48 protein-coding genes and 1 pseudogene (1 of these 49 cut by a window edge) are annotated in these 54079 nt (G+C 51.8%); 16 read left to right on the plus strand and 33 right to left on the minus strand.

What is annotated here, in order from left to right; all coding sequences use genetic code 11:
- The 4 genes from J5067_RS18170 to J5067_RS18185 all read right to left on the minus strand — a co-directional run.
- Positions 1-329, minus strand: the start of a protein-coding gene (locus J5067_RS18170) for a hypothetical protein (RefSeq protein WP_264651704.1). It extends 394 nt beyond the left edge of the window; only the first 329 of its 723 coding nucleotides appear in the window; it begins with the start codon at positions 327-329; its stop codon lies beyond the left edge, outside the window.
- 191 nt (positions 330-520) lie between these two features.
- Positions 521-1177 (minus strand): DUF799 domain-containing protein, encoded by a 657-nt coding sequence (locus J5067_RS18175; protein WP_264651705.1) that lies wholly within the window; start codon positions 1175-1177, stop codon positions 521-523.
- The gene (locus J5067_RS18180) at positions 1174-1533 is read right to left on the minus strand and encodes a DUF4810 domain-containing protein (RefSeq protein ID WP_264651706.1); all 360 of its coding nucleotides are present in this window, start codon (positions 1531-1533) and stop codon (positions 1174-1176) included. Before J5067_RS18180 ends, J5067_RS18175 begins: the two co-directional genes overlap by 4 nt.
- A 20-nt stretch (positions 1534-1553) precedes the next feature.
- Positions 1554-2225, minus strand: a complete 672-nt coding sequence (locus J5067_RS18185) for a CsgG/HfaB family protein (protein ID WP_264645268.1) — start codon at positions 2223-2225, stop codon at positions 1554-1556.
- A gap of 643 nt (positions 2226-2868) precedes the next feature.
- Here J5067_RS18185 and aegA point away from each other — a divergent pair.
- The 3 genes from aegA to J5067_RS18200 all read left to right on the plus strand — a co-directional run bounded on the left by aegA (position 2869) and on the right by J5067_RS18200 (position 6295).
- Positions 2869-4899 (plus strand): formate-dependent uric acid utilization protein AegA, encoded by a 2031-nt coding sequence (gene aegA / locus J5067_RS18190; RefSeq protein WP_264651707.1) that lies wholly within the window; start codon positions 2869-2871, stop codon positions 4897-4899.
- The gene (locus J5067_RS18195) at positions 4896-5411 is read left to right on the plus strand and encodes a 4Fe-4S binding protein (protein ID WP_264651708.1); all 516 of its coding nucleotides are present in this window, start codon (positions 4896-4898) and stop codon (positions 5409-5411) included. Before aegA ends, J5067_RS18195 begins: the two co-directional genes overlap by 4 nt.
- Positions 5412-5566: 155 nt before the next feature.
- Complete coding sequence (locus J5067_RS18200; RefSeq protein WP_264645271.1) at positions 5567-6295, plus strand: 4'-phosphopantetheinyl transferase superfamily protein; 729 nt, start codon at positions 5567-5569, stop codon at positions 6293-6295.
- Positions 6296-6347: 52 nt separating this feature from the next.
- Here J5067_RS18200 and J5067_RS18205 read toward each other — a convergent pair whose 3' ends face one another.
- Complete coding sequence (locus J5067_RS18205) at positions 6348-7685, minus strand: NCS2 family permease (RefSeq protein WP_264645272.1); 1338 nt, start codon at positions 7683-7685, stop codon at positions 6348-6350.
- Between the two features lie 320 nt (positions 7686-8005).
- Here J5067_RS18205 and yieH point away from each other — a divergent pair, with 320 nt between their 5' ends.
- Positions 8006-8671, plus strand: a complete 666-nt coding sequence (yieH, locus tag J5067_RS18210) for a 6-phosphogluconate phosphatase (protein WP_264651709.1) — start codon at positions 8006-8008, stop codon at positions 8669-8671.
- Between the two features lie 81 nt (positions 8672-8752).
- On the opposite strand, the pseudogene J5067_RS18215 reads toward yieH, so the two are convergent.
- The 4 genes and pseudogenes from J5067_RS18215 to J5067_RS18230 form a co-directional block, all read right to left on the minus strand.
- Positions 8753-9424 (minus strand): annotated as a pseudogene (locus J5067_RS18215) (amino acid ABC transporter permease); the annotation flags it as partial.
- Position 9425: 1 nt separating this feature from the next.
- A complete protein-coding gene (locus J5067_RS18220; RefSeq protein WP_264651710.1) occupies positions 9426-10178 on the minus strand; it encodes an amino acid ABC transporter permease in 753 nt (250 codons plus the stop codon).
- A 116-nt stretch (positions 10179-10294) separates the two neighbouring features.
- Positions 10295-11143 (minus strand): ABC transporter substrate-binding protein, encoded by an 849-nt coding sequence (locus tag J5067_RS18225; RefSeq protein ID WP_264645319.1) that lies wholly within the window; start codon positions 11141-11143, stop codon positions 10295-10297.
- A gap of 184 nt (positions 11144-11327) precedes the next feature.
- On the minus strand, positions 11328-11525 hold the full coding sequence (locus J5067_RS18230) for a hypothetical protein (protein WP_264651711.1): 198 nt from the start codon (positions 11523-11525) through the stop codon (positions 11328-11330).
- 279 nt (positions 11526-11804) lie between these two features.
- On the opposite strand from J5067_RS18230, the gene J5067_RS18235 reads away from it, so the two are divergent.
- Positions 11805-13007 (plus strand): aspartyl protease family protein, encoded by a 1203-nt coding sequence (locus J5067_RS18235; protein ID WP_264651712.1) that lies wholly within the window; start codon positions 11805-11807, stop codon positions 13005-13007.
- A 50-nt stretch (positions 13008-13057) separates the two neighbouring features.
- On the opposite strand, the gene phoU is transcribed toward J5067_RS18235, so the two are convergent.
- The 6 genes from phoU to J5067_RS18265 all read right to left on the minus strand — a co-directional run bounded on the left by phoU (position 13058) and on the right by J5067_RS18265 (position 18791).
- Positions 13058-13792, minus strand: coding sequence for a phosphate signaling complex protein PhoU (phoU, locus tag J5067_RS18240; RefSeq protein ID WP_195313242.1), 735 nt, complete (start codon positions 13790-13792; stop codon positions 13058-13060).
- 14 nt (positions 13793-13806) lie between these two features.
- Positions 13807-14583 carry a phosphate ABC transporter ATP-binding protein PstB gene (gene pstB, locus J5067_RS18245; protein WP_264645278.1) on the minus strand — a complete coding sequence of 259 codons (777 nt, stop codon included), beginning with the start codon at positions 14581-14583 and terminating at the stop codon, positions 13807-13809.
- Between the two features lie 51 nt (positions 14584-14634).
- Positions 14635-15522 (minus strand): phosphate ABC transporter permease PstA, encoded by an 888-nt coding sequence (gene pstA, locus J5067_RS18250; RefSeq protein ID WP_264651713.1) that lies wholly within the window; start codon positions 15520-15522, stop codon positions 14635-14637.
- Positions 15522-16481: a phosphate ABC transporter permease PstC gene (gene pstC, locus J5067_RS18255; protein ID WP_264645280.1), complete on the minus strand. Its 960-nt coding sequence runs from the start codon at positions 16479-16481 to the stop codon at positions 15522-15524. Before pstC ends, pstA begins: the two co-directional genes overlap by 1 nt.
- A 142-nt stretch (positions 16482-16623) precedes the next feature.
- On the minus strand, positions 16624-17667 hold the full coding sequence (gene pstS / locus J5067_RS18260; protein WP_264645281.1) for a phosphate ABC transporter substrate-binding protein PstS: 1044 nt from the start codon (positions 17665-17667) through the stop codon (positions 16624-16626).
- Positions 17668-17861: 194 nt separating this feature from the next.
- Positions 17862-18791 carry a LysR family transcriptional regulator gene (locus J5067_RS18265; protein ID WP_264651714.1) on the minus strand — a complete coding sequence of 310 codons (930 nt, stop codon included), beginning with the start codon at positions 18789-18791 and terminating at the stop codon, positions 17862-17864.
- A gap of 66 nt (positions 18792-18857) precedes the next feature.
- On the opposite strand from J5067_RS18265, the gene J5067_RS18270 reads away from it, so the two are divergent.
- Both J5067_RS18270 and J5067_RS18275 read left to right on the plus strand, forming a co-directional pair.
- Positions 18858-19469, plus strand: a complete 612-nt coding sequence (locus tag J5067_RS18270; protein ID WP_264651715.1) for a LysE family translocator — start codon at positions 18858-18860, stop codon at positions 19467-19469.
- Positions 19470-19951: 482 nt separating this feature from the next.
- The gene (locus J5067_RS18275; protein WP_264651716.1) at positions 19952-21793 is read left to right on the plus strand and encodes a S8 family serine peptidase; all 1842 of its coding nucleotides are present in this window, start codon (positions 19952-19954) and stop codon (positions 21791-21793) included.
- 81 nt (positions 21794-21874) lie between these two features.
- Here the strand turns inward: J5067_RS18275 and glmS are convergent, their stop codons facing one another.
- Entirely contained in the window at positions 21875-23707 is a 1833-nt protein-coding gene (gene glmS, locus J5067_RS18280; protein ID WP_264645285.1) for a glutamine--fructose-6-phosphate transaminase (isomerizing), read from the minus strand.
- Between the two features lie 197 nt (positions 23708-23904).
- Positions 23905-25278, minus strand: coding sequence for a bifunctional UDP-N-acetylglucosamine diphosphorylase/glucosamine-1-phosphate N-acetyltransferase GlmU (gene glmU, locus J5067_RS18285; RefSeq protein ID WP_264651717.1), 1374 nt, complete (start codon positions 25276-25278; stop codon positions 23905-23907).
- A 331-nt stretch (positions 25279-25609) separates the two neighbouring features.
- Here glmU and J5067_RS18290 point away from each other — a divergent pair, with 331 nt between their 5' ends.
- Positions 25610-27808 carry a right-handed parallel beta-helix repeat-containing protein gene (locus tag J5067_RS18290; protein WP_264651718.1) on the plus strand — a complete coding sequence of 733 codons (2199 nt, stop codon included), beginning with the start codon at positions 25610-25612 and terminating at the stop codon, positions 27806-27808.
- Between the two features lie 103 nt (positions 27809-27911).
- On the opposite strand, the gene J5067_RS18295 is transcribed toward J5067_RS18290, so the two are convergent.
- The 13 genes from J5067_RS18295 to asnC form a co-directional block, all read right to left on the minus strand.
- Positions 27912-28331, minus strand: a complete 420-nt coding sequence (locus J5067_RS18295) for a F0F1 ATP synthase subunit epsilon (RefSeq protein ID WP_222158961.1) — start codon at positions 28329-28331, stop codon at positions 27912-27914.
- Positions 28332-28350: 19 nt separating this feature from the next.
- Positions 28351-29733: a F0F1 ATP synthase subunit beta gene (atpD, locus tag J5067_RS18300; RefSeq protein ID WP_264645288.1), complete on the minus strand. Its 1383-nt coding sequence runs from the start codon at positions 29731-29733 to the stop codon at positions 28351-28353.
- A 47-nt stretch (positions 29734-29780) separates the two neighbouring features.
- Positions 29781-30644 carry a F0F1 ATP synthase subunit gamma gene (gene atpG, locus J5067_RS18305; RefSeq protein ID WP_264645289.1) on the minus strand — a complete coding sequence of 288 codons (864 nt, stop codon included), beginning with the start codon at positions 30642-30644 and terminating at the stop codon, positions 29781-29783.
- A 52-nt stretch (positions 30645-30696) separates the two neighbouring features.
- Complete coding sequence (gene atpA, locus J5067_RS18310) at positions 30697-32238, minus strand: F0F1 ATP synthase subunit alpha (RefSeq protein WP_264645290.1); 1542 nt, start codon at positions 32236-32238, stop codon at positions 30697-30699.
- Positions 32239-32250: 12 nt separating this feature from the next.
- The gene (atpH, locus tag J5067_RS18315; protein WP_264651719.1) at positions 32251-32784 is read right to left on the minus strand and encodes a F0F1 ATP synthase subunit delta; all 534 of its coding nucleotides are present in this window, start codon (positions 32782-32784) and stop codon (positions 32251-32253) included.
- 14 nt (positions 32785-32798) lie between these two features.
- On the minus strand, positions 32799-33269 hold the full coding sequence (gene atpF / locus J5067_RS18320; protein WP_195313257.1) for a F0F1 ATP synthase subunit B: 471 nt from the start codon (positions 33267-33269) through the stop codon (positions 32799-32801).
- A gap of 60 nt (positions 33270-33329) precedes the next feature.
- Positions 33330-33569, minus strand: coding sequence for a F0F1 ATP synthase subunit C (atpE, locus tag J5067_RS18325; protein WP_005976545.1), 240 nt, complete (start codon positions 33567-33569; stop codon positions 33330-33332).
- Between the two features lie 50 nt (positions 33570-33619).
- Positions 33620-34390: a F0F1 ATP synthase subunit A gene (gene atpB, locus J5067_RS18330; RefSeq protein ID WP_264645292.1), complete on the minus strand. Its 771-nt coding sequence runs from the start codon at positions 34388-34390 to the stop codon at positions 33620-33622.
- 37 nt (positions 34391-34427) lie between these two features.
- Positions 34428-34811, minus strand: coding sequence for a F0F1 ATP synthase subunit I (gene atpI / locus J5067_RS18335; protein WP_264645293.1), 384 nt, complete (start codon positions 34809-34811; stop codon positions 34428-34430).
- Positions 34812-35429: 618 nt separating this feature from the next.
- On the minus strand, positions 35430-36050 hold the full coding sequence (rsmG, locus tag J5067_RS18340) for a 16S rRNA (guanine(527)-N(7))-methyltransferase RsmG (RefSeq protein ID WP_264651720.1): 621 nt from the start codon (positions 36048-36050) through the stop codon (positions 35430-35432).
- Between the two features lie 86 nt (positions 36051-36136).
- The gene (mnmG, locus tag J5067_RS18345; RefSeq protein WP_264645295.1) at positions 36137-38026 is read right to left on the minus strand and encodes a tRNA uridine-5-carboxymethylaminomethyl(34) synthesis enzyme MnmG; all 1890 of its coding nucleotides are present in this window, start codon (positions 38024-38026) and stop codon (positions 36137-36139) included.
- A gap of 406 nt (positions 38027-38432) precedes the next feature.
- A complete protein-coding gene (gene mioC / locus J5067_RS18350; protein WP_264645296.1) occupies positions 38433-38876 on the minus strand; it encodes an FMN-binding protein MioC in 444 nt (147 codons plus the stop codon).
- A gap of 91 nt (positions 38877-38967) precedes the next feature.
- Positions 38968-39429, minus strand: coding sequence for a transcriptional regulator AsnC (gene asnC, locus J5067_RS18355; RefSeq protein ID WP_195313263.1), 462 nt, complete (start codon positions 39427-39429; stop codon positions 38968-38970).
- Between the two features lie 151 nt (positions 39430-39580).
- Here asnC and asnA point away from each other — a divergent pair, with 151 nt between their 5' ends.
- Positions 39581-40573 carry an aspartate--ammonia ligase gene (gene asnA, locus J5067_RS18360; protein ID WP_264651721.1) on the plus strand — a complete coding sequence of 331 codons (993 nt, stop codon included), beginning with the start codon at positions 39581-39583 and terminating at the stop codon, positions 40571-40573.
- A gap of 28 nt (positions 40574-40601) precedes the next feature.
- On the opposite strand, the gene viaA is transcribed toward asnA, so the two are convergent.
- Both viaA and ravA read right to left on the minus strand, forming a co-directional pair.
- Positions 40602-42071: an ATPase RavA stimulator ViaA gene (viaA, locus tag J5067_RS18365; RefSeq protein ID WP_264645298.1), complete on the minus strand. Its 1470-nt coding sequence runs from the start codon at positions 42069-42071 to the stop codon at positions 40602-40604.
- Positions 42072-42075: 4 nt separating this feature from the next.
- The gene (gene ravA / locus J5067_RS18370; RefSeq protein ID WP_264645299.1) at positions 42076-43578 is read right to left on the minus strand and encodes an ATPase RavA; all 1503 of its coding nucleotides are present in this window, start codon (positions 43576-43578) and stop codon (positions 42076-42078) included.
- Between the two features lie 311 nt (positions 43579-43889).
- Here ravA and kup point away from each other — a divergent pair, with 311 nt between their 5' ends.
- Positions 43890-45758: a low affinity potassium transporter Kup gene (gene kup, locus J5067_RS18375; RefSeq protein ID WP_264651722.1), complete on the plus strand. Its 1869-nt coding sequence runs from the start codon at positions 43890-43892 to the stop codon at positions 45756-45758.
- A gap of 207 nt (positions 45759-45965) precedes the next feature.
- Here kup and J5067_RS18380 read toward each other — a convergent pair whose 3' ends face one another.
- Positions 45966-47636: a pectate lyase gene (locus J5067_RS18380; RefSeq protein WP_264645320.1), complete on the minus strand. Its 1671-nt coding sequence runs from the start codon at positions 47634-47636 to the stop codon at positions 45966-45968.
- A gap of 411 nt (positions 47637-48047) precedes the next feature.
- On the opposite strand from J5067_RS18380, the gene rbsD reads away from it, so the two are divergent.
- The 6 genes from rbsD (at position 48048) to rbsR (ending at position 53877) form a co-directional block, all read left to right on the plus strand.
- Positions 48048-48467, plus strand: coding sequence for a D-ribose pyranase (gene rbsD / locus J5067_RS18385; protein ID WP_264645301.1), 420 nt, complete (start codon positions 48048-48050; stop codon positions 48465-48467).
- A gap of 7 nt (positions 48468-48474) precedes the next feature.
- Positions 48475-49980 (plus strand): ribose ABC transporter ATP-binding protein RbsA, encoded by a 1506-nt coding sequence (gene rbsA, locus J5067_RS18390; protein ID WP_264651723.1) that lies wholly within the window; start codon positions 48475-48477, stop codon positions 49978-49980.
- A 7-nt stretch (positions 49981-49987) separates the two neighbouring features.
- Positions 49988-50956 (plus strand): ribose ABC transporter permease, encoded by a 969-nt coding sequence (gene rbsC / locus J5067_RS18395; RefSeq protein ID WP_264645303.1) that lies wholly within the window; start codon positions 49988-49990, stop codon positions 50954-50956.
- Positions 50957-50985: 29 nt separating this feature from the next.
- On the plus strand, positions 50986-51876 hold the full coding sequence (gene rbsB, locus J5067_RS18400) for a ribose ABC transporter substrate-binding protein RbsB (RefSeq protein WP_264645304.1): 891 nt from the start codon (positions 50986-50988) through the stop codon (positions 51874-51876).
- Between the two features lie 69 nt (positions 51877-51945).
- Positions 51946-52872, plus strand: coding sequence for a ribokinase (gene rbsK, locus J5067_RS18405; protein ID WP_264651724.1), 927 nt, complete (start codon positions 51946-51948; stop codon positions 52870-52872).
- Positions 52873-52875: 3 nt separating this feature from the next.
- On the plus strand, positions 52876-53877 hold the full coding sequence (gene rbsR / locus J5067_RS18410; protein ID WP_264651725.1) for a ribose operon transcriptional repressor RbsR: 1002 nt from the start codon (positions 52876-52878) through the stop codon (positions 53875-53877).
- Positions 53878-54079 lie beyond the last annotated feature (202 nt).

Consider the following 54079-nt stretch of genomic DNA (forward strand, 5'->3'; position numbering starts at 1 on the left):
TTATCGATTAAAAATATATATTTATTCTCATCGCCATTGATTTCAGCAACACGCGTGGTAAACAAATGTCTGTCATCAGGATCCGCCATATGCCTTAACTGTTCAAAATGATAAAACGCATTTTTCCCGCTATTATCATGATTGCGGCCATCACCATGAATAAGATTATAAAAGGTATTAACAACATCGCTTTTTTTGCACTTTCTGAACAAATCACAAAATTTGTCCCACACGTTTAAATGGGTCGCTTTATCCTTTTCATTATGCTTGATTAAATTAGCATAATTTTTAGTACTTAATCGTTGTTCGCCCAGCAGATTAACAGCCATTTCACACCTTTAAATAAGATTCTGAAGTTTTTTCTATTTTGTGTTTTTTTATCGAAAAAACTACTAACAATCGGCTTTATGTGAAAGGGGATATTTTGATAACGAATGGATAAGTAAAGTGGAGCGCAACCTGCTGCGCTCCACTTTTCGTGATAATGTCTTCAGGCATTATCAATCGTACGGAATATCACTTACAGGCCATCTTTGCCGTATTGCAACGAACGCGGGCCATACAGCACACCGCGCGGCGTACCCGCAGAGAGCAGGCGCACGCTGGTGATACCGGCAATGTCATGCCCTTTGTCAGACACCGTACTGGCAATCTGTTCTATTGCCGCCTGCACTAAGGCGCCAAGGATGCCATTAGAGTTGGACTGCTGCTCGCTGCTGGACGCCGTGGCAACACCGTTCCAAATCTGTTTGCCGGTTTTCAAATCCACCAGCTTGGCTTCCGCCGTGACACGCGTTTCGCTGCTGAGCACCATGTACTTGGAGCCGTAATCTTTGACATCCAAATAGAGCGCAGCATCAGCCCCGAAAATCTGGCGCAGCTTATCGATGCTCAGCGCGTGAATATCCTGCGCCGTGGTCATGCCGTTTTGCTTGAAGGTTTCATCCACTACCGCTACCGGCAACACATAATATCCTGCTTCCGCCAACGGGTAGGTCACCTGCGTCAACATGCTGGGACCCGCTTTGATATCCGGGGAATGGTTGAGCGGTGGCAGTACCAGAATGGATTTCGGCCGACTTTGCTTAAACGCGGTGTAATCATACGGTGTCGGCTTGGCACAGCCGGTCAGGACCAAAGCGCATGCCAGCCCGAGAAATCCCAACAAACGGTTCATTTGGCCGCTCCTTTATTTTTGCTCAACAGAAAATCCATGTACGGCGCAGACTCTGGAAATTGCGCTTTTTCCGTTTCAAACTGTTGACGGGCTTCCGTGCCCCGCCCGGTATTGGCGTAGAGTAAGCCAAGCTGAGCGTGTAAGCCGGGCGGAACCGGTTTATTTTTCGCTTTGGCTTTTTCAAGCGCCAGATTCAGCGCGGTGATCTGTTCTTCAGAGCTGGTTTTATCCTGTTGATAATATTGATACAGCGTCGGTTGATAATTATCCCAGCTATAAATCGTTTTGGGTTCTGTGGCACAACCTGCCAGTACCGCTGCCGCCAGCAGCAGTACGACTTTTTTTCCATAAGACATACGTAGCAATCCCTATGCTGTTAGTTGCTCGGGCGCCATGCGCCGCTCTCAATACCGGATACCAGGTTGTTCACCGCTTCACGAATAGCAAGATCTAACACTTTGCCATTCAGGGTGGAGTCGTAGCTTGCCGTGCCGCCAAAGCCGATAATTTCACGGTTAGAGAGCGTGTATTCACCCGCGCCTTGTACCGAGTAAACCACTTCCGACGTTTGCACATTAACCACGTTCAACGTGGTTTTGGCGTAGGCAACCTGCGTTTTTCCGCGACCGAGAATGCCCCACAGTTGGTGATCGCCCACTTCCTTGCGCCCGAATTCGGTTACATCACCCGTGATGACATAGCTCGCGCCTTTGAGTTTTTGTTGCTGGCCTTTGATACCCGCTTCTGCCTTGATCTCTTCCATGTTGGTACGATCCAACACATTGAAGCGACCGGTCTGCTGAAGGTGGCTCACCAGAATGGTTTTTGATTGATTTCCCAGACGGTCAACGCCATCAGAGAAAATGCCGTTCATGTAGTTCGAGCGGTTTTCAAATTTTCCGACAGATATCGGACTACGAACGCCCTGATATGCCGTTTGGTAGGAGGTAACTTTAGGGGTCTCAACGCTGCGTGAAGACTCTGTTGCACATCCACTTAATAATGCCGCGGATACCAATAGAGAACCCAGAATGATTTTTTTGTTCATAGACCAATCCCTTATCAATATTCTTTTGTGATCTTTACCGACTATTTCCGTGGGAATTACATAAATCACGAGTAAATTCATTATGTTAAATGTAATTAATTCGCCCTATTACAATATGATGAATGTAAAGACCTGTCACTAGCTGTTTTTCTTAATTTTAATAACAAAAAACGCCAAAACCACAACAACACCAAGGTTATCGTTTATAATTCCGTCATTTACTGGCACATTATGCTGAAAAATCGATGTTGCTCTACGTAAAACACAGCAACGTAACTCACTGAGACAACACAGTATTTTGTTTTTATTCCCTACAACGCTTCTCCCTCATTAACCCTCTATTTACATGTCCTACATCAAGATTACAGACAGAGGGAGCCAGTAGGATGAAAGACAGTAAATGGGGGGAAGTTGTATTTTTTCTTGTGTTTTCTCCTGCAAGTACGAGACCCGTGCCAACCCCTTCCAAACCGCTTTCTGGGTGACCAGACAAAAAATCGAACGTTAACAATCAGAGAGTAACGCCTCGCCGATGATCTTTCCTCATCCGGCGCGGGAAATGTACGCGGCAAACAGGCTGCGGGACGTTTGTCGTCACCACTCTGGGTTCTTTTTTATCGGCTAGATGTGTCAGGGAGAGGTTATGAATCGCTTTGTTATTGCTAACGCTCAAGATTGCATGGGCTGTAAAGCCTGTGAAATCGCCTGTGTCATTTCACACAACGACAACCAGTATCCTGCAAGTGCGGACGCGTTTTTACCCCGCATCAAGGCCTTCAACACGCCGGAGCTGCGCTCTGCGGTAACCTGCCGCCACTGTGAAGATGCCCCCTGTGCCAGCGTATGCCCTACGCAGGCGCTGGTGCGCAAAGACAACAGCATCCAACTGTTAAAAGATAAATGCATCGGTTGTAAAACCTGTGTGCTTGCCTGCCCGTTTGGCGCGATGTCGATGGTTGCAGAACCCACCAGCCCGGCCTCGCTCGCGCATAAATGCGACCTGTGTATCGGCCGCCCAGAAGGTCAGGCGTGCGTGGCGGCCTGCCCGACGCAAGCGCTCACGCTGGTGAGCGAACAGACGCTGGAGGCGAAGCGAAAAGCCAAGCAACAGGCGATGGCGCAGCGTTCTGCCACCACCTGGCAGCGCACCACGCCGATCATGTCGACCAAAAGCGTCAATCCACTCAAACAGCGCCAAAACTGGCCGCGCGTAGAGGCGAAGAAAAAGCCCATTGAGCTGCGCAAAACCACGTTTGACGAAATTTATCACGGTTTCTCCGCCGAGCAGACGCAAGATCAGGCGAGCCGCTGCCTCTCCTGCGGCAATCATTCCATTTGTGAATGGACCTGCCCACTGCACAACAGCATTCCGCACTGGATCAGCCTGGCGAAGCAGGGCCGCATTCTGGAAGCGGTAGAGCTTTCACACCAAACCAGCAGCCTGCCGGAGATCTGCGGTCGCGTATGCCCGCAGGATCGCTTGTGCGAAGGTGCCTGTACGCTGGGTAAAGAATTCGGCGCGGTTACCGTCGGCAATATCGAGCGTTACATCACGGACAGCGCCATGGCGATGGGATGGAAGCCGGACATGAGCGGCGTTACGCCGACCGGCAAGCGCGCAGCGATCATCGGTGCCGGGCCCGCCGGTTTAGCCTGTGCGGACGTGCTGGCACGCAATGGCGTTGAGGTTACCGTGTTCGATCGCCATCCAGAGATTGGCGGCCTGCTCACCTTTGGTATTCCTCCCTTCAAGTTGGACAAAAAAGTGCTGACCCATCGCCGCCACCTGTTTAGCGAAATGGGCATTCACTTCCAACTCAATACCGAAGTCGGGAAAGATATCGCGCTGTCGCACATCATGGAGGAATACGAAACCCTGTTCCTCGGCGTCGGCACCTACCGTTCGATGAAAGCGGGCCTGGAAAATGAAGATGCGCCCGGCGTTTACGATGCCCTGCCGTTCCTGATTGCCAACACTAAACGGGTTATGGGTCTGCCCGATCTGGAAGAAGAACCCTATATTTCGATGGAAGGAAAGCGCGTGGTGGTGCTCGGCGGGGGGGACACGGCCATGGACTGCCTGCGAACCTCACTGCGTCAGGGCGCGGCATCCGTAACGTGCGCCTATCGCCGCGATGAATCCAACATGCCGGGCTCGAAAAAAGAGGTGAAGAACTCACGCGAAGAGGGCGCGGAATTTATGTTTAACGTTCAGCCGCAAAAGATTTGTCTGGATGAGCAAGGCAACGTCTGCGGCATCAGCTTGGTCAGAACGGAGATGGGCGAGGCCGATGCCAGCGGCCGCCGTCGGCCCCGCGTGATCCCCGGTTCCGAATTTGTCCAACCCGCCGAGGCCGTCATCACGGCGTTTGGCTTCCAGCCGCACAGCATGCCGTGGCTCGAAGAGGCCAAGGTGAGGCTGGATGATTGGGGTCACATCAACGCGCCGGCGCGCGGCAATGGCCGACGTCCGTGCCAGACCAACCATCCACGCATTTTTGCCGGTGGCGATGCCGTACGCGGCGCGGATTTAGTGGTCACCGCAATTGCCGATGGGCGCAAAGCCGCCATCAGCATGCTCGACCAGATGGGGTTACAAAGCACCATCGCTTCCTTACCGGCGGTCTCGCTGGCTTCTCAGTTCAACTCGTCGCGCGAGGAAACGCTTCAATGAACGCTTTTGTGATTGCCGATGCCAGTAAATGTATTGGCTGCCGCACCTGTGAAATCGCCTGTGCCGTCGCCCATGCGGGCGGCGCCGATGCCACCATCGACAAAGCGCGTTTCTTCCCGCGCCTGAAGGTGATCAAAGGCGCACAGGTGAGCGTGCCGGTATTGTGCCGCCAGTGCGAAAACGCCCCCTGTGCCAGCGTGTGCCCTCATGATGCGCTGGTGCGCCACCACGACAGCATTCAGGTCATTCAATCCCGTTGCATTGGCTGTAAAAGTTGCGTTATTGCTTGTCCTTTTGGCGCGATTGACGTGGTGCTGACCTCACAAGGCGCGGCGGCAAAAAGCGAGGTGCACAAGTGCGATCTCTGCGTCGATGTTGCCGCTTCCCCCTCGTGCGTGCGGGTGTGTCCGACATCCGCACTGACCCTGGTGAACAACAGTGAGCTGCAACAGCGGAGTTTCAAAAAGCAGCAACAGGCGGCGCGTGATAACGCGGATATTCGCCTGTTGTAAGACAGAAACGATGATACCGTTGAGGGTCAATAGCCCAAACTTATGGGTATTTTTACTTTTGTTCATATAATAGTCTGTTAATATGCATATAATTTGTATTTTATCGGGGTGAATCGGAGAACATTCATCCCTTGGTGACTATCACGGAGTGAAGCATGACCTGCCATTTTGTCAGGTGGACCGGCACGGAGGCATTACCCGATCTACAACGCTTGCCCGATGCACTGATCGCCGCGGCGCAGGAGCTCCCTGCCAGGCGGCGCGAACGTTACTTAAAAAGTCGAGCACTGCTGGCCGAGATGATGTTCTATTTTTTCGGCTACCCGGTATTACCCGCAATAACGCTTTCGCCTGATGAGCGTCCTCATTTTATCGATCCCCATCTTCCCGATTTCAGTGTGGCCTATGCGGGCAATACGCTGGCGATATTGCTGAGCGAAGAGGGGAAAGTGGGGATTGATATCGAGATTGTTCATTTGCGCCCCGCCCATGTCACGTCGATCCCTACGCAGACGCCAGCAGAAACCGCCTGGATCAATGCCCAAAGCGATCCGCTAGAAGCCGCCACGCAGCTCTGCACTCTTCGACAAGCCATCACCAAGTTATCGGATCCTGAGTTCAGCCATGGCGATAACCTGCGGCTGCACCCCGCCTCCGGTCGATTACGCTCAACCTACTTCCCCTCACTGGAAGCCATCAGTGATATCGATGGCTATCTGGCTTGGGCCTGCGCGCGAATTCCGACCATAAACCATTTAATGACCTGGCGTTATCAGGGTAACGGCGTGATGGATAAAACCGGTGAGATAATCCAGCAGCAACGGCAATCGCGCAGTTACATCAAGCTTATCAGCCACGTTGCAGAGAAGGTCCCTTCGGTTTGACATAAAAAAAGCCCCGCTAGCGGGGCTTTTTTTTTACTGACGGCGCGGGTGATTAATGCGCGTCGATAAAGATAAACTTCAGCAGGAACAGCGCCGCAACCACCACCACACAAGGGCTGATTTCACGCCAGCGCCCGGTTGCCGCCTTCATCACCACATAGGAGATAAAGCCCAGGGCAATCCCTTCGGTGATGGAGAAGCTGAACGGCATCATCACCGCAGTAATGAACGCAGGCACCGCTTCGGTAAGATCGTCCCATTTCACGCGTGCCAGGCTCGAGGTCATCAATACCCCAACATAAATCAGCGCACCTGCCGCCGCATAAGCGGGCACCATGCTGGCCAACGGTGAGAGGAAAATCACCAGCAGGAACAGAATACCGACCACAACCGCAGTCAGTCCGGTGCGCCCGCCAACCGAGACACCGGAAGAGCTTTCGATATACGCGGTGACGGAGGAGGTGCCAATCAACGAACCGGCCACCGAGCTGATGCTATCAACGTAAAGCGCCTGCTTCATCCGTGGGAATTTACCGCGCGCGTCGACTAACCCGGCTTTATCCGTCACACCAATCAGGGTGCCGGAGGAATCGAACAGGTTTACCAGCATAAAGGAGAAGATCACGCCGGAAAGCGCCAAATTCAGTGACCCCGACAGATCCACCTGACCGACAACGGACGTGACGCTCGGCGGCATGGAAAACACGCCGGAAAATTTCACGTCACCCAGCAACAGGCCAATGACCGTGGTCACCACGATAGAAATCAGCACAGCGGCGTGAATGTTACGTGAGGCCAGCACCGCAATGATAAAGAACCCCAGCGCGCCCAGCAGAACGCTGTGAGACGTCAGGTTGCCGATGGTCACCAGCGTTTCCGGGTTGGCAACAATGATGCCGGCGTTTTTCAGGCCCATCATACCGATAAACAAACCGATACCGCTGGCAATACCTAAACGCAAACTGATCGGGATGTTAGCAATCATCCAGTAGCGAATCTGGAAAATGGTCAGTATCAGAAAGCCGACCGCGCCCCAGAAGATGGCGCCCATCGCGATCTGCCAGGAAATCCCCATAGCACCGACGACGACGAACGCGAAAAAGGCATTCAGCCCCATGGCGGGCGCCAATGCAACCGGCAGGTTAGCCACCAGCCCCATCAAAATACTGCCAAACGCAGCAATCAGACAGGTGGTCACAAACACCGCTTGGGTATCCATGCCCGCAACACCCAGAATCTGCGGGTTTACGAAAACGATGTATACCATGGTAAGAAAGGTCGTGAACCCAGCAATCGTTTCCGTACGCGCCGTAGTGCCATGTTGGCGCAGTTTGAATACGCGCTCCAATAAGCCTTGCTCTCCCGCAAGCTCAGGTTGTGATGTTTTCATTATCAACGTTCCAGATAAGGAATTATGGTCGGTGGGTATCCTATAACAAAATGTGCAGAGATTAACGCCGTTAGCCGGTTTTTTTTCTCGCTATAAGCAAACGTTATCGCGACCGATCCTCGCCACGGTATCGGGTCCTCTTTTTTCCGCAAATACGCGAGAAAAACAGCGAACCAGCCATAACGATCCGCCTTCAGAACAAAAAATGAATACCAAGTGAAAAACAGGGTTTTATCGTGTTTATGCCCGGTAAGGCCAAAATACTGGCGCAGTGGGGTAAAGTAGTGGGCGAACCACACGCGTTACCAATAAGGAACCCCATGTCTTCGATTGACTGTGTTTTTTTCGATTGTGATGGCACGCTGGTCGACAGCGAAGTGATTTGTTGCCAGGCCTATGTGAACATTTTTATTCCGTATGGCTTACAGTTGTCGCTGGAAGAGGTCATCAAGACCTATAAAGGCGTCAAACTCTACGACATTATCGACAGAGTGAGTACACAACATGGCCTGACAGTGGTGCCTGAAACGCTGGAAAAACACTTCCGTGCAGAGATCGCCCGGCTGTTTGAAGAATCGCTGCAACCTATTGACGGTATTCCAGAACTGCTTGCCGCGATTACGGTGCCAATGGGCGTGGTGTCGAACGGCCCGGTCAGCAAAATGCACCACTCGCTCGGGTTAACCGGTCTGCGAGAGCACTTCGCCGATCGTCTGTATAGCGGTTACGATTTGAAAAAATGGAAGCCCGATCCCGCCGTTATTTATCACGCCGCTCAGCAGATGCAGGTCAATCTGGCAAACTGTCTGCTCGTGGAAGATTCGTTTTCAGGCGTGGAAGCGGGTATCGCCGCAGGCATTCCGGTGTACTACTACTGCGCCGACCCGCACAATCCGCCCATCGATCACCCGCTGGTGACCACCTTCCACAACATGCGTGACTTACCGCAGCTGTGGCGCGAAAAAGGCTGGAACATCACCGCCTGACGGCGTTAGGCCGCGCTAGGCTGGGCGCGGCCGCCAGCGCCACCAAAACCGACGTTTTGGCGCGTCAACCCGTGCATGCACCGCATAGCGCTGGCTGACGCGATGTGCCAACAGCTCCAACGCCAGACAGATAATAAAGTAAACCAGCGCCACAAACAGGAACACTTCGGTGGGGTAGACCATACTGCGGTTGTTAACCTGGGTGGCCAGAAACGTCAATTCCCCCACGCCCACGATATACGCCAGCGAGGTATCCTTGATTAAGGAAATCCACTGGTTGATAAACGATGGCACCATCATGCGTAGCGCCTGGGGCAACACGATAAACCAGAGTACGCGCCAGCGGCTAAAACCCAACGACAGCCCAGCCTGCCACTGCCCCTGACTGATGGCAACAATCCCCGCCTTGACGCCATGCGCCAGATAGGCCGCGCCAATAAACGCCAGAGCGCACACCACGGTGGTGATTTCAGGAATATCGACACCAAACACAATAGGCAGCAGGAAGTAAGTCCAAAAAATCAGCATGATCACCGGGATGGCGCGGAAAAAACCCAGCACCAGCGCCAACAGCGCGCCCAGCCAGCCACGCGACATCGCCAGCGCCACCCCCAGCACCGTCCCCAAAACCGCAGAAACGATACCGGCCAATGCGCTGATGACGAGCGTCAATGCGGCCCCTCCGAGTGGGCCATCAGGAAAAGTGCCCCACAGCAGATAGCTGAGGTTATCGCTGATAATCGTAAAATCCATGTTAGTGCCCTCGCGCCAATTGACGTTGCTGCCGCCACATACCCCAGCCTTCGATCAGCGCAATGATCGCGATATACAACACCGTCGCCACGCCGAACGCCTGAAAGGTCCGCAAGGTTTCCGTCTCCACCTGACGAGAGGCATAAGAGAGTTCGGCTACGCCGATCGCCATGGTCAGAGAGGAATTCTTGATAATATTCATGTATTGCCCCAGCAGCGGTGGCAGGGCAATTTTCAGCGCCTGAGGCAGCACCACATAACGCATGGCTTGCCAGGGCGTCAGCCCCAATGCCAGCGAGGCGTATTTTTGTCCACGCGCGACGCCGCCTATTCCTGCACGGATCTCTTCGGCAATAAACGCGCTGGAATAGAGCGTCAGGCCAATCAATCCGGCGAGAAACTCGAAAGAGGGCCAACTCACAACGATTCCCGCAATCGCCACATCATGGGGTGAATTCAGCCATTGCAACAGTGCACCCGGCAGCAACTGCGCCGCGCCGAAATACCAGAAGAACAACTGCACCAGCAACGGCGTATTGCGAAACAGGGCGCTGTAAGCGATTGCCGGCCAGCGCAAGAGGTTACGTTGGCTGTCTCTTGCGGCAGCAAGCACCATACCCAGCAGCGTTGATAGCACCACCACACACAGAGAAAGCCACAGTGTCAGCAAAAAACCGTGCCACAGCCATGACAGATAACGAGATGCCAGCAGCCAGTTTTCCAAAAAAGAAGCAACGTTTTCAGTCAATGTCATACCCTGTTCGCGGTAGTAAAAACGCACTGTTGCAGAAACGACAATGCCCTCTGTTCAACAGAGGGCAGAATGAGGTGTCACCTGATCACGTTAGCACGTGTGGGCGGATAAGAGCATCAGGCTTTCGGTTGTTTATCCAACGGCGCAAAGGTGAAATCACCACGCGGTTGAGCAGATTTTGTGGTCGGCCCAAACCAACGATCGTAGGTCTGTTTCGCTTCACCGGTTTTTTCCAGTTGCAGCAGCGTTTCATCCACCTTCTGTGTCAGGCGATCTTCGCCTTTAGGAACGCCCACCCCTTGGTATTCCTTGGTGATGCTAAACGGAGAGATTTCAAACTCCGCTTTTTGTGCATCTGGCACGTTAGCCAGTAAGCCAACCAGCTTGGCATCATCCTGAGTGATGGCCTGGACGTTACCATTACGCAAGGCAGCGAAAGCAAGCGGTGTGTCGTCATAAGAGATGACTTTTGCCGTTGGGTAATGTTCACGCAGCGTGATCTCTTGCACAGTGCCTTTATCAGCACCAATCCGCAGCGCTTTAATGTCTTCCGGCGTTTTCAGTACGCCTTTACGCGCGATAAATTTCTGCCCAGTGGCGAAGTAGGGAATACTGAAATTCACCTGCTTGGCGCGCTCATCGGTAATGGTGAAATTGGCGGCGATCAAATCGACTTTCTGCGAGGTCAGTAACGGAATACGGTTAGCCGGGTTGGTGGCGCGCAGTTCGACTTTCACACCCAGCGCTTTGCCGATGGCTTCCGCGATATCCACATCATAGCCCACCAGCTTTTTGGTTTGCGGATCGACAAAACCAAACGGCGGGTTGCTGTCAAACACCGCAATTTTTACTACGCCCGCTTTCTGGATATCATCCAGCTTGTCCGCCTGAGCGACACCGGAAACAGAAATCAAACCCGCCAGTAACGTTAATGCAACAACTTGTTTTTTCACCATTTCCCTTATCACCCTTATACGTTTTGTTAGTCAGCAAGCTAACAGTCCGCGCGGCAATCAGGAAATAATAAAAATGGATAATATTATAATCTTATGTCACATAGCCGAGTTTCAGACTCAGGGAAGGCGTTTTAGGAAAGATAAAACTTGGGTGGCGGAGGGAGAAGCCGGACGATTCGTCCGGCCAGCGGGTTTAGAACCTGTATTGCACACCGACGGTGGTAATAAAATAGTCGTTCTTGATACCGCTGAGGTTCTCGCCTCTGTCGATAGCGTCGTCACCGTAGTCATTAACGTTTGCACTGTCTTTCTCTTCATGAAAATTTCCCGGCCCGGTGCCTGCTATTGCAGAGGATAAGAAAAGGACAAAAACCAAATACTTCAATTGCATTACACGATTCTCTTTCTTTTGAACAAGCGATTCAAGGCGATCGACGTAGAGTAAATATTACTTTTTTTAAGAGGAGTGCTTGCTTAAAAATTTCTGATAAGCGGTAATGATTTCAACATTAAAAAGCATTCCCTTGCCATATCGCACGCCTCCCAACCAAGGCTGCGCATTATACTTAAAAATATGTCCAATTCTCGCAAACCAAAACATTGTTTATATTTCGTTTAAATTAACAACAATAGAATTTCCAGAAAACACAGCAACTATAAAGGAATGAAAATGCCTCTAAGTCACGAAAAAACAACCAAAATAGCATCAATATTACTTTGTATATCAAGCGTGACAGGATGCGATTATTTGGAAAAAGACCAGCTTGAAACACAAAATACTAAAAAAACCGGGACCGTTCTTGAAACGAATATAGAAGATGACATTGTCATCCCAGTCATGATAAACAACAAGAAATTAAATTTTCTCGTTGATACTGGCTCCAGCGTAACCGTTATTGATGAAAAAATAGCGAATTCGATAACACGCCCCTTACTTTCATCAGAAATCCCACAGAATTATCGCCAGGAATTTTCAAACGTCACGACGGTTTCTGGACGGTTGGAGGGCCATCAATTTACCCTGTTGAAACCGACCACCTTTACTGTAGGCACACAAGAGATCAATGACAGCGACATATGGGTTTCACTCGATTTGTCGCTGGTGACGCAATCGATGGGAACAAAGATAGACGGTATCATCGGTATTGATACGTTTAGGCGGTTTAATTGGAAAGTCGATAATGACAAAAAAAAGGTTATTATTTCCGACACGCTCCCCTCCGCATCGGATTATCAGGCGTGCACAGGTTATGATGACAGTTACAACCGGATGCCACAACTCTGGTTTAAATATAAAAATAATGATGTGGCCTTTCGCATGGATACCGGTGCCGATCATAGCTTCGTTTCCAATGAATTCATCAATTATGTCAAAGAGAACAAGCTATCACTTGAATTATTGTCTAGCAATGAACCGATGGCCGAAGCGGGTGGCTTAGTAAAAAGCACCCAATATATCTTACAGGACTTTATCTTTAATGGGTTGCCATTAAATAAGATGGAGTTTTCCGATAATCAGGAAGGGAAATTTCATGTCGGGATGGATTTCTTGTCTCGGTTTAAACGCTATACGTTTATCCCTTCACGCATGATGTTTTGCTATGACGCTGACTCTATTGAAAAAAACAGCATTCCCCATGAACGCTCCATTGCGATACGTTACATGGATGGAAACATCGAAGTGTTTTACAACAATAACGAAGAAATACAAAAATATGGATTAAAGAATGGCGATAGGATATTAACCATCAACAACACCCGATACTCACCAGAAAAGATAAAAACGGTGAGAAAATTGTTAACTCAGGAGCCAAAAGGGACATTGGCACTGACCATTCAGCGAGAAAATCAGGTGATGGATATTATGCTCTAAACAACGTGTTTAACACTACGCCCCTAACGGGGCGTAGTAGCCAGCAAAAATCACTGAGGCGCAGGTCCGTTTTTCTCTTTTTCCAACAGTTTTTCCAGCGCGTCACCGCCAATATGACGGAAATCCTGCCCTTTAACGAAGTAGAAAATAAACTCGCAGATATTCTGGCAACGGTCGCCGATGCGTTCGATGGAACGGGCGCAAAACAGCGCGGTCAATACGCTCGGAATGGTGCGTGAGTCTTCCATCATGTGCGTCATCAGCTGGCGTACAATGCCTTCATACTCTTTATCGACCTTTTTATCTTCACGGTAGATACGGATAGCTTCATCCAGATCCATGCGCGCAAAGGCGTCCAGTACATCATGCAGCATTTCTACCGTGTGGCGACCCAACGATTCCAGGCTAACCAGCAAAGGCTGATGCTGGTGTGAATATTTCTCCAACGCAGTGCGACAGATTTTATCCGCGACGTCACCAATGCGCTCCAGCTCAGAAATGGTCTTGATGATTGCCATCACCAGACGCAAATCACTCGCCGTTGGCTGACGCTTGGCGATGATACGCACGCAGGCTTCATCGATGGTCACCTCCATCAAGTTCACCTTGGCATCACCTTCAATCACGCGCTGGGCCAATTCCGCGTCACGGTTGTGCATTGCCGTAATGGCATCCGTCAGTTGCTGCTCGACCAAACCGCCCATGGTCATCACCTGGGTGCGAATGTGCTCAAGCTCAGCGTTGAACTGCCCGGAAATGTGTTTGTTCAGATTCAGATTGTCCATGATGCTTCCTGTAATCAACCATAGCGACCGGTAATGTAGTCTTCGGTCTGTTTCTGTTTGGGCGCGGTAAACAGGGTATCTGTATCGCTAAATTCGATCAGTTCGCCCAGGTACATAAATGCCGTATGATCCGAACAGCGTGCCGCCTGTTGCATGTTGTGGGTGACGATCACCACGGTATAATCTTTCTTCAGTTCAGAAATCAGCTCTTCAATGCGGCCCGTAGAGATAGGGTCCAGCGCCGAACAGGGTTCATCAAGCAGCAACACATCGGGGCGGATAGCGATACCGCGCGCAATGCACAAGCGCTGTTGCTGACCACCCGAGAGACTGTAACCGCTCTGGTGCAGCTTATCTTTGGTTTCCTGCCACAGTGCGGCTTTGGTCAATGCCCACTGCACGCGCTCATCCATATCGGCACGGGAAAGCTTTTCGAACAAGCGTACACCAAAGGCAATATTGTCATAAATAGACATCGGGAACGGGGTTGGCTTCTGGAACACCATGCCCACTTTGGCGCGCAGCAGCGCCACATCCTGCCTGTCGGTGAGAATATTGTTGCCATCCAGCAAAATATCCCCTTCCGCACGCTGCTCCGGATACAACTGATACATTTTGTTCAGCGTACGCAACAGTGTGGATTTGCCGCAGCCAGACGGGCCGATAAACGCGGTCACCTGATTGGTGGCAATATCCAGCGTAATATCTTTCAGCGCATGGAATTTTCCGTAATAGAAATTCAGATTGCGCACCTGGATTTTATAGTTGGATGTCTCGGTAGCCATACTCATTAAGACTTCTCTCTTTTAACTGGCGCATCGTCCGACACGCCGTTGAATCCATTAATGTTTCTTCTTCGCGAACAGGATACGCGCCACAATGTTCAGCAACAGCACGCACAGCGTAATCAGCAGTACCCCCGCCCAGGCCAGCTGTTGCCACTCCACAAACGGACTCATCGCGAATTTGAAGATGGTGACCGGCAAGTTGGCGATCGGGTGCATCATGTCGGTGTTCCAGAACTGGTTGGACAGCGACGTAAACAGCAGCGGTGCGGTCTCCCCGGCGATGCGGGCAATGGCCAGCAGCACGCCGGTGATAATGCCGGAAACAGAGGCTTTCAGCGTGATGGCCGAAATCATTTTCCACTTCGGCGTTCCCAGCGCATAGGCCGCTTCACGCAGGCTGTCGGGAACCAGTTTCAGCATGTTCTCCGTGGTACGAATCACGATTGGCACCTGCAACAGCGCCAACGCAATCACCCCCGCCCACCCCGAGAAGTGCTGCATTTTTGTCACGACAATCGAGTAGACAAACAGGCCAACCACAATGGAAGGTGCTGACAATAAGATATCGTTAATAAAACGAATCACTTCAGAGATAAAAGATTTACGGCCATATTCCGCCAGGTAGATGCCCGCCATAATGCCGAGCGGTGTACCCAATACGGTGGCCCAGAAAATCAGCAATCCGCTGCCGACAATGGCGTTGGCAAGCCCACCGCCCGCCGTATTGGGCGGTGGCGTCATTTCGGTAAACAGCGCCAGCGACATGCCGTCGATCCCTCTCACCACGGTGGAGAACAGGATCCATACCAGCCAGAACAGGCCAAACGCCATGGTGGTCATAGAAAGGCATAGCGCAATGCGGTTCTTCTGGCGACGCCAGGCCTGCATCTTCTGTCGGGTACGCGCCAGCGTGGCTTCTTGTTCCATTCCTAACGCCGCCATTAGCGTGCCCCCTCATTTTTTGCCAAACGCATAATCATCAACTTAGACAGCGCCAGCACGATAAAGGTAATCACAAACAGGATCAGGCCGAGCTGCATCAATGCCGCCGTGTGCAGGCCAGATTCCGCTTCGGCAAATTCGTTCGCTAACGCGGAGGTAATACTGTTGCCGGGCATAAAGAGAGAGATACTGTCCAACTGGTAGGTATTACCGATAATAAAGGTCACGGCCATGGTTTCGCCCAGAGCACGTCCTAACCCGAGCATGACGCCGCCAATCACCCCATTTTTAGTGAAGGGCAGTACGATGCGCCAAATCACTTCCCACGTCGTGCAACCAATACCGTAAGCAGACTCTTTCATCATTACTGGTGTTTGCTCAAACACGTCACGCATTACGGCGGCAATGTAAGGGATGATCATAATGGCCAGAATCACACCCGCGGCCAGAATACCGATACCAAACGCCGGGCCAGAGAACAACGTTCCCAAAAAAGGAATGCCGGACAGGATATTCCCTACCGGTTGCTGGAAGTATTTGGCAAACAACGGTGCGAAGATAAACAGACCCCACATGCCGTAAACGATACTCGGAATGGCGGCCAATAATTCGATGGCAACGCCCAGCGGACGTTTTAACCAGTTCGGTGCCAGTTCGGTCAGGAACAGGGCGATACCGAAGCTGATAGGGATAGCAATAATCAGGGCAATCAGCGAGGTCACGACGGTGCCGTAAATCGGTACCAACGCACCGAACTGCCCGGCAGGCGCGTCCCACTCTTTGGTCCACAAGAATGCCAGACCAAACTTCTCAATGCTCGGCCAGGATGCCACGATCAGGGATACGATGATGCCGCCCAGCAGCAGCAGCGTCAGCAGCGCGGAGGCTCTTACCATCGCGCTAAAGATGACGTCGCCCAGCTTTCCGGGGGCTTTCATGGTTGGCTTATACTCAGCCATAGGGCTCTCTTCTTCAGTGTTATACCCAATCAATTCGGGTATGTTTCATTTGACAGGCAAAGGCGGAGGGGCTTCCCGCCCATCCGCCATAACTTATGTCAGTGCCTTGTTAACCGCACAAGGGCTTGCATAGCGTCAATGCTTATTTGAACAGCGCGTTACCGCTGCTGTCTTTTACGCTGGTTTTCCACGATGCGCGGATCTGCTCAACCACTTCGTTTGGCAGGGTTGCGTAATCCAGCGCGACGGCTTGCTCACCGCCTTTCTTGAACGCCCAGTCAAAGAACTTCAGCACTTCAGCGCCTTGCTCTGGTTTTTCTTGTTTCTGGTGAACCAGAATAAAGGTGGTGGAGGTGATCGGCCATGCGTCAGCACCGTGCTGGTTGGTCAGGTCCTGAGCGAAAGACTTGCTCCAGTCGATGCCCTTGGCAGCGTTACTGAACGTTTGCCCGGTAGGCTGAACCACTTTACCGTCGGCAGAAATCAGCTTGGTGTAAGCCAGGTTATTTTGCTTGGCGTAAGCGTATTCAACGTAACCGATAGAACCCGGCAGACGCTGAACGAACGCGGCAATACCGTCGTTACCTTTACCGCCCAGACCGGTCGGCCAGTTAACCGTAGAACCGGAACCCACTTTTTCTTTCCATTCCGGGTTTACTTTCGCCAGGTAGCCGGTGAACACGAAAGACGTACCAGAACCGTCAGCACGACGAACAACGGCAATATCCTGATCCGGCAGCTTGGCATTCGGGTTCAGTTTAGTAATAGCCGGGTCATTCCATTTCTTGATTTTACCCAGGTAGATATCGCCCAGGGTCTTGCCATCCAGCGTCAGATCGCCAGATTTAATGCCCGGGACGTTAACGGCCAGAACGATCCCACCGATCACGGTAGGGAACTGGAACAGGCCATCTTCAGCCAGCTTATCATCAGCCAGCGGCGCATCAGATGCACCAAAATCAACGGTTTTTGCTTGAATCTGCTTAACGCCGCCAGAAGAACCAATACCTTGGTAGTTAACTTTATTACCCGTTTCTTTCTGGTAAGAGTCTGCCCATTTGGCGTAGACCGGCGCTGGGAACGTAGCACCTGCACCGGTAAGGTTTACGGCAGCTGAGGCGTTGACCGCCGTCAGAGAGAAGGTTGCCATAACGAGACCGGCAATCGTGGTACGCATCAGTTTCATAATCCCTCCTGTGGGATTTTTTAAAGGTGTCGACCCAGATTCTTTATTGATCAGAGTGTAGTTCGCAGGAGGAAAAATAGGACAATTACATGACAGTAAAATGTATTGAATATGACAGTTTTATGACATATAAAAAATGTTCAAGGTGAATTGCACTGCACGCGGCATGTTATCTGAATCGGCGCGGCGCCAAGTCAGGCCATTGCACGCAACCAGGCCAACAAATCTGCCTGAAAAGTATCAGGGAATAAAGGGGAGGGCGACAACAAACAGTAACAGGAACCCTCTTCGACAAATCCCAGCGGTGCCGCCAGAACGCCACTGGCAATATCATCTCTGACCAATTGCCAGGGCCCAATGGCAACCCCTAATCCGGCAACGGCAGCCTGTAAACTGAAATAAAAGTGTTCAAACGTTTGCCCATTACTGTCATTAAGTGGGTGTTGGGTTACCGCACTCCACGTTTGCCAGGCGCTTAAGCGCGTGCGGCTGTGTAACCGTGGCGCGGTGGTTCGCAATGACAACCCGTTTTCACCGGGAGAAAACCAGTCAACCACGTTATCAGGCCGGCAAACCGGCCCAACTTTCTCACTGAACAGGTGTTCTGCATGGTAGCCGTCAGGTAACGGGAAATCATCGCGCCGAATCGCCAAATCAATGCCAGCATTAAATGAAAATGCGCCTCCGCCAGCAACCAAATGAATATCCCGATCCGGATGTTTTGCCTGAAACGCGGGCCAACGGGGGATAAGCCAACGCATCAGCAATGTGGGTTCACATGACACCACCCAGCGCCTTTGCTGGCGCGCGCTGGCACGCAATTCACTGGTGGCACGCTGCATGACCGTCAGCCCTTCATGAACCGCCTGCGCTAGCGTGCGGCCTGCTTGCGTCAGAAAAACCCGGCGACTGCGTCTTTCAAACAGCGCAACCCCTAAATCATCCTCCAGCATACGCACCGCACGACTGATCGCACCGTGCGTAAGGTGTAACGCCTCGGCTGCGCGCGTGAAGTTCTCAAACCGTGCTGCGGCTTCAAAACAGCGCAACGCTATCAGTGAAGGGAGGCGGGTTTGATTTACCTCTAATCGTGAGTCTAACTCACCATTGCTGTCAGAAATCATCGTTAGTTATCCCTATGGGGTTTGCATAGCATATTGATATCTAATTTGATGTTCAAAAGGTTATCTATGATCGAGTATCTCGCAGTATTCACAATAACACTGTTTGCCGTTATCAGCCCAGGGCCTGATTTTGCCATGGTGACACGCAATAGTCTGATGCTGTCGCGCCGGGCGGGAATCTTAACGGCTGTCGGGATCGGTGGCGGTATTCTGGTGCATATGAGCTATACCCTGATAGGCATCGGGTTGATCATTCAGCAATCACTGTGGTTGTTCAATATTATCAAACTGATTGGCGCGGCATACCTTATCTGGCTCGGGGTGAAAATGTTGCGCACCAAACCCACCCGCACCCAGTCCGATACCGGCATCGCCTCCGTTTCCGATGGGGTAGCGCTACGCACCGGCTTTCTCACCAATGTACTAAACCCGAAAACAACGATATTCATCGTCAGCCTGTTTATGCAGGTGGTCAGCCCGCAGACACCGTTGGCGGTACAAATCGGTTACGGCATTTTTATCTCGGTAGCGCACATCTCATGGTTTTGTCTGGTCGCCCTGTTCTTCTCTTCGGGCGCAATACGCCAACGACTGCTCGACGTGCGTCATTGGATTGACAGAACCTTTGGGGGTGTGTTGGTGGGGTTGGGGGTGTTGTTGGCTTTGGCGCGCAGGTAAGATAGCGAGAGTTATCTGCTCAATTCAGACAACGGTCTGGTCTTTTTTATTGAAGTCCAGGCCAAAAAACAATAGAACGGCGTTAAATATCACTAAATTAAAGAAACAACAGTGAAATATCAATAAATCACAAATAAATAGCATGGTGTTAAATATCTTTATAGCTGTACGTTAAATCTTAAAAAAACTTCGTAGCACACAAATCATTAGCCATAAAAACAGAGAGCAATTTAAAAATACCACTATAAAATCAAAGCAGTCATTAATTTGTTTTATCTATAAGAACAACATCAAAAAACCAATAACAAACTAATAGTTATCAAAGTATGATTAAATTAATTTGAATTAACATGAAACCGCATTAGATTTATAATGTGGACCTCCCCAAACCAACCGGTAAAACAACCATCACCCATAGATATTTGTTTTCTTGGTTCATTATTTTAAATAAAAACCCCTGTATAAACCTAAGAGAGTCAAACATGACAATTACACTTAACCACTATCGTGACTACAGACCAAGCGGAAAGATATACGCTTTCTGCGAAGGTCATGTAGAAAATAAAAAAATAGTATATTCACTGTATCAAGAAGGAATTTTAATTCAGGAAAAAAAAGGACGCGGTGATGAACTACTTAGCTTTGATATCCCAGAACCTGCTACATTCACGCTATCGGCCAAAGTGTATTCAGCAGATAGATCTGTTCAGGAGTTACATTCTGGTGATATTGTTGTCCCCCCCGTTCCACTATTGCCGCCGCCACCGCCGCAGCACTTTAAAAGTTTGAAGGGCTACCTGGCACTGGTTCAAGGGGTAGATAATTACCTGGAAGTCAAATTTTATGAAAATGGGCTTGATAAACTAAAAAATGAAAAAGAAGATCGCGTTCCACTTTATTATAGTTTAAGAAGCCAACTGGTTTTTGAACCGAGATTTACACAAAAAACAATAAATAAAATATCAAAAATATCGCCAGTATTAGCACAGTGTGCTTACCTCTATAAAGTTGATCCCAACATTCCCGAAGCACAATTACTGGCATTAGCTCAGGAAATTGAGAGACTCGACTATGTGGAGTATTGTGCATTGTTAAGTAAACTCGTATATCCGCCTCCATTGGATAATTATGAAGAACCGGATTGTGCATCATCTTCCCAACCGTTAAATACAGAAACGATTGATGATATAACACATACTCAACATGAGGGTGACCAACCGCAACCTTTTTCTACTACGCCAAACTTTACCTCTCGGCAGGGTTATTTGGACCCTGGACAAGGAATGAACATACGTGCTGCATGGGCGCGCAATGTTTCTGGAATAGGTACCAGGGTACACATATCCGATTTTGGTGTAGAAAACCAACATGAAGACCTGATTGGTGGTGTCAGAGTGATAACGAGTCGTCCTAATAATCAATCACGTGAACACGGTACTGCAACAACAGGAGCGGTTAGAGCTAATAACAATACTTTCGGTGTCACTGGAATTGCATTTAATAGTTTTACCTATTTTTATGATATTAGCATACATGATTTAGATCGTATTATCGGGAATTTTCTTCCTGGCGATATTATTGCTATAAATATTGAGCTTGTATTTTCGACTGGGCAACGAGTTCCCATGGTGCATGATGTTGCATGGTGGAGCCGGATTAACTCTCTGGTACGCTCTGGTGGAGTAGTGGTATTTGCCGGGGGTAACGGTGGACACAATCTTCGTCAATTGAGTATATTCAATGACTTGGGTGACAGTGGTGGCATCATGGCTGGAGCATGCAGCTCTCAAAATGGACAGAGAATGTCTTTCTCTAACTTCAATTTGTATCTCAGTGCTAACTCCTGGGGTGAGAACGTAACGACAACGGGTTATGGTTTCTTATTTAATGAAGCGCCATTCCCCTTACGCACCTATACTGGCTCATATGCTGGCACCTCGAGCGCAACACCGCTGTTGGCTGGAGCCATGGCGCTTATCCAGTCCTACACTAGAGCGACTTATCGTGTGGTATTAAATTCTCGAGACATGCTGCAAGTTATCGAACGCAGTGGTTCACGACAGGCACAAGGGCAGGGTATTGGTGTTAGACCCAATGTGAATGAAGCGCTCAGAGAAGTTGATATTTTGTTAGGGGGAACAACACCACCTCCGCCACCACCTCCGCCGCCGCCGGGGTATCCTGCATGGCAATTGGGTGCGCAGTATGAAGTGGGGCAACGGGTGTCCTATCAAGGACTTAATTATCAATGCATACAACGGCATCGAGCAGACTCACCGGCCTGGACACCACCGCGGGCTCCCACGCTTTGGAGAAGGATATAGGAGCACATTTCTGATTAGCTAAAATAAATACCGGGCACTTGCTGCCCGGTATTTGTATTCACGAGTCAATCAGATTAGCAGTTACTCTACCGTCACCGATTTCGCCAGGTTACGCGGTTGGTCAACGTCGGTGCCTTTGATCAGCGCCACGTGGTAGGAAAGCAACTGCAACGGCACGGTGTAGAAGATTGGGGCAATCACTTCTTCCACATGCGGCAGCGGAATAATGCGCATGTTTTCGCTGCTGGTAAAGCCCGCTTCTTCGTCGGCAAACACATACAGTTCACCGCCGCGCGCGCGCACTTCTTCGATGTTGGATTTCAGTTTTTCCAACAGCTCATTGTTGGGCGCAACCACTACCACAGGCATATCTGCATCAATCAGCGCCAACGGGCCGTGCTTCAACTCACCCGCCGCGTAGGCTTCTGCATGGATGTAGGAGATCTCTTTAAGCTTCAGCGCCCCTTCCATTGCGATAGGGTACTGATCGCCGCGCCCCAGGAACAACGCATGGTGCTTATCAGAGAAACCTTCCGCCAGAGACTCAATCAGCTTGTCCTGCGACAGCATCTGCTCAATACGCGCAGGCAGCGCTTGCAGGCCGTGAACGATATCGTGCTCAATCTGGGCATCCATACCGCGCAGGCGGCCAATACGCGCCACCAGCATCAGCAGCACCGTTAACTGGGTGGTAAACGCCTTGGTAGATGCCACGCCGATTTCCGTACCGGCTTTGGTCATCAGCGCCAAATCGGATTCACGGACCAGCGAAGATCCCGCCACGTTACAAATCGCCAGCGATCCCAGATAGCCCAGCTCTTTGGACAAGCGCAGCGCTGCCAGCGTATCCGCCGTTTCACCGGACTGGGAGAGGGTGATCATCAGGCTATTGGCACGCACCGCCGGTTTGCGATAGCGGAATTCAGAGGCGATTTCCACATCACAAGGTACACCTGCCAATGCTTCAAACCAGTAACGCGATACCATGCCTGAGTTGTAGGACGTGCCGCAGGCAATAATCTGAATATGCTGCACCTTAGCCAGCAGTTCATCCGCCTTCGGACCCAGTTCAGACAGATTCACTTCACCGTGGCTAAAACGCCCTTCCAGGGTGTTTTTGATCGCCAGCGGCTGTTCGTAAATCTCTTTCTGCATGTAATGGCGGTAAGCGCCTTTGTCACCCGCGTCGTAATTGACTTTGGATTCAATCTCTTCGCGCTCAACCAGTTCGCCCGCGCGACTAAATACACGCACGGTACGGCGCGTCACTTCAGCCACGTCCCCTTCTTCCAGGAACATAAAGCGGCGAGTCACCGGCAGCAGAGCCAGTTGGTCAGAGGCAAGGAAGTTTTCACCGACACCACGGCCAATCACCAGCGGACTCCCGGAACGGGCCGCCACCAGCACGCTCGGATCGCGGCTGTCCATCACCACCATACCGTAAGCACCACGCAGTTGAGGGATCACGCGTTTTACCACGTCCACCAGCGCGCCGCCGGTCTGTTGCTGTTCCCAGTGCACCAGGTGCGCAACCACTTCAGTATCGGTTTCAGAAACAAAGCGATAGCCGCGTCCGATCAGCGTTTCACGCAGCGGTTCGTGGTTTTCGATAATGCCGTTGTGAACGATGATAATGGGGCCAGAGACGTGCGGGTGCGCATTCTCTTCTGACGGCTCACCGTGCGTTGCCCAACGGGTATGGGCAATGCCGGTACCGCCCGCCAGCGGATGTTCTTCCACCGCTTGCGCCAGCATCTGTACCTTACCCAGACGACGCACGCGGGCAACGTGCCCCTCAGCGTCAACCACCGCCAGCCCCGCAGAGTCATAACCACGGTACTCAAGGCGGCGAAGCCCTTCTAACAGAATTTCAGAAATATCGCGTTGCGCAACTGCGCCTACAATTCCACACATGGATGTGTATTCCTATACGCGTGACATATTGTGTCACTTTCGACGTCTTTGACCTGATCGTGCCGGTTTTTCCGGCGTCCCCGAGCCTTGTAGAGAGTGGGGGATTATTATGTTTTGCGCAGTGCTTTAGCCTAAAACACTGCGCAAAACCGCCTCCACGAACCGGGAGGCGATATCACTTATTTTTTCTTAACGGACTATTTTTTCTTAACGGGCCGCGCCCACCCGGAAATGTGGCGCTGTTTTACCCGGCTTATCACCAGCGCATTCTCTTCCACATCACGGGTTACCGTGGTGCCAGCGCCAATGGTAACGCCACTGGCTACGGTCACAGGGGCCACCAGTTGACTGTCAGAACCGACAAACACCCGATCGCCAATCACGGTTTTGTGCTTGTTGGCACCGTCATAGTTACAGGTGATGGTGCCTGCGCCAATGTTCACATCATCGCCGATTTCTGCATCGCCAAGATAGGTTAAATGGCCCGCTTTTGAACCTTTGCCCAAGCGCGCCTTTTTCAGCTCAACAAAATTGCCGACATGTGCGCCCTGTGCCAGCTCGGCCCCCGGTCGCAAGCGCGCGAACGGCCCTACCGTACAGTCAGCGTCCAGAACCGCATTTTCTAACACGGTGTACGGACTGAGGATACAGCCGTCGCCAATCACGCTGTCTTTGATAACACAGCCCGCACCAATCTCAACCCGGTTCCCTAAAGAGACCTGGCCTTCAATGATCACATTAGCGTCAATACTAACATCACGTCCGTGGGTTAAGGTGCCACGCAGATCAAAACGCGCGGGATCAAATAACATCACGCCCGCCAATAGCAGCTTATTGGCCTGTTCCCGCTGATAGACGCGCTCCAGCGTCGCCAGTTGCAGGCGGTTGTTAACCCCCTCCACTTCGCTCAGGTTATCAGGATGCACAGCCTCAACACGACGACCTTCGGATGCCGCCATGGCGATAATGTCGGTGATGTAATACTCGCCTTGCGCGTTGTTATTGTTTAACTGACTCAGCCAACGCTTCAGATCCTGACCGTTTGCCGCCAGAATACCGGTGTTGATTTCGTTAATTTGACGCTGCTGTTCCGTCGCGTCTTTGTGCTCGACAATTCCGACCACAGATCCCTTCTCATCGCGCACTATGCGGCCATAACCGGTAGGATCGTCCAGTTTCACCGTCAGAAGCGCAATGCCGCCCTGTGGCTTATGCGCCAGCAAGCGCGCCAGCGTGGCAGGTGATATCAAAGGAACATCACCGTACAGCATCAGAATATCTTCATCATCAGCAAAAAACGGCGCTGCTTGCTGCATGGCATGCCCGGTGCCGAGCTGCTCCGCTTGCAGTACCCAATTCAAATCCGGGTTGGTTAACCTGTCTTTCAGTAAATCGCCACCGTGTCCATAGACCAAATGCACCTGTTTGGCACCGGTTTCCATAGCTGCATCAATCACATGCTGAACCATCGGCTTGCCAGCGAGCGGATGAAGTACTTTTGGAAGATCGGAATACATACGCGTTCCTTTGCCAGCGGCAAGGATAACCACGCTCATGACACTGTTAGACATGCACCACCCTGATGAAACGAATTGATAACCCACGGATTCAATTGAGTGAAAGTAAACCCGTTCTCGCCGCGGAATACTACATATTTTTCAACGAAAAATACCGTCACGCAGCGCCTGATAAGGAAAAAAAGCATGTTCCCAAGTCTACCCCGTGCAGGCGGTTTCTTTTATTCATTTTTTCCGAAAAATGGCTAATCGATAGTGAATTCAAGTTTCAGGAAAAACAGACTTTTGTTTTATATGTTTCCATTTGTGACAAACGCAAAAGAAACAGCGTTTCATTTTTGTCATCATAGCCCCACAACTCATAAACAATACCCAAGGGGATACAATGAAACTCAGTGCTTTACGGCTTGCCACGGTAGCCCTGGCGCCGTCCTTTCTGTTCCTTAGCATGACTGCACACGCCACTGAACAACCCGCTCCGGTATGGCATAGCATCGCCTTCGGCCAATCGACCGACGTTAACTTCTCTTCCAACGTACTACCGGAAAAAATTGGCGTTAACGATGTCACCATCAACGGCAAAAAACTGGCGGTTGACGATAAAGCCGACCTCTCAGCGCCGATCACCATCGAAAGCCGCGGCGGAAAAATCGCCAACACGCACGATGGCTTAACCTTCTTCTACACCACGCTGCCGGCCAATGTGAACTTCACCTTGCAAGCCACCGTGACTGTCGATCAGTTTGGCCCGGAAAATGGCGCTAAACCGGCCGCACAGGAAGGGGCGGGGATTCTGGTGCGCGACATTATCGGTGCACCGCGTCAAAACCCGTTGAAGGAAGGCTATGAGGAGTTCCCTGCCGCCTCCAACATGGTGATGAATGCCATCATGACGCAGGATAAGAAATCCCACACGGAAGTCCGCTTGCAAGCCATTGTGCGTAACGGCGTGATGCAGCCGTGGGGCAATGCGGGTGCCAAGATCACCAAGACCAACATTCAGGAAAAAATCAACCTGGAACAGACCCCTTCTTTCCGTATGAAGGTGGAACGCACCAATGATGGTTTTGTCACGTCCTATGCGCCGAAAGACAGCGACAACTGGGTAACCAAAGACGTGAAAGGGGCGGATCTGGTCACCAAACTGGATAAAGACCATTACTATGTGGGCTTCTTCGCATCGCGTAACGCCAAAATCACCGTCAGTGATGCGCAGTTGACGACCTCTCCGGCACAAACCAAAGCGTCGCCGGAATTCAAATTTGCCGCATTTGCCCCGGTATTGCAGGTGATGTCCTCGACCAAGAGCGCGAGCGATAACTATGACGTGCAACTGCGTGCCAACTATGCCGGTACCGTCACCATCACTCAGGGCGACAAGGCGCTGGGCGCAGCACATACCGTTAAAGCCGGTGAGTTGCTGAGCGTTCCGGCCAAGCTGAGTGCAGGCACTGACTTCAAAATCGTTTATCTGCCAACAGAAGGCGATGATAAAGCCGCGAAAGAAGCCACGTTCAGCGTAGAGAAGGTCAAACTGGCCGACGCCAAGAATGTCTATGTTTCTGCGCAAGGTCAGGCAAGCAGCGATGGCAGCAAAACGGCCCCGTTAGATTTCGCAACCGCCATTAACGTATTGCCAGCAGGAGCAACCTTATGGCTAGCAGACGGCGATTACAGTGCTTCTTCTATTCCCGTCAGCGCCAGCGGCAGCCAGAAAGCACCGAAAAAACTGTTCGCTCAGGGCAAAAAAGCAGTGATTCACGGGCTGCAACTGAACGCCAGCCATTGGCATGTGAAAGGCATCGAAATCACTGAGAAGCCGTTCCGTATCGAAGGCAGCTACAACACCATCGAACAAGTACTGGCGCACCATTGTGACGACACCGGGATTCAGGTTTCTTCTTCCGGTGATGTGGGCCGTCCGCTGTGGGCCAGCCATAACCTGATTCTGAACTCAGAATCACACAGCAACCAGGACCCAGGCAAAATCAACGCCGACGGTTTTGCAGTGAAAATGCGCGTGGGTGAAGGCAACGTGATTCGCGGCGCGTTCTCTCACAACAACATCGACGATGGTTTCGACCTGTTTAACAAGATTGAAGACGGTGCGAACGGCGTTGTGGTGATCGAGAATTCAATTGCCATGAACAACACCAGCAACGGTTTCAAAATGGGTGGCGAAGGTCAGCCGGTGGCGCACAAGGTGAAAAACAGCATCGCGGTTGGCAACCAACTGGATGGTTTTACTGATAACTTCAACCCCGGCGCGCTGGTGGTAGAAAACAACACGGCGCTGGATAACCAACGCTTCAACTTTATTTTCCGTCCAAGCCCTTACTCTGGCCCGGAAAAACAAGGCGTGTTTAAAAACAACGTGTCCCTGAAAACCCAAGAAGGCAAGTACGACGACGCCGTGGTGGGTAACGTGGACAACAGCAACTTCTTTATCAAAGACGGTCGCTCTGTTAACGCTCAGGGCAAAGAGATCACCGTGAAGAACTTTGTCTCCGTCAACGTGCCGGAAACCTTCGCACGCGATGCGAAAGGCAATCTGGTACTGGGTGATTTCCTGAAGAAAAAATGATTGACTGAAAAAAGTCTGGATAAGCGGCGGGGATAACCCCGCCGTTTTTTATCGATAAAAAAAGGCCGATCTCTCGATCGGCCTTTTTTACTGAAGGCGCACGTCACATCGCTTTTTTAGTCAGCTCAATAACACGCAGCTTCGCAATCGCTTTCGACAATTCTGCGGAAGCCTGTGCAAAATCCACATCGCCATGGGAATTGCGAATGTGATCTTCCGCTTTACGCTTGGATTCCAGCGCACGCGCCTCATCAAGGTCCTGCCCACGGATGGCGGTATCGGACAGCACGGTCACAGAGTTCGGTTGCACCTCAAGGACGCCGCCGGACAGATAGATATACTCTTCTTCGCCGTGTTGCTTAACAATACGCACCATACCAGGTTTAATGGCAGTGAGCAGCGGGGCGTGGCCAGGGTAAATCCCCAGTTCGCCCTCACTCCCCGTCACCTGGATCTTTTGCACCAGGCCGGAGAACATTTCCTGTTCTGCGCTAACGACATCCAGATGGTAAGTCATAGCCATATCAACCTCCTAACAGACGTTACAGTTTCTTGGCTTTTTCCACTGCTTCGTCAATGGAGCCAACCATGTAGAACGCCTGCTCCGGCAGATGGTCGTATTCACCGTCCATGATGCCTTTAAAGCCGCGGATGGTGTCTTTCAGTGACACGTATTTGCCCGGAGAACCGGTAAACACTTCTGCCACGAAGAACGGCTGCGACAGGAAGCGCTGGATTTTACGCGCACGGGCAACGACCAGTTTGTCTTCTTCAGACAGCTCGTCCATACCCAGGATCGCGATGATATCCTTCAGTTCCTGATAGCGTTGCAGAATGGACTGCACGCCACGCGCTACGTCGTAGTGTTCCTGACCAACCACCAGCGGATCCAATTGACGGCTGGTGGAATCCAGCGGGTCAACGGCCGGATAGATACCCAGAGACGCGATTTGACGGCTCAGTACCACGGTCGCATCCAAGTGGGCGAAGGTGGTGGCTGGCGACGGGTCAGTCAAGTCATCCGCAGGGACGTATACGGCCTGTACGGACGTGATAGAACCGGTTTTGGTGGAGGTGATACGTTCTTGCAGCACACCCATCTCTTCCGCCAGCGTCGGCTGATAACCTACCGCAGAAGGCATACGACCCAGCAGTGCGGATACTTCCGTACCGGCCAGGGTATAACGGTAGATGTTATCGACGAACAGCAGTACGTCACGGCCTTCATCACGGAATTTTTCCGCCATGGTCAGGCCAGTCAGTGCTACGCGCAGACGGTTGCCTGGCGGCTCGTTCATCTGGCCGTAGACCAGTGATACTTTGTCGATAACGTTGGAGTCGGTCATTTCGTGGTAGAAGTCGTTACCTTCACGGGTACGTTCCCCTACACCGGCAAATACGGAGTAACCAGAGTGCTCGATCGCGATGTTACGGATCAGCTCCATCATGTTTACCGTTTTACCTACACCAGCACCACCGAACAGGCCCACTTTACCGCCCTTGGCGAACGGACACATCAGGTCGATAACCTTGATACCCGTTTCCAGCAGTTCCTGGGAGTTGGAGAGCTCTTCGTAGCTCGGCGCTTCACGGTGAATCGCCCAGCGCTCTTCTTCGCCGATCTCGCCTTTCATGTCGACCGGTTCGCCCAGTACGTTCATGATACGGCCCAGCGTGGCTTTACCTACAGGTACTTCGATCGGGTGGCCCAGGCTGTTTACTTTCAGCCCACGACGCAGACCGTCAGAAGAACCCATTGCAATACAACGAACAACGCCGCCGCCCAACTGTTGCTGCGTTTCCAGCACCAGTTTTTCAGCACCGTTTTCAACCTCAAGCGCATCGTACACGTTAGGTACGGCATCTTGCGGGAACTCGACGTCGACCACGGCGCCGATTACCTGGATGATCTTTCCAGTTGCCATCTTGAATCCTCTACGTAATTCGACAATACGTAATTCGTAAACCTGGTTTAAACCGCGGAGGCTCCCGATACGATCTCGGTGAGTTCCTGCGTGATGCTGGCCTGACGTGCCTTGTTGTAAACCAACTGAAGCTCTTTGATCAGGTCACCGCCGTTATCGGTTGCGGCTTTCATCGCAACCATACGAGCGGCCTGTTCACTGGCCAGGTTTTCTACGACGCCCTGATAAACCTGAGATTCCACATAGCGGCGCAACAGGGTATCCAGCAGCGACTTAGGATCGGGTTCATACAGGTAATCCCAGGATTTCTTCTTCAACTCGCCATCTTCCGCAGGCGGCAGAGGCAGCAGTTGAACCACTTGGGGTTCCTGAGACATGGTATTGATGAACTTGTTGCTCACGATGAACAGCTTATCCAGACGACCTTCATCATAAGCTTGCAGCATCACTTTTACCGGCCCGATCAGTTCGGACAGGCTAGGGTTATCCCCCATGCCGGTAACCTGAGCAACAACGTTACTGCCCACAGAACCGAAGAATGAAACCCCTTTGGAACCAATCAGCGCCAGATCGCTCTGTACGCCTTTATCGCTCCAGGCTTTCATGTCTGCCAACAGTTTTTTGAACAGGTTAATGTTCAAGCCACCGCACAGGCCACGGTCCGTAGACACCACCAAATACCCGACGCGTTTAACGTCACGCTCATCCAGGTACGGATGTTTATATTCCAGATTCCCTAACGCCAGGTGACCAATCACCGTGCGGATGGTCTCTGCATAAGGACGGCTGGCCGCCATACGATCCTGCGATTTACGCATTTTGGAAGCGGCGACCATTTCCATCGCTTTAGTGATCTTCTGCGTGTTCTGGACGCTTGCGATCTTACTACGTATCTCTTTTGCGCCGGCCATCTTTGCATCTCCTCAATGCCTGAAGGCCTGCCATCAGGCAGGCCTACGGGCGTTACCAGGACTGGGTTGCCTTGAAGGTATCAAGGATAGTTTTGAACTTACCCTCGATCTCATCGTTATAAGCGCCAGTCTGGTCGATTTGTTGCAGAAGATCGCCGTGCTCGCGGTCGGCATACGCCAACAGCGCCGCTTCGAAGCTGCCTACTTTCGCCAGTTCTACATCAGCCAGATAGCCACGTTCAGCGGCGAACAGCACCAGAGACTGCTGCGCAACCGACATCGGCGCATACTGTTTCTGTTTCAGCAGTTCAGTTACTTTCTGACCATGATTCAGCTGCTTACGCGTTGCATCATCCAGATCCGAAGCGAACTGGGAGAACGCCGCCAGTTCACGATACTGCGCCAGCGCGGTACGGATACCACCGGACAGTTTCTTCATGATCTTGGTCTGCGCTGCACCACCCACGCGGGATACGGAAATCCCTGGGTTAACCGCAGGACGGATACCGGCGTTGAACAGGTTAGATTCCAGGAAGATCTGACCATCGGTAATCGAGATTACGTTGGTCGGAACGAACGCGGAAACGTCACCTGCCTGCGTTTCGATGATCGGCAGCGCCGTCAATGAACCGGTTTGCCCTTTCACTTCACCCTTGGTAAACGCTTCTACGTAATCGGCGTTAACACGCGCCGCGCGCTCCAGCAAACGGGAGTGGAGGTAGAATACGTCGCCTGGGTAAGCTTCACGACCTGGCGGACGACGGAGCAGCAGGGAAATTTGACGATAAGCGACGGCCTGTTTGGACAAGTCATCGTAAATAATCAGTGCATCTTCACCGCGGTCACGGAAGTATTCACCCATCGCACAACCGGCATACGGTGCCAGATATTGCAGTGCAGCAGATTCAGACGCGGTAGCGACCACCACGATGGTGTTGGCTAATGCGCCGTGCTCTTCCAGTTTACGCACCACGTTAGAAATAGTGGAGGCTTTCTGGCCGATAGCCACGTACACGCACTTGATGCCGGAATCGCGCTGGTTGATGATGGCGTCGATAGCCAGTGCGGTTTTACCCGTCTGACGGTCGCCGATAATCAATTCACGCTGACCACGACCAATCGGGATCATGGCGTCAACGGACTTGTAGCCCGTCTGTACCGGCTGATCAACGGATTGACGTTCGATAACGCCTGGTGCGATCGCTTCTACCGGAGAGAACCCGTCGTTCTCAACCGGGCCTTTGCCGTCGATTGGTGCACCCAGGGTGTTCACCACGCGGCCCAACAGACCACGGCCAACCGGCACTTCCAGAATACGGCCGGTACACTTGACCTTCATGCCTTCGGCAAGGTCAGCGTACGGACCCATCACCACCGCACCTACGGAGTCGCGCTCCAGGTTCAGGGCGATAGCGTAACGGTTGCCGGGCAGGGAGATCATCTCCCCCTGCATAACATCGGCCAGGCCGTGTACGCGGATGATCCCGTCACTGACGGAAACAATAGTACCTTCATTGTGAGCTTCGCTCACCACATTGAACTGAGCAATGCGCTGCTTGATCAGTTCGCTGATTTCGGTGGAATTCAGTTGCATGCTCCAGTCCCCTTAAGACTGCAAGACGTCTGCGAGGCGTTCCAGACGACCGCGGATGCTGCCATCTATCACCATGTCGCCCGCGCGGATCACCACGCCTGCGACAACAGACTTATCAATTTTGCAATTCAGCTTCACTTTGCGTGACAGGCGTTTTTCCATGGCGGAAGTAATCTTGTCCAGCTGCGATTCACTCAGTGCGCTCGCGGAGGTGACTTCGACGTCAACCGTCGACTCCTGCGCGGCGCGGAGTTGCGCAAACTGTTCCAGAACTTCAGGAAGCACCAGTAAACGCCCATTTTCCGCCATTACCTTGATCAGGTTCTGGCCGGGCTCATCCAGCTGATCGCCACACACGTCAATGAAGGTGCTCGCCAGCATATTCGGTGCCATAGCACCAGACAGCAGAGCGGCAACCTGTTCATTGCGTGTGACTTCAGCGGCAAACGCCAGCATGTTCTGCCAGCGTTCAACGGCCTGATGTTCAACCGCAAAGTCAAAAGCTGCTTTGGCGTAGGGGCGAGCTACCGTGACAAATTCAGACATCGGCCCCTCCCTCCTTACAGTTCAGCGACCAGTTTATCAACGATGTCGCTGTTAGCAGCTTCATCCACGGAACGTTCAATAATCTTCTCGGCACCGGCAATCGCCAGCATGGCAACCTGTTTACGCAGCTCTTCACGAGCACGTTTACGTTCGGCTTCAATTTCAGCCTGCGCCTGCGCCACGATTTTGCTACGTTCAGCTTCTGCTTCCGCTTTGGCCTCATCCAGGATCTGAGCACGGCGTTTATTGGCTTGCTCTACGATCACCTGAGCTTCGGCCTTGGCTTTTTTCAGCTGATCGGTGGCATTGGCCTGCGCTAAGTTCAAATCTTTTTTGGCGCGTTCCGCAGAAGCCAAACCGTCAGCAATCTCTTTCTGACGCTTTTCGATGGCAGCCATTAACGGCGGCCATACAAACTTCATGCAAAACCAGACAAACAGGACGAACGCAATGGCTTGGCCGAGGATTGTTGCATTAATATTCACAGCACAATGCCTCTTTTAAGTTAAATGATTGATGTTAAATACCTAACCGGCATTACCGAGTTAGGCGACCGCAAACATCACATACAGGCCCAGACCAACAGCAATCATCGGGATGGCGTCAACCAGACCCATAACGATAAAGAACTGTGTACGCAGCAGAGGAATCAGGTCAGGCTGGCGAGCCGCACCTTCCAAGAATTTACCACCCAGAATGCCGATACCGATCGCAGCACCGATCGCCGCCAGACCCATCATCAACGCGGCAGCCATGTACAGCAGATCCACACTCAGGTTTTCCATGACAGTCTCCAGTTTGTTTCAGTTAGAACGTTATTGTGTTGAAAGAAAAATCAATGCTCTTCAGATGCCATCGAGAGATAAACAACCGTCAGAACCATGAAAATAAAGGCCTGAAGCGTAATGATCAGGATGTGGAATATTGCCCAAGGCACATTCAACAACCATTGCGACCACCACGGCAGCAAACCGGCAATCAGGATGAAGATCAACTCACCCGCATACATGTTGCCAAACAGTCGCAAGCCGAGTGAAACCGGTTTGGACAGCAGGCTGACACCTTCAAGAATCAGGTTGATGGGAATAAAGACCGGATGGTTGAAAGGCTGCATGGTCAGTTCTTTAACAAAACCGCCAACGCCTTTCATTTTGATGCTGTAGAACAGCACCAGGATAAACACGCCCAGCGCCATGGACAGTGTGATGTTGACATCCGCCGTCGGTACTACGCGCAGGTAAGGCAATCCAATCCAATGCTCACCGATAAAGGGCAGAAGATCGATCGGCAACAGGTCCATGGCGTTCATCAGGAACACCCAAACGAAAATGGTCAGCGCCAAAGGGGCGATAAGTTTGCTTTTGCCATGGAACATGTCACGCACATTGCCATCAACAAAACCGATGATCATCTCCACAAAGGTTTGCAGTTTACCGGGCACGCCGCTGGTCGCGTTCTTTGCAACCTTGCGGAAAATGACCAGAAACAGGATCCCAAGTGCGACTGAGAAAAACATCGAATCGACGTTAATCGACCAGAACCCCGAACCTACCTGTAAATGTTTCAGGTGATGACCGATATACTCTTGGGGAGTAGATGCAGACATGATGTTCCTTACCCTGTTGTTGTTAATACGGTAACGGTTAACGAATCTTACGGTTAACGATGGCTGGCGCCACTATCTGCATTATCAGCACCGCCAGGTAGGTCAGACCAAGGGGAACAAACGCCGCCTTGAACAACCCTAACGCCACCACCAGCAACGCGATGGTGATAAATACTTTCAACGCCTCACCAATGGCAAACGACCAGGCAACGCGCCCCTCTATGGGCTTACCCGCCTGATGACGCAAGGCGAACAGTACAAAGCACACGTTCGGCAGCCACACCGCCAGTCCTCCGGCTAAAGCGGACGCGCCCGCCTCAACACTGCGCAGGCAAAAAACGGCGCTGACCAAAACGAACGTAGCCGCCTGTAGCATCAACCCCAAAAAGGCCGGTTTTCCACTGTAAAGGGAGACAGACATGCGTTTTGCTCTTCATTCCTGTTCCAGAGGCTGACTGACGTATAAAACTGCCTTTATTCCATCGAGTCAAGCGGCAAAAAACGAGCAAATTATACGGTTCACGCCTGCGAATTCAATCGATAAGTAGCAAAAAGGTGAACAATAATTTAAATCTCTTATTCAAGCCCTATTTTTACTAACAATCCTGACAACGGCCGCGGCTCGCAAGCCTTTCTATAACCCGATAATATGTGATATCAATCACATAAAAATGACATATACACTTTATATCAGATCTGTTTTTTTTAAGTCTTTAGCAAAAATAGCTATTTATCTTAATTAAATTCAAATAGTTAAATAATGACTCGTTTTAAAACTCCCCGAAAACATCCAATGCACTGCGTATTGACATCATTAACATTATTTCTTTATGTCTTTAACATCTGGATTTTTCATTCGCTATTTACAACAGCAATTAATTTCTCGGGTTACTATTCGAAGAGAAACAAATAGCATGCAAGGCTGCCAGGTTTTGTAAAAAAATGGTGATCGGTGTCCATTTTTCCGCAAATAATACCCTTCAGACTCAAAAGGTCTCTCTGATACAATTAGTTATAATTTATTTGATAAAACGCAAAATTAGTTTGGTTTAAGAATCACCAAATGGCGTTCACCGTCCAGTTCGGGTACCGATAAACGCACAATACGCACTACCTCTATCGACGTAGGCAATGCGGTTAATTCCTCTTCTGGCACTACCCCTTTCAAGGCATAAAAACGCCCGGTTACAGGCGCAGGCAGATGTTTGCACCACGCCAGCATATCAAGCAAAGAGGCAAAAGCGCGACTGATAACGCCATCGAAAGGCGGCTCAGCGGTGAATTCTTCGACCCGAGACTGCACTGGAAAGACATTATCCAGCTTGAGTTCATGCTGAACCTGGCGCAGAAAACGCACGCGTTTTCCCAGGCTATCGAGCAGGGTGAATGACGCAGACGGACGAACAATAGCCAGTGGAATGCCCGGTAATCCCGGTCCGGTTCCCACATCGATAAACCTATCGCCCTGCAAATGCGGCTCAACCACGATGCTATCCATGATATGACGTACCAGCATCTCCTGCGGGTCGCGCACTGACGTGAGATTATAGGCCTTGTTCCACTTGTGCAGCATGTCGACATACTGGATTAGCGAATTTTTTTGTTGTTCACTGACCAAGATGCCAGCCCGCTGCAACAGAGCGTCTAATTTTTGTTTCACGCGCTTATCCTGCCATATCTGATGAAACGTGGCTGCCAGGAACAGCCACAAAATGACACACCGTCGTGCACTATCTGCGCCGGTTATCAGGCGCTGCGGCGCAGCAGCCCTTGTTTTTTCAGCCAAACCAGCAGTATAGAGATTGCTGCTGGGGTAATTCCTGAAATACGCGAAGCCTGGCCAATGGATCCCGGTTTGTGGTCGTTGAGTTTGGCTTTCACTTCGTTGGAAAGCCCACTCACCTGACGATAATCCAGATCCGCTGGCAGCACGGTACTCTCATTGCGCAGCTGTTTTTCAATCTCGTCCTGCTGGCGCGCGATGTACCCTTCATACTTCACTTGAATCTCAACCTGCTCCGCCGCCTGAACATCCGTCAGCGCGGGCGAGAACATCGGTAACGTGGTCAGGGTGGCGTAATCCATCTCAGGGCGACGCAGCAGTTCCTCGCCGGTCGCTTCACGCGACAGCGGCGTTTTCAGCAACGCATTGACAGCCTCTCGCTGTTCACTGTGAGGGTGAACGCGAATTTCACGTAGACGCTGGCGTTCCTGCTCAATCTGTTCCAGCTTCTCGTTGAAGCGCGCCCAGCGGTAATCGTCCACCATACCGAGTTCACGACCCATTTCAGTGAGACGCAGATCGGCGTTATCTTCGCGCAGCATCAGGCGGTATTCAGCACGCGAGGTAAACATGCGATAGGGTTCTTTGGTGCCGAGCGTACACAGATCGTCCACCAGCACGCCCAGATACGCCTGATCGCGACGTGGGAACCAACCGTCCTGATCGAACGCCAGACGTGCCGCGTTCAAACCGGCCAACATGCCCTGGGCAGCGGCTTCTTCGTAACCGGTTGTGCCGTTTATCTGTCCGGCAAAGAACAAACCGTGGATAAATTTACTTTCCAGCGTGGGTTTGAGATCGCGCGGATCGAAGAAATCGTATTCGATAGCATAGCCTGGGCGCACGATCTTGGCGTTTTCCATGCCTTGCATCGAACGGACGATTTGCCACTGTACGTCGAAGGGCAGGCTGGTTGAAATGCCGTTGGGGTAAATCTCGTTACTGGTCAGCCCTTCAGGCTCAAGGAAAATCTGGTGCGCATTGCGATCGGCAAAGCGCATCACCTTGTCTTCGATCGACGGACAGTAGCGCGGCCCAATCCCCTCGATCACACCGGCATACATCGGGCTGCGATCCAGGTTATTGCGGATCACCTCATGGGTTTTTTCATTGGTATGGGTGATGTAGCACGGCATCTGCGCCGGGTGCTCGCTGGCGTTCCCCAGGAACGAGAACACCGGCATTGGGTTATCACCGTGCTGTTGCGCCAGTACGCTGAAATCAATGGTGCGCGCATCGATACGCGGTGGCGTACCGGTTTTAAGACGGCTGACACGCAACGGTAGCTCACGCAGTCTGCGCGATAGCGGTATCGAGGGCGGATCGCCAGCGCGTCCACCGCTGTAGTTATCCAGGCCGATATGAATTTTGCCGTCAAGGAATGTCCCAACGGTCAGCACCACCGTTTTGGCGCGGAATTTCAGTCCCATTTGGGTGACAGCGCCGACCACACGATCGTTCTCAACGATAAGATCGTCAACCGCCTGCTGGAAGATCGTCAGGTTCGGCTGGTTCTCCAGCGCGGTGCGTACCGCCTGACGATACAGCACGCGATCCGCCTGTGCACGCGTAGCACGCACCGCAGGGCCTTTGCTGTTGTTTAGTATTCTAAACTGAATACCACCCCGATCGACGGCGCGAGCCATCAGGCCGCCCATGGCGTCGATCTCTTTAACCAGATGTCCCTTTCCGATCCCACCAATAGCCGGATTGCAGGACATTTGTCCCAGCGTATCGATATTGTGTGTCAATAACAGGGTTTGACGCCCCATGCGTGCCGCTGCCATGGCGGCTTCTGTGCCCGCATGACCACCGCCGATCACGATGACGTCAAAAGGATCTGGATAAAACATGGTACTGCACCTCGCGTGGTGTTAACGAGAATAGTCGGGTTAACGATGTGTGCCTAAGATCATTGCTTGCCTTGGGGAAGGGGATTCTACTCAAGTTTACGCAAACGACAAGCCCGTTGGATCGTCGGTAGTTAAAGAAAGATCTTTTTATATAGAGATCTTCTTATTGGATCTATTATTAGGATCCGCACTGCTTGTGGATAAGTTATTTTTCCAGATGAAGATCAACGAATTGTTGATGATCGTTTGCTGTGAATGATCGGTGATCCTATACCGTATAGCCTGGGATCAAAATAGACAGTTATTCACATGACAAAAAACGAACAGCGGTTGTTATTGGGATAACTACCGGTTTTCACCCGGATATACATAAAGTTATACACAATTAAGTGGCTAAATAAACCGCTTAATTGAGTAATTCTACCCACGGAGCCAACCAGATTTCTGCCGGATCCTCGGGAATATCGTGTTGGGTGATGTCGATCTGTAACATCTCGCCGATCCTTTTTGCGCCACGATCCGCAAGAATACGATCCACCGTAACGATCGCACCGCAGAAGGTGTCATACTCTTTGCTGCCGATCCCGATCGCGCCATAACGAACCTCCGAAAGATCCGCTTGCCGATCGCTAATCTGTTTAAACAACGGTTGCAGGTTGTCCGGTAAATCACCAGCACCGTGGGTTGAGCTCACCAGTAGCCATATTCCGCTCTGCGGGAGGTCGTCCAGTTGCGGGCCATGCTGAACATCAGTGGAAAAGCCTTGCTGTTCCAGTAACTCGGCCAGATGTTCTGCCACATACTCCGCACTGCCTAACGTACTGCCGCTGATAAGCGTAATGTCTGCCATGCTCGATCCCGTCAGAATAAAAGATGCGGTATTGTACGCTGTGATCGAGCTGTTATCTACCTGTGGATAATAGGGATATACCTGTTGGCATTTACGGAGTGATCGTCCGCATGATCGGGTTCTGGAGCGAGATCAGGGTTTCCGTGGACTGAATTTCATCGATGGTCTGGATCTTGTTGATAAGTACGTGTTGCAGTGCGTCAATGGAACGGCACATCACTTTGATGAAAATGCTGTAGTGCCCGGTGGTGTAGTAGGCTTCTACCACTTCTTCCAGGTTATTCAGTTTCTCAAGGGCTGAGGGGTAATCCTTGGCGCTTTTTAAAATGATGCCGATAAAGCAGCACACGTCATAGCCGAGTTGCTTCGGGCTGACATCGACCCGGGTGCCGACAATAATGCCTGCCTGCTTCATTTTCTCAACGCGAACGTGGATGGTGCCGGGGCTCACCGAAAACTGCTTGGCCAATTCGGCATAAGGGGTGCGGGCATTTTCCATCAAGGCGTTAAGGATGCCGCGATCGAGATTATCGATCTGATAAATTTCAGTCATAATTTTTCCTTATATTTAGCTCTTTCTCATTTTTAGCATGCGTTAAATGAGGAATCAAAACCATGATGCCTGTTTCTTTGCTGGATTATTGAGTTTCACCGCCATTCTATTGCTTAATTGCACAATAGACAGTGACGACGGACATGGGTAAATGAAAAAGAGCTATATCGAAAAACAACAACAAATCGCGTTTGTGAAATCCTTTTTCTCCGCACAGCTGGCGCAGAAGTTGGGTCTGATTGAAGTTCAGGCCCCGATTCTCAGCCGCGTGGGCGATGGCACTCAGGATAACCTCTCTGGCAGCGAGAAAGCGGTGCAGGTACACGTGAAGGCGTTGCCTGATGCCACGTTTGAAGTGGTGCACTCCCTGGCGAAATGGAAGCGTAAAACCTTGGGGGAATATGACTTTAGCGCCGGGGAAGGGATCTACACCCACATGAAGGCGCTGCGCCCGGATGAAGATCGTTTAAGCCCGATCCACTCTGTTTATGTCGATCAGTGGGATTGGGAACGCGTGATGGGAGATGGCGAACGTTCCATCGACTATTTGAAATCCACCGTTAACCACATTTATCAGGCAATCAAAAGCACCGAAGCAGAGGTCAGTAGCCAGTTTGGCCTGACGCCTTTCCTGCCGGAAACCATTCATTTTGTCCACAGCGATACGCTGCTCAAGCGTTATCCTGAACTGGATGCCAAAGGGCGCGAACGCGCCATTGCCAAAGAGCTGGGCGCGGTATTCCTGATCGGCATTGGCGGGGCGTTGTCCCACGGTGAGCGTCACGATGTGCGTGCGCCAGATTATGATGACTGGTCGTCAGCGGGTGAACAGGGTCTGAAAGGACTGAACGGCGATATCCTGGTGTGGAACCCGGCGTTAGGCGATGCCTTTGAGCTCTCTTCCATGGGGATTCGTGTGGATGCTGATGCGCTTCAACGTCAATTGACGCTGACGGGTGATATCGATCGTCTGGCTCTGGAGTGGCATCAGGCGCTGCTGCGTGGTGACATGCCGCAAACCATCGGCGGCGGTATCGGTCAGTCTCGTTTGGTGATGTTATTGCTGCAACTGGCGCATATTGGTCAGGTTCAGTGCGGTGTGTGGCCACAGCCGGTCAGAGAGTCCGTGCCTGCGTTGCTGTAACGCTATGGGGATTTCGATGGCGCTACGCTCAGGCGTGGCGCAACCGCCGCAGTAAACGTCCTTTTAACCCGGTATCCACGTGCCAGATATGGTCAAAGATGTGCAGGATGCCGGGTTTTCCATGTTGTGACATCGCGACGGCATGAAAACGATGGTGATGTTGCTGCTGTCGTTGCCGAACGCGTTGTACGGTCTCTTCAGGCAAGCGCTGAGCGATGAAATCAGAAATCATCACCGCATCGGCATCGTGCCACACATCATCTTCCAGCTTGTCCAGCAACGCTGACATACAGGCTGCCATATCGGTGCCGCCACGAAATGATTGGCCGAGAAAGCGCGTGGCCTGTTCGATACCGGTGACGGCAGTTAACTCATAGCGCACGATGTCGGTGGCAAACAGCATGATGTAGCAACGGCGATTATCGGCGAGGGCGACGCGCATCAGTGCCAGGCAGAAGGCTTTGGCGCAGCGTTCATTGAAACCGCCCATCGACCCTGAGGTATCGACGCAGACAATAAAAGGCCCTCTGGGCTGCTGTTCGTTTTGCTGATGCGAAACCGGGCGCTCAATCACCTTTTCGTGCCAGCTTTCCCCCTGCAACCGATAGGTCAGCAACCGCCGTTCCAACAAGCGACGGTAGAATTCGTATTCCAGCTCTTTAATGCCCATAGCGGCGAGCTCTGCGGGGAGCAGGCGCAGAATATCATCGCTTTGATGGATGCCATCCACTTGCTCTGGCACCGTATCCGTTTCGCGCACCATGACGCGAAACGCTTCGCGCGGTGCTTCGGTAGAGAGAATGGATTTGGTTTCCCTACTGCGACCTAAACGCTCGGCCAGGCGCTGTAGTGACGGCTGTTTTTGCAGAAAATCACCGAAGTTAATCAGGGTTTGCAGCTCGGTTTTTATCAATTTTCCCGCGCTGAGATCCCATAAGCGTCCGGCGGCTGTTTCGTTCTCCGCCAGTACGGCTTCCAGTTTGCCGGTCAGCGTTAGCCGCTGTTGTAATTCATCGAGCAGGATCTCTTTTTCTGCTTCCATCAATTGGTGGTGCAAGGAGACCGTTTGCAAAGAGAGGCTCATTTTCCAGCGCTGCAAGAACAGCGCGTGGAAGGCGTTGCTAAATCGCTGCCCAAGCGTCGGTTCTGCATGTGCGATCAGCTTGTTAGCCTGAGGAAGAAAAGGCGAGTCCACCGTTTGCAGCGTATCAACGATACGCGGAATGCGTGACTGAAAGGTCAGATTGTCGATGGCCTGAGTATTTTGATAGCAGGTAAATTCCCGCTCCAGATCGGCCGGTGCCACGGTGGCACGCAGACGCTGCTTGAGCGACGCTTTCCACTCGGGCAGATCGTGCAGCAGCGCCGCTTTCATTCTTGGGTGCTGTTCAAGAAAGGTCGTGAGCTGTGGCGTCGCCAACAGCGCGATAACCAGGTCGTCCAAGAGCTCGTTTTCGTCAATGGACAACAGCATTTCCAGCGATTCCAACGTCAACATTCGATCAATCCTGTAACGAGAGCTGTATCTGTTCGTCGACCTGTTGCAGGCTGTCTTCTATTTTTGCCAGCCAGTCGGCAGGGATGAACAAACACGGTTGATGGTGGTGAAACAGACGTCGCTGCTCGCGCAGTTGTTGACGCAATTTCTCATATTCATCAGTAAGTTCTGTCGGTAAGGTACAGTCTCGTTTTTCAGGTAAAGAAAGAATGGTGGTCTGTAGGCTGATATCGCGCACCGCAAGATGAAGGTGGTCATCCACGTACATATCGAGGTGCTGGGTAAACCCGATGCCGTTGAGTTTTCCCCTGATTTCGCCTTCTCCGCCTTTTTGCAGCCATGACTGCAAGGCGTTTTTTTCTAACACGATATGTGTCACATCAATATTATTCAGTACCAACGGACGCTGCAACACCACGGTCAGCGTCTCTTTATTCAGCGTTGCTGGCAGCAGGTAGTGGGCTTTACGGCTGAGGAATGCCCCCTGCTTTTCGACCGTGATCGCCTGCAACTCGCTTTGTTGCTGCTGATATTGCTGCCGTTTCACGTTTAATTGCTGCAAGCGGAACAGCAGTGCCTGTTGCTGATAGGCGTGCGCAGTGACGAGCTGCTCGGTGTGCTGCTCCACCAGCGTCTGTGAATCCCTATCATGCCACAGGCAATCTTTCAGCAAGATGACATCGAGCGGAACAATGCTTTCACGGCCAGAGAAGAACGCACAGGCTTGCAGCAGTCGCAGCGCTTTCTTCCAGCGTCGATCGGAGACGTACGGCGCGTTGTCTGTGGTATTCAACTGTTGGCGCAGCGCATAAATCAGTTCAAAGCAGGCATCCGGCAAGGCGATGCGATCGATGGCGCTTTGCCATGCCTGATACTCTTCGTCGCTGACGCTCAGTGACGGTGGCACCGGGTTGTCACGATCGCTACCGTTGTGGGTTAGCAATGCGCGGAAGTTTTGTTTTTCCTGCACTTTATCCAACCACAGGCGAATCAGCATGCGGTCATAGAGTGCTTCTAAGCTGCTGTCTGATTCGGGCAGCTCATTGGAGGCGGTAACCAACAGCCGCATGGGGATGGTTTCTTCATGGCTGCCGTTGCGAAAGCGCCGTTCATTGATGGCTGTCAGCAGGGTATTGAGAATGGCCGGACCGGCTTTCCAGATTTCATCCAGAAAGACGATTTCCGCCTCCGGCAGGTAGCCGCCGGTAAGACGCTGATAGCGCCCTTCATCTTTTAGCGCCTGAATCGACAGCGGGCCAAACACTTCTTCCGGGGTAGAGAAGCGTGTCATCAGGTATTCGAACGCGCGGGCGTCACGAAAAGCGAACTTCAGGCGACGCGCGATCATGCTCTTGGCGATGCCCGGCGGCCCCAGCAAAAACACGCTTTCGCCGCTGAGCGCGGCGAGCAGGCACAGGCGAATCGCGTGCTGACGTTCATACAGGCCGTGTTCAAGAGCTTGGCTGAGGCGCGTAATACGATCGGCCAAAGAGGCTGATTGAAGCATAAGAGATCCGTTTTTACTCTGATGACGCAAAACAAGGTGACAAGAGATGAAGTCATCAACGACGATGCAATAATATACGGCAGATCACAGATTTTTTTTAATCGTATCTGCGTCGATTATTGCCATCTTTGGCTATGTTAATCAATAAACCAGTTTATTTCTGGATGTTTCGATACGGCGTGAAGGGATGGGTTTTTGCATGAATATATGCATACTGTGCGCTTTCGGGCGAAGTCTACGAAAAACGCGTTGCTCTCCACGCAGTGAAAACAGCGGAAGTCGCAAAGTGAAAACAACAGAAGATAGGCGCTATGAGCTCAGAGCATAAGCAATCGCTTCCTGCCATTACCTTGGCAGCTATTGGCGTGGTGTACGGGGATATCGGCACCAGCCCGCTTTATACATTAAGGGAATGCCTTTCCGGACAGTTTGGATTTGGCGTCGAGCAGCATTCGGTATTTGGTTTTCTCTCGCTGATCTTCTGGCTGCTGGTGCTGGTGGTGTCGCTCAAGTATCTCTCCTATGTGATGCGGGCCGATAACGCCGGGGAAGGGGGGATTTTGACCCTGATGTCACTGGCCGGACGCCACACCAGCGATCGCATGACCTCCATCGTGGTGATCATGGGGCTGATTGGCGGCGGATTCTTTTATGGTGAGGTGGTGATCACCCCGGCGATGTCGGTGCTTTCCGCGATGGAAGGGATTGAGATTGCTGCGCCTGAGCTGGATAGCTACATTGTGCCAATGTCGGTGATTGTGCTGACCTTGCTGTTCGCCATTCAGAAGCACGGCACCAGCAGTGTGGGCAAGCTGTTTGCGCCGGTGATGCTGATTTGGTTTTTGACGCTGGCGGTGCTGGGCGTGCGCAGCGTGATGGAAACGCCGCAGGTGCTTCAGGCATTGAACCCGGTTTACGCCGTGCGTTTCTTTATCGAATACAAGTTTATCTCTTTCTTCGCGCTGGGTGCCGTGGTGTTGGCGATCACCGGGGTGGAAGCGCTTTACGCAGATATGGGGCACTTTGGAAAATTCCCTATTCGCTTAGCGTGGTTCACCGTGGTGTTGCCGTCGTTGGTGCTCAACTATTTTGGTCAGGGCGCGTTGCTGCTGCGTAACCCAGAAGCCATCAAAAACCCCTTCTTTTTACTGGCTCCCGACTGGGCGTTGATTCCGCTGCTGATCCTGGCAACGCTGGCGACCATCATCGCCTCTCAGGCGGTTATCTCCGGCGTATTTTCGCTGACGCGTCAGGCGGTGCGTCTGGGGTATCTGCCGCCGATGCGCATTGTGCATACGTCAGACATGGAATCCGGGCAGATTTATATTCCGGCGATAAACTGGCTGCTGTATACGGCGGTAGTGATTGTCATCGTCAGCTTTGAGCATTCTGGCAATCTGGCGGCGGCTTACGGTATTGCGGTGACCGGGACCATGGTGCTGACCAGCATTCTCTCCGCGACCGTGGCGGTAAAAAACTGGCACTGGCACCGCTATCTGGTGTCAATATTGCTGGTAGCCATGCTGTTGATTGATATTCCGCTGTTTCTTGCCAACGTGGTCAAGATCCTCTCCGGTGGCTGGTTGCCGCTGGCGCTGGGATTAATCATGTTCACCATTATGACGACCTGGAAGAGCGAGCGTTTCCGTTTACTGCGCCGTCTGCATGAACATGGTAATTCACTGGATGCGATGATTGTTTCGCTAGAGAAAAATCAGCCGACGCGGGTGCCTGGTACCGCGGTCTATCTCTCGCGCGCCACGCACGTCATCCCGTTTGCATTACTGCACAACCTCAAGCACAACAAAGTGTTGCATGAAAGGGTGGTGCTGCTGACCATGCGCACAGAAGCGGTTCCCTATGTGCATAACGTGCAGCGCGTTACGGTTGAACAGCTCTCTCCCACCTTCTGGCGCGTGATTGCCAACTATGGCTGGCGAGAAACGCCCAACGTGGAAGAGGTATTTCACCGCTGCTGGCAGGAGGGATTAGCTTGCCAGATGATGGAAACATCGTTTTTCATGTCCAATGAATCGCTGACCATGGGCAAACGGCCCTGGTATCTGCGGGTGCGCGGCAAGGTGTTTATGATGTTGAGTCGTAATGCGTTGCGTGCGGCCGATCAGTTTGAGATACCGCCGAACCGGCTGATAGAGCTGGGGATTCAGGTGGAGATTTAGTGTATGACCAGGCTGATGACAAAGTCACTTTCCCCCTCGTCATCCTCGGCGAAAGCCGGGGATCTCAGTCAGAAGGAACGCGTTTACTCTGTAGGAGATTCCCGCCTGCGCGGGAATGACGGGCTGTAGGCAGGGAATGATGGTGGGTATAGGGCAGTTTGTTAGCAACCTCGACGCCCTCGAAACCGAGGGCGTCATTTTGGGTGACTATTTACCGTTCGATTTTAAGGTTTCCCCTTCCTTGAGGGCAAACAGCTCATCATCACGGGTGGAGACGCGAGCGCTGCCGTCCGGCATGCGATAAGCTCCCTCGGTAAAGCCGGAACCGTTCAGGAACGGGGCAACGGCCTGTGGTTTATTCTTCAGCGTAGCTTCCAGTGCCAACAGCGCGTAGGGATCGATGCTATCAATCGACGCATATTGATATTTGGCGGAGTTCATAAAGAAGCCGTTGTGCAGATTATTGCTGACGATGTTGTCGGCCACTTTTTCGGCTACCGTCAGATAGGTTTTATCCTGCGTTGCCTGCCACAGATCGATCAGCGCAAAAATAGCATACGGGTCGCTGTTCTTGGTGCTGACATTGACGCTGACGCCTTTACCCGGTGCTGCGCCGATATCCCCCAGATCCAATCCCTTGGCGATACCGCGCGCCACTTTCCACAGTTCAGCATCCTTCTCCAGCGTATAGGCGCGGGCGTAGGACAGCAAGAAATCACTGCTGGCCGGGTAGGCTTTCAGTACCGTGCCTTTCTTACCGTAGTAACCATCGCGCGGTAGCGTGTAGTTGGAGAGATCGGTGCCGTTGGCCAGCATCGGACGGAAGGTGTTGTTGCTTTCGTCATAGGCGTATTTGGCAAACGCTTTCAGGCCGTCCAGCGTCCATTTCTTGATATCATCGCCGTCTTTACCCAACTCTTTCGCCAGTTGTAGCTGCATCAGCGCATTCTCGGAATAGAGCGTGCTGGTGCGACCCTTCAGCATCATATTGCCTTCCAGCGCAGCAGGCCCAAATTCTGGTCCGAACTGACGTTGAGCGCGGTCACCGTATTTGGAGTTGGTGTCGCTGTCATCGCTGGTTTCAGCGCGTTTTAATGCCTGCGTGAACTGGTAAACGCCCAGTCCGGTTTTTTTATCGCGCGGCAACACATACTGCTCCGCCAGCCGTTTTGCCCACAGCAGTGCGCCGGCTTCATGGTTATTTTTATAGAGCAGGGAAGCGGAATAGATCAGATCATTACCGGCGTTAAGAAAACTCAGCCCTTTGGTGGCGAAGAACGGCGGTTGCTGGGTAAAGCTGTTATCCCACAGTTTACCTATCTCCTTACCGTACTGACCGTGGCGGCTGGTTTCCAGGATTTGCCAGTCATAAACGTGGGCATTCCAGAACGCACGAATGAAGCGAACCGTAGCCGGTTTATCCACGGCAAACATCAATTCGTAGAAGGGATAGGCATTTTTCAGCTCATGCACCAACTCTTTCTCACTCGGCCCTTCGGGCTGAAGCGTTTTCAAATCGACAAAACGGTGTCCCCCCCAAATCAGCAGGCCGCTTTTATCCTGATAGCGCTCGAAATAGTAACGCACGCTGGTTTTGGCGCGCTGTTGATAACGTTCATCGCCCGTCAGGTTAGAGAGGCCAACCAGTACGCGCATAAAGTTTTGCTGCGCGGAAAAATTGGAGAGTACCGCAGTGCGTCCATCGGGGAAAACCCACTCAAGCTGTTTCCCGGTGCGCGGATCGACACCGCTTGCCAATAACGGTGAAGGTTGGGTGCCATGATAATGGTCGCCCGCTTTATCCAGTACGGTATCGGCATACTGTTTTACGATAGTCAAACGATCGGCGCTGTGCGCCTGAGTGGCGAGCGCGGCCATACAGCAGAGGGCTGCCACAGAGAGGGATAGGTTTTTCATCGTTAGAGTCCTTGTTAACAAACCAGAGATTTTCGGCAGGCGTCAGAGTGCCGTTATTGTTTAAATTGTGAGTAAGGTGATGTGAGCATAAGGAAGTGAGGTGAATCATACGAAAAAAGAAACGCTGTTTTAATAAATGAACTATCTGGTTTCATTGTTTGTTTTTCATTTGTGATTGCGATCAACCTCCTGACACCTGTGGTCAACGGCTATTTTCTAACCTAATGTTTTTCTTATGCCTCTTTTTTGTGATAGCGAAACGTTTCGATGACGATCACAATTCCGCAAACTCTTTTTTGCTTTATCAGGACTTTTTCTTAAACTTTACTACAAGCGAAACGTTTCGCTGTCGTTATCAAAACGAGTGACATAATGAAAAAAGGCGTATTACTCAATTCCGAAGTCTCGAGCGTGATTGCCCGCCTTGGGCACACTGACCAAGTCGTGGTGTGTGATGCAGGGTTACCTATTCCTGACACCACCGCCCGTGTAGATCTGGCGTTAACACACAATGTGCCTACCTTTATACAGGTGCTGAGCGTGATTACGCAGGAGATGCAGGTGGAAGCGGCGATTGTTGCGCAAGAGATTATCGAGAAGAACCCGGTGCTCCATGAAGCTATTCGTGAGCATTTGCAACAGCTTGAACAACACCAGGGAAATTCTATTGCGTTGCACTATGTCAGTCATGAGGCATTCAAGACGCAAAGCGGGCAGAGCAGGGCCGTTTTTCGCAGCGGTGAATGTTCGCCCTATGCCAATATTATTTTGTGTGCTGGCGTAACCTTCTGAGGCCGAGATGGAACCTTTATTACAGTTGCAGGGAATAGTAAAAACCTTTCCCGGTGTAAAAGCGCTGTCCGGTGCTGCCCTGAATGTCTATCCCGGCAAGGTGATGGCGCTGGTGGGCGAGAATGGCGCCGGGAAATCTACCCTGATGAAGGTGCTCACCGGTATTTACCGCAAAGATGCCGGCAATGTTCGCTTCGTTGGACAGGAGGTTGCCTTTAATGGGCCAAAATCGTCCCAGCACGCGGGTATCGGTATTATTCACCAGGAACTTAACCTGATTCCTCAACTGACGATTGCCGAAAATATTTTTCTTGGCCGAGAGTTTACCGGAGTATTGGGGCGTATTGATTGGCAAAAGATGTACGCCGAGGCAGATAAGCTGCTGAAAAAGCTTAACCTGCGCTACAACAGCCGCCGACTGGTGGGCGAGTTGTCGATTGGTGACCAGCAAATGGTCGAGATTGCCAAGGTGCTGAGCTTTCAATCCAAAGTGATCATCATGGATGAACCCACGGATGCACTGACGGATACCGAAACCGCCTCCTTATTCACCGTGATTAAGGAACTGACCGCGCAGGGCTGCGGCATCGTCTATATCTCCCACCGCCTGAAAGAGATCTTCGAGATTTGCGATGACGTGACCGTGCTGCGCGACGGTCAGTTTATCGGTGAGCGTCCGGTCAACCAGCTGCATGAAGAACAGCTCATTGAAATGATGGTGGGGCGCAAGCTGGAAGAGCAGTATCCGCGCTTGAATACCGTGCCAGGCGATATTCGCTTGAGCGTTAAAGACCTGACAGGGCCGGGTGTTGAAGGCGTCAGCTTTACCTTACGGCAGGGGGAAATTCTCGGTGTATCCGGCCTGATGGGTGCAGGGCGTACCGAACTGATGAAGATCCTGTATGGCGCACTTCCTCGCACGCGCGGTGACGTGGCGTTAGATGGCCGTGAGGTGGTGACGCGCAGTCCGCAGGATGGGCTGGCAAACGGCATCGTTTACATCTCCGAAGATCGCAAACGCGATGGCCTGGTGTTGGGGATGTCCGTCAAAGAGAACATGTCACTGACGGCATTGCGTTATTTCAGCCGTGGTTTTGGTGCGCTCAAACATGAAGACGAACGTACCGCCGTCAGTGATTTTATCCGTTTGTTCAATATCAAAACCCCCTCAATGGCGCAGCCGATTGGCCTATTGTCCGGCGGTAATCAGCAGAAGGTCGCGATTGCTCGCGGGCTAATGACGCGGCCGAAAGTGCTGATTCTTGATGAACCTACTCGCGGCGTCGATGTGGGAGCCAAGAAAGAGATCTACCAGTTAATCAACCAGTTCAAGCAGGAAGGCCTCAGCATCATTTTGGTGTCATCCGAAATGCCAGAAGTACTCGGTATGAGCGATCGCATTTTGGTGATGCATGAAGGCCGCTTGAGCGGTGAATTCTCCATTGAGCAAGCCACTCAGGAAGTGCTGATGGCGGCGGCGGTTGGCAAGCAATATAGCGTAAAGCAGGAGTAAGTCAGACATGAGTTCCGAATCTATCACGGCAAAGCGCTGGTTCAGTAAAGAGTGGCTGTTGGAGCAAAAGTCGCTGATTGCCCTGCTGATCCTGATCGCAGTGGTCTCGTCCATGAGCCCTAACTTTTTCACGGTCAACAACCTGTTCAATATCCTGCAACAGACCTCCGTGAACGCCATTATGGCGGTAGGAATGACGCTGGTTATTCTGACATCGGGTATCGATTTATCGGTTGGATCGCTGCTGGCGCTGACCGGCGCGGTGGCGGCATCGATTGTTGGCCTGGAAGTGAATGCGCTGCTGGCGGTGTTTGGCGCGTTGGCGCTCGGTGCGGCAATTGGTGCGGGCACCGGCATTATTGTCGCCAAAGGGAAAGTTCAGGCGTTTATCGCCACGCTGGTGATGATGCTGCTGCTGCGCGGCGTCACCATGGTCTACACCAACGGCAGCCCGATCAACACCGGTTTTTCTGACGTTGCGGATGCCTTTGGCTGGTTTGGTATTGGCCGCCCTCTGGGGATTCCTACACCGATCTGGCTGATGGTTATCGTTTTTATCGCTGCCTGGTACATGCTGCACCACACGCGGCTCGGGCGTTATATCTATGCGCTGGGCGGCAATGAAGCGGCGACGCGCTTGTCGGGCATCAGCGTCGATAAAGTCAAAATTATCGTCTACGCCTTATGTGGGTTGTTGTCCGCACTGGCTGGGATTATCGAAGTCGCGCGTTTGTCATCGGCTCAACCGACGGCGGGCACGGGGTATGAACTGGATGCGATTGCAGCAGTAGTGCTGGGCGGAACCAGTTTGGCGGGCGGTAAAGGGCGCATTGTCGGCACGCTCATCGGCGCGCTGATTCTTGGGTTCCTCAACAATGGACTGAACCTGTTAGGTGTTTCTTCTTACTACCAAATGATCGTTAAGGCAGCCGTTATTTTGCTGGCGGTTTTGGTAGATAACAAAAGCAGTAAATAACCTTCATTCTCACGCATAGGAATTGGATTATGAATATGAAAAAACTGGCTACGCTGGTTTCTGCTGTTGCATTAAGTGCCACGGTGAGCGCCAATGCGTTGGCGAAAGAGTCAATAGCATTGGTGGTTTCTACCCTGAATAACCCGTTCTTCGTGTCATTGAAAGACGGCGCGCAAAAAGAAGCTGATAAGTTAGGCTACAACCTGGTGGTGCTGGATTCGCAAAACAACCCGGCGAAAGAGCTCTCCAACGTTCAGGATCTGACCGTGCGCGGTGCCAAGCTGCTGCTGATCAACCCGACAGACTCAGATGCCGTAGGTAACGCGGTGAAACTGGCAAATCAGGCCAACATTCCGGTGATTACCCTGGACCGCGTGGCGGGCAGCGGCACGGTTGTGAGCCATGTGGCGTCTGACAACGCCTTCGGCGGTAAAGTCGCCGGTGATTTCATCGCGAAAAAATTGGGTGAAGGTGCCAAGGTGATTCAGTTGGAAGGTATCGCCGGAACCTCTGCTGCCCGTGAGCGCGGAGCCGGCTTCATGAAATCCGCTGAGAAAAACAAATTTGTCATGCTGGCCAGCCAGCCCGCCGATTTCGATCGTACCAAAGGGCTGAACGTAATGCAGAACCTGCTCACCGCACACCCTGATGTAAAAGCGGTGTTCGCACAAAACGATGAAATGGCACTGGGTGCGCTGCGTGCTCTGCAAACTGCGGGTAAAACTGACGTGATTGTGGTCGGATTTGATGGCACACAGGATGGTGTAAAAGCCGTAGAGGGCGGAAAACTGGCCGCCACGGTTGCACAACGTCCTGAAAAAATTGGTGAAATTGGCGTGCAAACCGCTGACAAGGTCATCAAGGGTGAAAAAGTACAGGCGATTATCCCGGTTGATCTAAAACTGGTTGCCAAAGAATAACGCATAACAACGATAAGCAGCGCCGCCGGAACAAGGCGGCGCTTTTTAATCACTTTTGGGGCGATTTTTATGAAAACGGGCAAACTCGTGGTATTGGGCAGTATTAATGCCGACCATATCCTCAATCTGGCACACTTCCCTCAACCGGGCGAAACGGTGATCGGTAAGCAATATCAGGTCGCTTTTGGGGGGAAAGGTGCTAATCAGGCGGTTGCAGCCGGGCGCAGCGGTGCCGATATCGCCTTTATCGCTGGCGTGGGTGAGGATGACATTGGTGCCCGTATTCGCGAGCAGTTGTCTCGTGACCAGATAGACGTTTCTGCCGTTGAAACCGTTGCCGATGAAACCACGGGCGTTGCGCTGATTTTTGTCAATGGCGACGCTGAGAATATGATTGGTATTAACGCGGGTGCCAATGCCGCGATCACTCCCAATGTTCTGGCGCGCCACCGTCAAAAGATTGTTGATGCTTCTGCCTTGCTAATGCAGCTCGAGTCTCCGTTGGAGACCGTTATTGCCGCTGCACAGTTGGCGCATCAGCATCAAACGCGTGTCATTTTAAACCCGGCTCCTGCCTGTGACTTGCCGGATGAGCTGTTGGCGCTGGTGGATATGATCACGCCGAATGAAACGGAAGCGCAGCGTCTTACCGGTGTTACCGTGCAGAATGAGCAAGATGCCGCACAGGCAGCACAAATATTGCATAATAAAGGCATTACTACCGTGCTGATTACGCTGGGTAGCCGGGGCGTGTGGCTGAGTGAAGATGGACAAGGTCAGCGTATTCCCGGTTTCCGGGTTCAGGCCGTAGATACGATTGCAGCGGGTGATACCTTTAATGGTGCGCTGGTAACAGCACTTCTGGAAAATCAACCGATGCAAACAGCAGTGAAATTTGCTCATGCTGCCGCTGCCATTGCGGTAACTCGCTCTGGCGCTCAACCTTCCGTGCCGTGGCGCAATGAGATCGACGCATTTTTACACTCCCAGGGGTGATACGTGGCCACAATGAAGGATGTTGCTCGCCTGGCGGGCGTGTCGACGTCAACGGTTTCACATGTAATCAATAACAATCGCTTCGTTAGCGATACGGTGCGTGATCGGGTATTGGCGGCGGTGGAGTCTCTCAACTACGCACCGTCTGCGCTGGCGCGCAGTTTGAAGATCAATCAGACGCAAACTATCGGTATGTTGCTAACGGCCAGTAGTAACCCGTTTTATGCTGAAGTGGTGCGAGGCGTTGAGCGCAGTTGCTACGAGCGCGGGTATAGCCTGATCCTGTGCAATACCGAAGGCGACCATAATCGGCTGGACCGTAGCCTGGAAACCTTGATGCAAAAGCGGGTTGATGGCTTGCTACTGATGTGTACCGAGAACCACCGCCCTTCCTCGGAAACCATTAGTCGTTACCCGTCAATTCCTCTGGTGATGATGGACTGGTCGCCGTTTGAAGGCGTGAGTGATGTTATCAAGGACAATTCCCTGCTTGGCGGAGATATTGCAACCCGCCATCTGATCGACAGCGGTTACCGTAATATCGCCTGTATCGCTGGCCCACAAGATAAAACAACGGCCTATAACCGACTGTTAGGCTATCGGCAGGCGATGCAGCGTGCGGGTTTGCCCGTTCCTGATGATTACGTGGTGTTAGGTGATTTTGAGTTTGAAACCGGATATCAGGCGATGCGTAAACTGCTGTCGCTGGCGAAAAGGCCGGATGCCGTGTTCTGTAGTAATGATGCGATGGCTGTCGGGGTTTATCACGCGCTCTATCAGGCGGGATTGTCTATTCCAACGGATATGGCTGTGGTGGGCTATGACGATATCGAACTGGCGCGCTATATGTCTCCGCCGCTAACGACCATTCATCAACCTAAAGATGAATTGGGGGAACTGGCGGTCGATACGCTGTTATACCGTTTGGAACATCCGGATACTGAGCCCTCGGTGCTGGTATTAACGCCAGAGTTGATGATGCGCGAGTCGGTTGCTCATCGGTAAAAAGGATGTACTGCGCGGTAAAATGGGGCAGTTGCGATGAAATAGCGTCAGCTATGCTGGTTTGCTATGCGATTCGCCGAAAAAATACGCACTCAGAAATAAAATTGAAATTAGCCCTTGTCAGAGCACGAGAAGTGTCTATACTGCGCCTCCACTGACACGGCAACAGCGACACGCGGTTGTGGTAACGGTAAGAAGTAAA

It is taken from the genome of Candidatus Symbiopectobacterium sp. NZEC151 (assembly GCF_025962655.1).
In the GTDB taxonomy this organism is placed as follows: Bacteria; Pseudomonadota; Gammaproteobacteria; order Enterobacterales; family Enterobacteriaceae; genus Symbiopectobacterium.

Coding starts and splice junctions, on each gene's coding strand:
- J5067_RS18175 (WP_264651705.1), bottom strand. CDS start 1,177: ATGAACCGTTTGTTGGGATTTCTCGGGCTGGCATGCGCTTTGGTCCTG.
- J5067_RS18180 (WP_264651706.1), bottom strand. CDS start 1,533: ATGTCTTATGGAAAAAAAGTCGTACTGCTGCTGGCGGCAGCGGTACTG.
- J5067_RS18185 (WP_264645268.1), bottom strand. CDS start 2,225: ATGAACAAAAAAATCATTCTGGGTTCTCTATTGGTATCCGCGGCATTA.
- aegA (WP_264651707.1), top strand. CDS start 2,869: ATGAATCGCTTTGTTATTGCTAACGCTCAAGATTGCATGGGCTGTAAA.
- J5067_RS18195 (WP_264651708.1), top strand. CDS start 4,896: ATGAACGCTTTTGTGATTGCCGATGCCAGTAAATGTATTGGCTGCCGC.
- J5067_RS18200 (WP_264645271.1), top strand. CDS start 5,567: ATGACCTGCCATTTTGTCAGGTGGACCGGCACGGAGGCATTACCCGAT.
- J5067_RS18205 (WP_264645272.1), bottom strand. CDS start 7,685: ATGAAAACATCACAACCTGAGCTTGCGGGAGAGCAAGGCTTATTGGAG.
- yieH (WP_264651709.1), top strand. CDS start 8,006: ATGTCTTCGATTGACTGTGTTTTTTTCGATTGTGATGGCACGCTGGTC.
- J5067_RS18220 (WP_264651710.1), bottom strand. CDS start 10,178: ATGACATTGACTGAAAACGTTGCTTCTTTTTTGGAAAACTGGCTGCTG.
- J5067_RS18230 (WP_264651711.1), bottom strand. CDS start 11,525: ATGCAATTGAAGTATTTGGTTTTTGTCCTTTTCTTATCCTCTGCAATA.
- J5067_RS18235 (WP_264651712.1), top strand. CDS start 11,805: ATGCCTCTAAGTCACGAAAAAACAACCAAAATAGCATCAATATTACTT.
- phoU (WP_195313242.1), bottom strand. CDS start 13,792: ATGGACAATCTGAATCTGAACAAACACATTTCCGGGCAGTTCAACGCT.
- pstB (WP_264645278.1), bottom strand. CDS start 14,583: ATGAGTATGGCTACCGAGACATCCAACTATAAAATCCAGGTGCGCAAT.
- pstA (WP_264651713.1), bottom strand. CDS start 15,522: ATGGCGGCGTTAGGAATGGAACAAGAAGCCACGCTGGCGCGTACCCGA.
- pstC (WP_264645280.1), bottom strand. CDS start 16,481: ATGGCTGAGTATAAGCCAACCATGAAAGCCCCCGGAAAGCTGGGCGAC.
- pstS (WP_264645281.1), bottom strand. CDS start 17,667: ATGAAACTGATGCGTACCACGATTGCCGGTCTCGTTATGGCAACCTTC.
- J5067_RS18265 (WP_264651714.1), bottom strand. CDS start 18,791: ATGATTTCTGACAGCAATGGTGAGTTAGACTCACGATTAGAGGTAAAT.
- J5067_RS18270 (WP_264651715.1), top strand. CDS start 18,858: ATGATCGAGTATCTCGCAGTATTCACAATAACACTGTTTGCCGTTATC.
- J5067_RS18275 (WP_264651716.1), top strand. CDS start 19,952: ATGACAATTACACTTAACCACTATCGTGACTACAGACCAAGCGGAAAG.
- glmS (WP_264645285.1), bottom strand. CDS start 23,707: ATGTGTGGAATTGTAGGCGCAGTTGCGCAACGCGATATTTCTGAAATT.
- glmU (WP_264651717.1), bottom strand. CDS start 25,278: ATGTCTAACAGTGTCATGAGCGTGGTTATCCTTGCCGCTGGCAAAGGA.
- J5067_RS18290 (WP_264651718.1), top strand. CDS start 25,610: ATGAAACTCAGTGCTTTACGGCTTGCCACGGTAGCCCTGGCGCCGTCC.
- J5067_RS18295 (WP_222158961.1), bottom strand. CDS start 28,331: ATGGCTATGACTTACCATCTGGATGTCGTTAGCGCAGAACAGGAAATG.
- atpD (WP_264645288.1), bottom strand. CDS start 29,733: ATGGCAACTGGAAAGATCATCCAGGTAATCGGCGCCGTGGTCGACGTC.
- atpG (WP_264645289.1), bottom strand. CDS start 30,644: ATGGCCGGCGCAAAAGAGATACGTAGTAAGATCGCAAGCGTCCAGAAC.
- atpA (WP_264645290.1), bottom strand. CDS start 32,238: ATGCAACTGAATTCCACCGAAATCAGCGAACTGATCAAGCAGCGCATT.
- atpH (WP_264651719.1), bottom strand. CDS start 32,784: ATGTCTGAATTTGTCACGGTAGCTCGCCCCTACGCCAAAGCAGCTTTT.
- atpE (WP_005976545.1), bottom strand. CDS start 33,569: ATGGAAAACCTGAGTGTGGATCTGCTGTACATGGCTGCCGCGTTGATG.
- atpB (WP_264645292.1), bottom strand. CDS start 34,390: ATGTCTGCATCTACTCCCCAAGAGTATATCGGTCATCACCTGAAACAT.
- atpI (WP_264645293.1), bottom strand. CDS start 34,811: ATGTCTGTCTCCCTTTACAGTGGAAAACCGGCCTTTTTGGGGTTGATG.
- mnmG (WP_264645295.1), bottom strand. CDS start 38,026: ATGTTTTATCCAGATCCTTTTGACGTCATCGTGATCGGCGGTGGTCAT.
- mioC (WP_264645296.1), bottom strand. CDS start 38,876: ATGGCAGACATTACGCTTATCAGCGGCAGTACGTTAGGCAGTGCGGAG.
- asnC (WP_195313263.1), bottom strand. CDS start 39,429: ATGACTGAAATTTATCAGATCGATAATCTCGATCGCGGCATCCTTAAC.
- asnA (WP_264651721.1), top strand. CDS start 39,581: ATGAAAAAGAGCTATATCGAAAAACAACAACAAATCGCGTTTGTGAAA.
- viaA (WP_264645298.1), bottom strand. CDS start 42,071: ATGTTGACGTTGGAATCGCTGGAAATGCTGTTGTCCATTGACGAAAAC.
- ravA (WP_264645299.1), bottom strand. CDS start 43,578: ATGCTTCAATCAGCCTCTTTGGCCGATCGTATTACGCGCCTCAGCCAA.
- kup (WP_264651722.1), top strand. CDS start 43,890: ATGAGCTCAGAGCATAAGCAATCGCTTCCTGCCATTACCTTGGCAGCT.
- J5067_RS18380 (WP_264645320.1), bottom strand. CDS start 47,636: ATGGCCGCGCTCGCCACTCAGGCGCACAGCGCCGATCGTTTGACTATC.
- rbsD (WP_264645301.1), top strand. CDS start 48,048: ATGAAAAAAGGCGTATTACTCAATTCCGAAGTCTCGAGCGTGATTGCC.
- rbsA (WP_264651723.1), top strand. CDS start 48,475: ATGGAACCTTTATTACAGTTGCAGGGAATAGTAAAAACCTTTCCCGGT.
- rbsC (WP_264645303.1), top strand. CDS start 49,988: ATGAGTTCCGAATCTATCACGGCAAAGCGCTGGTTCAGTAAAGAGTGG.
- rbsB (WP_264645304.1), top strand. CDS start 50,986: ATGAATATGAAAAAACTGGCTACGCTGGTTTCTGCTGTTGCATTAAGT.
- rbsK (WP_264651724.1), top strand. CDS start 51,946: ATGAAAACGGGCAAACTCGTGGTATTGGGCAGTATTAATGCCGACCAT.